Annotated in this window: 54 protein-coding genes and 1 tRNA gene (1 of these 55 running past the window's edge); 29 read left to right on the plus strand and 26 right to left on the minus strand. The window is 65.1% G+C overall.

All coding sequences use genetic code 11. From position 1 onward, the window contains the following. Positions 1-369: 369 nt before the first annotated feature. From PUN71_RS18830 to PUN71_RS18840, 3 genes are read right to left on the minus strand one after another with little or no spacing between them, the layout of a single operon-like run. Positions 370-4,047 carry a 1,4-alpha-glucan branching enzyme gene (locus tag PUN71_RS18830; protein ID WP_277799633.1) on the minus strand — a complete coding sequence of 1,226 codons (3,678 nt, stop codon included), beginning with the start codon at positions 4,045-4,047 and terminating at the stop codon, positions 370-372. Position 4,048: 1 nt separating this feature from the next. After that, positions 4,049-5,842 carry a maltose alpha-D-glucosyltransferase gene (treS, locus tag PUN71_RS18835; protein WP_043452117.1) on the minus strand — a complete coding sequence of 598 codons (1,794 nt, stop codon included), beginning with the start codon at positions 5,840-5,842 and terminating at the stop codon, positions 4,049-4,051. Continuing rightward, on the minus strand, positions 5,839-7,881 hold the full coding sequence (locus PUN71_RS18840) for an alpha-1,4-glucan--maltose-1-phosphate maltosyltransferase (protein ID WP_277799684.1): 2,043 nt from the start codon (positions 7,879-7,881) through the stop codon (positions 5,839-5,841). The genes treS and PUN71_RS18840 overlap by 4 nt, the downstream gene beginning before the upstream one ends. Before the next feature lie 191 nt (positions 7,882-8,072). On the opposite strand from PUN71_RS18840, the gene glgP reads away from it, so the two are divergent. Then, a complete protein-coding gene (gene glgP, locus PUN71_RS18845) occupies positions 8,073-10,691 on the plus strand; it encodes an alpha-glucan family phosphorylase (RefSeq protein ID WP_277799634.1) in 2,619 nt (872 codons plus the stop codon). 61 nt (positions 10,692-10,752) lie between these two features. Further along, positions 10,753-12,540, plus strand: a complete 1,788-nt coding sequence (locus tag PUN71_RS18850; RefSeq protein ID WP_277799635.1) for a thiamine pyrophosphate-requiring protein — start codon at positions 10,753-10,755, stop codon at positions 12,538-12,540. 17 nt (positions 12,541-12,557) lie between these two features. Here PUN71_RS18850 and PUN71_RS18855 read toward each other — a convergent pair whose 3' ends face one another. The 8 genes from PUN71_RS18855 to PUN71_RS18890 form a co-directional block, all read right to left on the minus strand. After that, complete coding sequence (locus PUN71_RS18855; RefSeq protein ID WP_043452108.1) at positions 12,558-12,914, minus strand: barstar family protein; 357 nt, start codon at positions 12,912-12,914, stop codon at positions 12,558-12,560. 7 nt (positions 12,915-12,921) lie between these two features. Then, entirely contained in the window at positions 12,922-13,410 is a 489-nt protein-coding gene (locus PUN71_RS18860; RefSeq protein WP_277799636.1) for a guanyl-specific ribonuclease, read from the minus strand. Between the two features lie 33 nt (positions 13,411-13,443). Beyond that, complete coding sequence (gene glgX, locus PUN71_RS18865; RefSeq protein ID WP_277799637.1) at positions 13,444-15,543, minus strand: glycogen debranching protein GlgX; 2,100 nt, start codon at positions 15,541-15,543, stop codon at positions 13,444-13,446. An 88-nt stretch (positions 15,544-15,631) separates the two neighbouring features. Next, the gene (gene rlmB / locus PUN71_RS18870; RefSeq protein ID WP_043452101.1) at positions 15,632-16,621 is read right to left on the minus strand and encodes a 23S rRNA (guanosine(2251)-2'-O)-methyltransferase RlmB; all 990 of its coding nucleotides are present in this window, start codon (positions 16,619-16,621) and stop codon (positions 15,632-15,634) included. Positions 16,622-16,728: 107 nt separating this feature from the next. After that, positions 16,729-18,195 carry a cysteine--tRNA ligase gene (gene cysS / locus PUN71_RS18875; RefSeq protein ID WP_277799638.1) on the minus strand — a complete coding sequence of 489 codons (1,467 nt, stop codon included), beginning with the start codon at positions 18,193-18,195 and terminating at the stop codon, positions 16,729-16,731. Positions 18,196-18,204: 9 nt separating this feature from the next. Continuing rightward, positions 18,205-18,705, minus strand: coding sequence for a 2-C-methyl-D-erythritol 2,4-cyclodiphosphate synthase (gene ispF, locus PUN71_RS18880; protein WP_277799639.1), 501 nt, complete (start codon positions 18,703-18,705; stop codon positions 18,205-18,207). 8 nt (positions 18,706-18,713) lie between these two features. Beyond that, a complete protein-coding gene (gene ispD / locus PUN71_RS18885) occupies positions 18,714-19,496 on the minus strand; it encodes a 2-C-methyl-D-erythritol 4-phosphate cytidylyltransferase (RefSeq protein WP_277799640.1) in 783 nt (260 codons plus the stop codon). 106 nt (positions 19,497-19,602) lie between these two features. Continuing rightward, the gene (locus PUN71_RS18890) at positions 19,603-20,085 is read right to left on the minus strand and encodes a CarD family transcriptional regulator (protein ID WP_011690592.1); all 483 of its coding nucleotides are present in this window, start codon (positions 20,083-20,085) and stop codon (positions 19,603-19,605) included. Between the two features lie 271 nt (positions 20,086-20,356). Between PUN71_RS18890 and PUN71_RS18895 the strand changes: the two genes are divergently transcribed. After that, positions 20,357-20,956 carry a hypothetical protein gene (locus PUN71_RS18895; RefSeq protein WP_277799685.1) on the plus strand — a complete coding sequence of 200 codons (600 nt, stop codon included), beginning with the start codon at positions 20,357-20,359 and terminating at the stop codon, positions 20,954-20,956. Positions 20,957-21,054: 98 nt separating this feature from the next. Here PUN71_RS18895 and PUN71_RS18900 read toward each other — a convergent pair whose 3' ends face one another. Further along, complete coding sequence (locus PUN71_RS18900; RefSeq protein WP_043452089.1) at positions 21,055-21,735, minus strand: response regulator; 681 nt, start codon at positions 21,733-21,735, stop codon at positions 21,055-21,057. Next, positions 21,732-22,985 (minus strand): sensor histidine kinase, encoded by a 1,254-nt coding sequence (locus PUN71_RS18905; protein ID WP_277799686.1) that lies wholly within the window; start codon positions 22,983-22,985, stop codon positions 21,732-21,734. The genes PUN71_RS18900 and PUN71_RS18905 overlap by 4 nt, the downstream gene beginning before the upstream one ends. Positions 22,986-23,189: 204 nt before the next feature. Between PUN71_RS18905 and phoU the strand changes: the two genes are divergently transcribed. Then, positions 23,190-23,852 (plus strand): phosphate signaling complex protein PhoU, encoded by a 663-nt coding sequence (phoU, locus tag PUN71_RS18910; RefSeq protein ID WP_043452084.1) that lies wholly within the window; start codon positions 23,190-23,192, stop codon positions 23,850-23,852. 146 nt (positions 23,853-23,998) lie between these two features. On the opposite strand, the gene PUN71_RS18915 is transcribed toward phoU, so the two are convergent. Continuing rightward, positions 23,999-24,745, minus strand: coding sequence for a phosphoglyceromutase (locus PUN71_RS18915; RefSeq protein ID WP_043452082.1), 747 nt, complete (start codon positions 24,743-24,745; stop codon positions 23,999-24,001). A gap of 91 nt (positions 24,746-24,836) precedes the next feature. Here PUN71_RS18915 and PUN71_RS18920 point away from each other — a divergent pair, with 91 nt between their 5' ends. Continuing rightward, positions 24,837-25,694 (plus strand): class I SAM-dependent methyltransferase, encoded by an 858-nt coding sequence (locus PUN71_RS18920; RefSeq protein ID WP_043452080.1) that lies wholly within the window; start codon positions 24,837-24,839, stop codon positions 25,692-25,694. Here PUN71_RS18920 and PUN71_RS18925 read toward each other — a convergent pair. Both PUN71_RS18925 and PUN71_RS18930 read right to left on the minus strand, forming a co-directional pair. Continuing rightward, complete coding sequence (locus tag PUN71_RS18925) at positions 25,679-26,047, minus strand: DUF2516 family protein (RefSeq protein ID WP_043452078.1); 369 nt, start codon at positions 26,045-26,047, stop codon at positions 25,679-25,681. The two genes, PUN71_RS18920 and PUN71_RS18925, sit on opposite strands and share 16 nt — an antisense overlap. 9 nt (positions 26,048-26,056) lie before the next feature. Then, positions 26,057-27,247: a trans-sulfuration enzyme family protein gene (locus PUN71_RS18930; protein WP_277799641.1), complete on the minus strand. Its 1,191-nt coding sequence runs from the start codon at positions 27,245-27,247 to the stop codon at positions 26,057-26,059. Positions 27,248-27,380: 133 nt separating this feature from the next. On the opposite strand from PUN71_RS18930, the gene tmk reads away from it, so the two are divergent. From tmk to PUN71_RS18955, 5 genes are all read left to right on the plus strand, one after another. After that, complete coding sequence (gene tmk / locus PUN71_RS18935) at positions 27,381-28,097, plus strand: dTMP kinase (RefSeq protein ID WP_277799642.1); 717 nt, start codon at positions 27,381-27,383, stop codon at positions 28,095-28,097. Next, positions 28,094-29,257 carry a DNA polymerase III subunit delta' gene (locus PUN71_RS18940; protein WP_277799643.1) on the plus strand — a complete coding sequence of 388 codons (1,164 nt, stop codon included), beginning with the start codon at positions 28,094-28,096 and terminating at the stop codon, positions 29,255-29,257. The genes tmk and PUN71_RS18940 overlap by 4 nt, the downstream gene beginning before the upstream one ends. Continuing rightward, entirely contained in the window at positions 29,254-30,822 is a 1,569-nt protein-coding gene (locus tag PUN71_RS18945) for an alpha/beta hydrolase (RefSeq protein WP_277799644.1), read from the plus strand. The genes PUN71_RS18940 and PUN71_RS18945 overlap by 4 nt, the downstream gene beginning before the upstream one ends. Positions 30,823-30,927: 105 nt before the next feature. After that, positions 30,928-31,000, plus strand: a tRNA-Thr gene (locus PUN71_RS18950). 711 nt (positions 31,001-31,711) lie between these two features. After that, positions 31,712-31,894, plus strand: coding sequence for a hypothetical protein (locus tag PUN71_RS18955; protein ID WP_277799645.1), 183 nt, complete (start codon positions 31,712-31,714; stop codon positions 31,892-31,894). Between the two features lie 91 nt (positions 31,895-31,985). Here PUN71_RS18955 and PUN71_RS18960 read toward each other — a convergent pair whose 3' ends face one another. Further along, on the minus strand, positions 31,986-33,362 hold the full coding sequence (locus PUN71_RS18960) for a type II toxin-antitoxin system HipA family toxin (RefSeq protein WP_277799646.1): 1,377 nt from the start codon (positions 33,360-33,362) through the stop codon (positions 31,986-31,988). Beyond that, positions 33,362-33,646 (minus strand): helix-turn-helix domain-containing protein, encoded by a 285-nt coding sequence (locus PUN71_RS18965; protein WP_142068698.1) that lies wholly within the window; start codon positions 33,644-33,646, stop codon positions 33,362-33,364. The genes PUN71_RS18960 and PUN71_RS18965 overlap by 1 nt, the downstream gene beginning before the upstream one ends. A gap of 174 nt (positions 33,647-33,820) precedes the next feature. Between PUN71_RS18965 and PUN71_RS18970 the strand changes: the two genes are divergently transcribed. From PUN71_RS18970 to nagB, 9 genes are all read left to right on the plus strand, one after another. Then, entirely contained in the window at positions 33,821-34,513 is a 693-nt protein-coding gene (locus PUN71_RS18970; RefSeq protein WP_277799647.1) for a helix-turn-helix domain-containing protein, read from the plus strand. Positions 34,514-34,767: 254 nt separating this feature from the next. Continuing rightward, positions 34,768-35,628 carry a DUF6804 family protein gene (locus PUN71_RS18975; RefSeq protein WP_277799648.1) on the plus strand — a complete coding sequence of 287 codons (861 nt, stop codon included), beginning with the start codon at positions 34,768-34,770 and terminating at the stop codon, positions 35,626-35,628. Positions 35,629-35,787: 159 nt separating this feature from the next. Next, positions 35,788-35,937 carry a hypothetical protein gene (locus tag PUN71_RS18980; protein WP_277799649.1) on the plus strand — a complete coding sequence of 50 codons (150 nt, stop codon included), beginning with the start codon at positions 35,788-35,790 and terminating at the stop codon, positions 35,935-35,937. A gap of 316 nt (positions 35,938-36,253) precedes the next feature. Next, positions 36,254-36,436: a hypothetical protein gene (locus tag PUN71_RS18985; RefSeq protein WP_277799650.1), complete on the plus strand. Its 183-nt coding sequence runs from the start codon at positions 36,254-36,256 to the stop codon at positions 36,434-36,436. A gap of 1,624 nt (positions 36,437-38,060) precedes the next feature. Continuing rightward, on the plus strand, positions 38,061-38,870 hold the full coding sequence (locus PUN71_RS18990) for a glycoside hydrolase family 25 domain-containing protein (protein ID WP_502861068.1): 810 nt from the start codon (positions 38,061-38,063) through the stop codon (positions 38,868-38,870). A gap of 359 nt (positions 38,871-39,229) precedes the next feature. After that, the gene (locus PUN71_RS18995; RefSeq protein ID WP_277799653.1) at positions 39,230-40,393 is read left to right on the plus strand and encodes an ROK family transcriptional regulator; all 1,164 of its coding nucleotides are present in this window, start codon (positions 39,230-39,232) and stop codon (positions 40,391-40,393) included. A gap of 128 nt (positions 40,394-40,521) precedes the next feature. Further along, on the plus strand, positions 40,522-41,970 hold the full coding sequence (locus PUN71_RS19000; protein WP_277799654.1) for an APC family permease: 1,449 nt from the start codon (positions 40,522-40,524) through the stop codon (positions 41,968-41,970). After that, complete coding sequence (locus tag PUN71_RS19005; protein WP_277799655.1) at positions 41,967-43,001, plus strand: ROK family protein; 1,035 nt, start codon at positions 41,967-41,969, stop codon at positions 42,999-43,001. Before PUN71_RS19000 ends, PUN71_RS19005 begins: the two co-directional genes overlap by 4 nt. Positions 43,002-43,006: 5 nt before the next feature. Further along, on the plus strand, positions 43,007-43,738 hold the full coding sequence (gene nagB / locus PUN71_RS19010) for a glucosamine-6-phosphate deaminase (RefSeq protein ID WP_277799656.1): 732 nt from the start codon (positions 43,007-43,009) through the stop codon (positions 43,736-43,738). Between the two features lie 158 nt (positions 43,739-43,896). On the opposite strand, the gene PUN71_RS19015 is transcribed toward nagB, so the two are convergent. Together PUN71_RS19015 and PUN71_RS19020 are read right to left on the minus strand one after the other, a co-directional pair. Further along, positions 43,897-44,223 carry a hypothetical protein gene (locus PUN71_RS19015; protein WP_277799657.1) on the minus strand — a complete coding sequence of 109 codons (327 nt, stop codon included), beginning with the start codon at positions 44,221-44,223 and terminating at the stop codon, positions 43,897-43,899. Continuing rightward, complete coding sequence (locus tag PUN71_RS19020) at positions 44,223-44,450, minus strand: DUF2188 domain-containing protein (protein ID WP_277799658.1); 228 nt, start codon at positions 44,448-44,450, stop codon at positions 44,223-44,225. The genes PUN71_RS19015 and PUN71_RS19020 overlap by 1 nt, the downstream gene beginning before the upstream one ends. A 189-nt stretch (positions 44,451-44,639) precedes the next feature. Between PUN71_RS19020 and PUN71_RS19025 the strand changes: the two genes are divergently transcribed. From PUN71_RS19025 to PUN71_RS19035, 3 genes are read left to right on the plus strand one after another with little or no spacing between them, the layout of a single operon-like run. Next, a complete protein-coding gene (locus PUN71_RS19025) occupies positions 44,640-44,819 on the plus strand; it encodes a hypothetical protein (RefSeq protein ID WP_277799688.1) in 180 nt (59 codons plus the stop codon). Between the two features lie 32 nt (positions 44,820-44,851). After that, complete coding sequence (locus PUN71_RS19030) at positions 44,852-45,214, plus strand: hypothetical protein (RefSeq protein WP_277799659.1); 363 nt, start codon at positions 44,852-44,854, stop codon at positions 45,212-45,214. Positions 45,215-45,233: 19 nt separating this feature from the next. Then, positions 45,234-46,007 (plus strand): hypothetical protein, encoded by a 774-nt coding sequence (locus PUN71_RS19035; RefSeq protein ID WP_277799660.1) that lies wholly within the window; start codon positions 45,234-45,236, stop codon positions 46,005-46,007. Positions 46,008-46,020: 13 nt separating this feature from the next. Here PUN71_RS19035 and PUN71_RS19040 read toward each other — a convergent pair whose 3' ends face one another. Then, positions 46,021-46,443 carry a hypothetical protein gene (locus tag PUN71_RS19040; RefSeq protein ID WP_277799661.1) on the minus strand — a complete coding sequence of 141 codons (423 nt, stop codon included), beginning with the start codon at positions 46,441-46,443 and terminating at the stop codon, positions 46,021-46,023. Beyond that, complete coding sequence (locus PUN71_RS19045; RefSeq protein ID WP_018771439.1) at positions 46,400-46,699, minus strand: DUF4193 domain-containing protein; 300 nt, start codon at positions 46,697-46,699, stop codon at positions 46,400-46,402. The genes PUN71_RS19040 and PUN71_RS19045 overlap by 44 nt, the downstream gene beginning before the upstream one ends. 95 nt (positions 46,700-46,794) lie before the next feature. Here PUN71_RS19045 and PUN71_RS19050 point away from each other — a divergent pair, with 95 nt between their 5' ends. From PUN71_RS19050 to PUN71_RS19075, 6 genes are all read left to right on the plus strand, one after another. Further along, positions 46,795-47,499, plus strand: a complete 705-nt coding sequence (locus PUN71_RS19050; protein ID WP_277799662.1) for an SOS response-associated peptidase — start codon at positions 46,795-46,797, stop codon at positions 47,497-47,499. A 32-nt stretch (positions 47,500-47,531) separates the two neighbouring features. Then, the gene (locus PUN71_RS19055) at positions 47,532-47,867 is read left to right on the plus strand and encodes a helix-turn-helix domain-containing protein (protein WP_277799663.1); all 336 of its coding nucleotides are present in this window, start codon (positions 47,532-47,534) and stop codon (positions 47,865-47,867) included. A gap of 115 nt (positions 47,868-47,982) precedes the next feature. Next, a complete protein-coding gene (locus PUN71_RS19060) occupies positions 47,983-49,287 on the plus strand; it encodes a competence protein CoiA family protein (RefSeq protein WP_277799664.1) in 1,305 nt (434 codons plus the stop codon). Between the two features lie 104 nt (positions 49,288-49,391). Further along, positions 49,392-51,428 carry a DNA methyltransferase gene (locus tag PUN71_RS19065; RefSeq protein ID WP_277799665.1) on the plus strand — a complete coding sequence of 679 codons (2,037 nt, stop codon included), beginning with the start codon at positions 49,392-49,394 and terminating at the stop codon, positions 51,426-51,428. Positions 51,429-51,440: 12 nt separating this feature from the next. Beyond that, positions 51,441-52,148, plus strand: a complete 708-nt coding sequence (locus tag PUN71_RS19070; RefSeq protein ID WP_349361821.1) for a type IIL restriction-modification enzyme MmeI — start codon at positions 51,441-51,443, stop codon at positions 52,146-52,148. Positions 52,149-52,215: 67 nt separating this feature from the next. Further along, positions 52,216-53,493 carry a hypothetical protein gene (locus tag PUN71_RS19075; protein ID WP_277799667.1) on the plus strand — a complete coding sequence of 426 codons (1,278 nt, stop codon included), beginning with the start codon at positions 52,216-52,218 and terminating at the stop codon, positions 53,491-53,493. Positions 53,494-53,595: 102 nt separating this feature from the next. Here PUN71_RS19075 and PUN71_RS19080 read toward each other — a convergent pair whose 3' ends face one another. Next, positions 53,596-54,333, minus strand: coding sequence for an ATP-dependent DNA ligase (locus tag PUN71_RS19080; RefSeq protein ID WP_349361822.1), 738 nt, complete (start codon positions 54,331-54,333; stop codon positions 53,596-53,598). Then, positions 54,330-54,602 (minus strand): ATP-dependent DNA ligase, encoded by a 273-nt coding sequence (locus PUN71_RS23120; protein ID WP_349361823.1) that lies wholly within the window; start codon positions 54,600-54,602, stop codon positions 54,330-54,332. Before PUN71_RS23120 ends, PUN71_RS19080 begins: the two co-directional genes overlap by 4 nt. 79 nt (positions 54,603-54,681) lie before the next feature. Here PUN71_RS23120 and PUN71_RS19085 point away from each other — a divergent pair, with 79 nt between their 5' ends. After that, complete coding sequence (locus tag PUN71_RS19085; protein ID WP_277799668.1) at positions 54,682-55,470, plus strand: GIY-YIG nuclease family protein; 789 nt, start codon at positions 54,682-54,684, stop codon at positions 55,468-55,470. Here the strand turns inward: PUN71_RS19085 and PUN71_RS19090 are convergent. Together PUN71_RS19090 and PUN71_RS19095 are read right to left on the minus strand one after the other, a co-directional pair. Continuing rightward, a complete protein-coding gene (locus tag PUN71_RS19090; protein ID WP_277799669.1) occupies positions 55,453-55,764 on the minus strand; it encodes a hypothetical protein in 312 nt (103 codons plus the stop codon). The genes PUN71_RS19085 and PUN71_RS19090 overlap by 18 nt on opposite strands. A 22-nt stretch (positions 55,765-55,786) precedes the next feature. Beyond that, positions 55,787-56,975, minus strand: the 3' portion of a protein-coding gene (locus tag PUN71_RS19095; protein ID WP_277799670.1) for a Y-family DNA polymerase. It continues 110 nt past the right edge of the window; 1,189 of the gene's 1,299 nt are visible here — the last part of the coding sequence; the start codon falls outside the window, past its right edge; it ends in the stop codon at positions 55,787-55,789.

Below are 56,975 nucleotides of genomic sequence, written 5' to 3' on the forward strand. Positions count from 1 at the left end.
CCAATCACATTACATAATCGGTATCAACAAACTTGGCACACTATTGAGTTCTCAAACAACAGACACACCCGGCACCACCCAAACCAACGTTCAGGATCGCTCCGGAGCAACTTTTCAAACTTACCCGCTGGCTTCCTGCGTGTCAAACCGGCGTCCGCGATCATCCTCAGCTTATGCTTGGGGGATCGGTTTTCCGTCTGACTCCGTGGAGCAGCGCGGAAATAAACTGTACCACCACTCATCCGGGATCGCCAGTCCGCTGCTGCGTGCTGTCCTGCCGGGCGCCGAAAGGCCCGGAATCACGGGGATTCCGGGCCTTTGTTCGTGCTGCGTGCGTTCCGCTCCTGCAGGTGATCCTGCAGGCGGGGATCACTTGGCTGCTGTTGCTCCGGGCTTGAAGTAGGACGCCCCGAGCGGAGGCAGCGTGACGGTAAGGGTGGCCGGCTGGCCATCCTGGCCTTCGTCCGTTGCCTTCAGCTCTCCGGTGTTGAGCACGCCGGATCCCCCGTAGGTGGAGTGGTCGGTGTTCAGGACTTCGGTCCATGCACCAGCCGTCGGAACTCCCAGGGTGTACCCAACGTGGGGTGCACCCGAGAAGTTGATGGCGCAGACAATCGGGTTGCCGTCCTTGTCCCACCTGATGAAGGACAAGACGTTGCGGTCCGAGTCTCCCCCGTTGATCCACTGGAACCCGGCCGGAACGTTGTCCTGGGAGTAGAGGGCCGGCGTGGCTGCATACAGCTCGTTGAGGTCCTTGGTCAGCAGCTGCAGTCCCCGGTGCGCGGGGATCTCGGCAAGCCACCAGTCCAGCCCGTGCTGTTCCGACCACTCGGCTTCCTGGCCGAACTCGGTGCCCATGAAGATGAGCTGCTTGCCGGGGTGGGCCCACTGGTAGGCGAGGAAGGCGCGCAGGTTGGCCAGCTGCTGCCAGCGGTCACCCGGCATCTTGCGGAGCATGGAGCCCTTGCCGTGGACAACCTCGTCGTGGCTGATCGGCAGCAGGAAGTTCTCGGTGAAGGCGTAGACCAGGGAGAACGTGACCGTGCCGTGGTGCCAGCGGCGGTTGTAGGGATCCTCGGACATGTACTTGAGGGAGTCATGCATCCAGCCCATGTTCCACTTCAGGCCGAAGCCCAGGCCGCCGTGGCTGGTCGGTGCGGTAACACCGGGGAAGGCTGTGGATTCTTCCGCGATCATGACCGCGCCGGGGTGGGTCTTATAGACGGTGGCGTTGACTTCCTGCAGGAAGGAGATGGCCTCGAGGTTCTCCCGGCCACCAAAGCGGTTGGGCCGCCACTGGCCTTCCTGCCGCGAGTAGTCGAGATAGAGCATGGAGGCCACGGCGTCCACGCGCAGCCCGTCGATGTGGAATTCCTCCAGCCAGTAGAGGGCGTTCGCCACCAGGAAGTTCCGGACCTCGGTGCGGCCGAAGTCGAAGATCAGGGTGCCCCAGTCAGGGTGTTCCCCGAGCGCCGGGTCGGAGTGCTCGTAGAGGGGTTCACCGTCGAACCGGGCCAGCGCCCAGGCGTCCTTGGGGAAGTGCGCCGGCACCCAGTCCAGCAGTACGCCGATGCCTGCCTGGTGGAGGGCGTCCACCAGGTAGCGGAACTCGTCGGGGTGGCCGAACCTGGACGTGGGGGCGTAGTAGGACGTGACTTGGTAGCCCCAGGAGCCGCCGAACGGGTGCTCGGCCACCGGCATGAATTCGACGTGCGTGAATCCGAGCCACTTGACGTACTCCACCAGTTCCTTGGCCAGTTCGCGGTAGCCAAGGCCCAGGCGCCAGGACCCGAGGTGCACCTCATAGACGCTCATGGCTGAGTTGTGGGGATCGCGCTTGGCCCGCGCTTCCATCCATTCGTCGTCCTTGAAGGCGTAGGAGGGCTCCACCACGCGGGATGCCGTTAGAGGGGGAACCTCGGTGCCGAACGCCAGCGGATCAGCTTTTTCAACCCAGTAGCCACCGCGGGTCAGGATTTCGTACTTGTAGCACGCACCTGCTTCCACCCCGGGGATAAAGACCTCCCAGACACCGGAGGACCCCAATGAGCGCATTGAGTTTTCGCGGCCGTCCCAGGCATTGAAGTCGCCCTTGATCCGGACGGCCTGCGCATTCGGGGCCCACACGGCAAAGGAAACGCCGTTCACGTCACCCAGTGACGACTTGTAGTGCCGGACGTGGGCGCCGAGCACCTGCCACAGTTTCTCGTGCCGGCCTTCGCCGATGAGGTGCAGGTCCACTTCGCCCACCGTGGGGAGGTAGCGGTACGGTTCGTCGACGGTGACCGCGTCCCGGCCCGGGTAGGTGACCGACAACCGGTAGTCGGGAACGTGGCCCTGCTCCACCGGTTCAAGGACGGCAACCCACACGCCATGGGCCTCGTGCTGCATGGGGACTTCGCCGGCCTGCGTGACCACGGAAATGGCCTCGGCGAGGTGCTTCACGGTGCGGATGGTGACATGCCCGTAGTCGTCCAGGTGCGCGCCCAGGACGGAGTGGGGGGCGTGGTGTTCACCGTTCGCGATCCTGCCCAGGGTGCCTTCATCCACGTGCAGGGGCATCCCCGGACGGTCAGTTCGTGCTGAGCCTGTCATTTCGTTACCTTCCGATGCTGCACCGGCATGATCGCCGGCGCCGTTACCGCTCAGGAGCCGCCTGGCGGCGTTTACTGGAATCGCCAGCCAGTCGGGCCTGTTACGCATTTCATAAACAACTTCATACAGCGCCTTGTCCAGCCACAATGCCACAAACAGGGGCGAGGTCCGGTCCACCGTGCCGGGAATGACTTCCGCGTAGCCCGCCAGGAAGGCATCTGCGCAGGCGTCCACCCAGCCTTCCGGGACCTGCGCGCCTTCCTGCTCACGCTGGGCTGCCCCGGCAGCGTAGTCGAAGGAGCGGAGCATTCCCACGACGTCCCTCAGGGGAACATCAGGGACGTTCCGTTCCGCGATGGGCCGGAGCGGCTCACCCTCGAAATCGAGGATCGCCCACCTGGATTCGCCGCCGGTCTGGCCGGTGACCTGCAGGATCTGACCGAGGTGGAGGTCGCCATGGATGCGCTGCAACGGCCCGACCGGAGCTTTGCCCATGGTGGCCAGGAGTGTCTCCAGGGCGTCGTCGTAAGGGCCGACGGCGGCACGGGCTTCTGCCCAGGCGGCGCGGACGCGCTGGGCAACAGCGGGTCCTGCCCCCTTGCCGGGTTCCGGCTCGGCTGACTGCCCCAGGGCCTCCGCCAGTCGTTTGTGTACCGTGGCCGTGGCGGTGCCAAGGGCCCGCGCCTCTGCCGTGAAGTCCCTGCCGGAACGGGCTGCGTCCACGGCAAGCCGCCAGGCGTCGCGTCCGCCGGCCAGGAATTCATGGGCCACCGCAAGTTCACCCTGGACGTAGCGGCTGCCCGTGCTGCCTTGGCTGAGCCACTCCCCCCGGACCCAGCCCAGGGTGGCCGGGACTTCAGAGGTTCCCGCCTTGGTGAGCGCAGCTCCTACCTCGATCTCCGGGTTGGTGCCTTCGGAGAGCACCCGGAAGAACTTCACCATGGCTGCCGATTCGCCGTCGTCCACGATGACCGAACTGTTGGACTGCTCGCCCGAGAGCACCTTCACCACGCCTTTGGCGGTGGGAAGCCGGAAGGGCCCATCCACGCGGTACCCGGTGGCGGCGCCGCTGGCGGCCTTCCCTCCCTGCCGGATGAGCTCCAGCCAGGCGCCGACGAAATCGGGGTCGTGCACGGCGTCGTATACCCAGGGCCGGGTCGGATCCATTCCCGCAGCCTCGCCCACCAGCGCACGCTCCATGCCTCCGGCCGGCGCGGGCCGGAAACTCAGCGGAACCTGGACCACGGCGCTGCGCGGACCGCCGTCGGCCCCCTCGGTGGTGACGTTGAGGAGGAACACGGCCAGGGCCGCGTGGCCGCTGGGATCGTCCAGGCCAAGGCTGCCGGCCTGGCTGATGGCGAAATCGGGGGTCTTGACGGGGAACCATCGCTGCTGCGGCAGCCATTCCTTGAGCAGCGCGGTCAGGGCGGGAGTGAGGATTGGCTGGTTCATCTCAGTTCTCTATCGACAGGATGGGCATGGCCTGGGTGTAGGGCGAGGACGGGTTGGAGGACGCCGACCGCATCCGGAGCCAGAAGAAGTCGTGGCTTCCGATGGTCAGTGTGAGGGTGCCGTCGTCGCCGATGCCGGGGAAGATCTGGCCGCCGAAGACGTCGCGCAGGCCGCGGCCCGAGTATTCGGGAACGCGCAAGGTCGCTGCCACCGGGTGCTGGGAAAGGTTGAAGGCGCACAGGATGGTCTCGGCGTCCGCGCCCGCGGGGTTGTTGTCCGGCAGGACACGCAGGTACGCCAGGACGGCATCGTGGTCGGCCTCGATGTGTTTGAATTCGCCCAGCCCGAACGCAGGGTGGTTCTTCCGGACGCTGAGGATCTGCCGGGTCCAGCGCAGCAGGGAACCCGAATGGGCCGCCTCCGCCTCGACGTTGGCCATGCTGTAGTTGTAGACCAGCGACTGGATGGGCGGCAGGTACAGCTTTCCGGGGTCGGCGTGGGAGAAGCCTGCGTTCCGGTCCGGGTTCCACTGCATCGGCGTGCGGACGGCGTCGCGGTCCTCGAGCCAGATGTTGTCCCCCATGCCGATCTCGTCCCCGTAGTACAGGAAGGGACTGCCCGGCAGTGAGAGCAGGAGGGCGTTGATCAGTTCGATCTCAGCGCGGGAGTTGTCCAGCAGCGGTGCCAGGCGGCGGCGGATGCCGATGTTGGCGCGCATCCGGGGGTCCGGTGCGTACCAGCCCAGCATCGCCGCGCGCTCATCCGCGGTGACCATCTCCAGGGTGAGCTCGTCGTGGTTGCGGAGGAACGTTCCCCATTGCGCACCCTCGGGGATGTCCGGGGTCTCGCGCATGGTCTCGATGATGGGCGCCGCCTTCTGGTCCCGCAGCGCGTAGTACAGCCGGGGCATGATGGGAAAGTGGAACGCCATGTGGCATTCGGGTTCCTCAACCGTGCCGAAGTACTCCACCACCTCGGTGGGCGGCTGGTTGGCTTCGGCGATGATGACCCGGCCCGGATAGCCTTCATCCACCATGGCCCGCAGCTGGCGGAGGAACTCATGGGTGGCGGGAAGGTTCTCGCAGTTGGTGCCTTCTTCCTCGTAGAGGTAGGGGATGGCGTCCGCGCGGAAACCGTCGATCCCCTGGTCCAGCCAGAACCGGACCACGTCGAAGACGGCGTCGATCACCTTCGGGTTTTCGAAGTTCAGGTCCGGCTGGTGGCTGAAGAACCGGTGCCAGAAGAACTGGCGGCGGATGGGATCGAACGTCCAGTTCGATTCCTCCGTGTCAACGAAGATGATGCGCGCATCCTGGTACTTCTCGTCCGTGTCGCTCCAGACGTAGAAGTCGCCGAAGGGCCCGTCCGGGTCCTTGCGGGATTCCTGGAACCAGGGGTGCTGGTCCGAGGTGTGGTTCAAGGGTAGGTCGATGATGACCCTGACACCGCGGGCGTGGGCCTCCGCCACCAGGCGCTTGAAGTCGCTGATGGTGCCGAACTCGTCCAGGACCGAGTTGTAGTCGGAGATGTCGTAGCCGCCGTCGCGCAGCGGTGACTGGAAGAACGGCGGCAGCCACAGGCAGTCCACGCCCAGCCACTGCAGATAGTCCAACCGGTCGATGAGTCCGGAGAAATCCCCGGACCCATCGCCGTTGGCATCCGCAAAGGCCCTGACAAGTACCTCGTAGAACACGGCCTTGCGGTACCACAACGGGTCATGCTGAAGGCCAGGCGCATTTAGCTCGAACGTGCTCTTGGGGGTGAAGTGCCCGGAACTTTGCGGATTGAAACTCACGAATGCATTCTCCTCACGCTCAGGATGTGGGCGGGCTCCACGTGCGGATCGAGGCGCACGTAGTTGTACTCGCCCCACTCCCAGCTCTGTCCGGTGAGCAGGTCATCCACGTAGAAGCCGCCGCCCGGGGTGAGGTCCTGGGGGTCCAGTTCAAGGGCTGCCAGGTCCAGGGCCACGCTGCACTCCTTGGTGACGTGCGGGTCCACGTTGACCACCACGATGATGGTGTCCTTCGACCCGTCGGGGAGCGTCTTGTGCTTGGAGTACACCACGGTGGAGTCGTCGGTGCTCTGGTGGACCGTGAGGTTCTGCAGGTCCAGCAGGGCAGGATGGTCGCGGCGGATGTGGTTGAGCCGGGTGATGTACGGCGCCAGCGAGCGGCCGGATTCAGCGGCGGCGTCCCAGTCGCGGTGCTTGTACTCGAACTTTTCGTTGTCGATGTACTCCTCGGCGCCTGGCCGGGCCACGTGCTCATACAGTTCGTAGCCGGCGTAGACACCCCAAAGCGGGCTGCCGGTGGAGGCCAGGACTGCCCGGATCCGGAACGCCGCGGGCCCGCCGTACTGCAGGTACTCGGTGAGGATGTCCGGGGTGTTGACGAAGAAGTTGGGGCGGAAGAACGCCGGGGAGTCGTGGCTGACTTCGTCGAAGTAGGCCTCGATCTCCTTCTTGGTGTTGCGCCACGTGAAGTAGGTGTAGGACTGCTGGAATCCGGCCCTGCCCAGGGCGTGCATCATGGCGGGCCGGGTGAACGCTTCGGCCAGGAACACCACGCCGGGCACCGCTTTATTCACTTCCGCGATAAGCCATTCCCAAAACCACACCGGTTTGGTGTGCGGGTTATCCACGCGGAAAATCTTTACGCCATGGCTGACCCACAACAGCACAATCCGCAGAATTTCCTGCGAAAGTCCCTCAGGGTCATTATCGAAATTCAGCGGGTATATGTCCTGGTACTTCTTTGGCGGGTTTTCCGCATAGGCGATGCTGCCGTCCACGCGGGTGGTGAACCATTCCGGGTGCGACTCGACCCAGGGGTGGTCCGGTGCCGCCTGCAGGGCAAGGTCAAGCGCCACTTCCAGGCCGAGTTCGTTGGCCCGCGCCACGAAGGCGTCGAAGTCCTCGAACGAGCCAAGGTCCGGGTGGATGGCGTCGTGGCCGCCCTCCTTGGCACCGATGGCCCAGGGCGAGCCGGGATCGTGCGGACCGGCCACCAGGGTGTTGTTCGGTCCCTTGCGGTGCTGCACCCCGATGGGATGGATCGGCGGCATGTACAGGACGTCGAAGCCCATGGCGGCCACGGCATCGAGCCGCTTTGCCGCGGTCCGGAAGTTGCCGGACGTCCACTGACCGGTGTTGTGGTCCTTGACGGCGCCTTCGGACCGGGGGAAGAACTCGTACCAGGCGCCGCGGCCGGCACGGTCGCGTTCCACCAGCAGGGGGTACTTCTGGGAAACGGTCACCAGTTCGCGGATGGGCTGGCGGGCGACGATGTCCGCGATTTCCTGGCTGAAGCCGGCTCCCAGCCGTTCCTCGGTGGTGCGGGACTGGTCGGCCAGAACGTCCGATGCATGGCGCAGCGCGGCCCGGTCCACGTCGTCCCGGAAGTCCTCGCCTGCCGCATCGCCGAGCAGCTTGGCTCCCTCGGCAAGCATGAGTTCAACGTCGATGCCGGCGTCGATCTTCACCTCCGCATTGTGGTGCCAGGTGCCGTAGCGGTCGTGCCAGGCTTCGATGACGAAGGACCAGTTTCCGGTTTCCGACGGCGTGAGGACACCTTCCCAGCGGTCCGTCCCCATGCCGCGTTCCCCACGCGGCGGTGCAAGCCGGACACGCTGGCGCTCCGCGCCCGAGGGATCGAGCAGCACGGCGCTGACGCCGAGCTGGTCGTGGCCTTCACGGAAGGCGGTAGCGCCCACCACGATGCCTTCCCCCGGCAGGGCCTTGGCCGGAAACTTGCCGCCTTCGACGACGGGCTGCACGGCGGTGATGGGAAAACGCCCGAACCGCAGTCCCTCGGTGATGCGGCGCTGGGGCATTTTGGTGGATGCGGCACTGGTTCCTGAGTTAGTCGTCACAGGCTCGACGTTAGCGAGAAATGCGCTGGATTGCTAAGGCTGCTCACTAAATTGGGCGTGCCGCGGCCCTTTTTCTTCATGCCCCTGTCATTTACCCAAAAGAAACCTGAAGCTGGTTCCGGCCGCGCATCTTGTCGGTTAGTGTGACGCAGGTGAAGGCAATCCGCAGGTTTACGGTCCGTACAGTCCTCCCCGAGCCCATCCGGCCGCTGGCCAGGCTGGCCAGCAACCTGCGGTGGTCCTGGCACCGCCCCACCCGGGAGCTTTTCGCCGGGCTGAACCCGCGCCTTTGGGAGGAAAGCGGGCAGGACCCGATCGGCTTCCTGGGGATGGTCAGCCGCGAAGAGTTCCAGCAGCTGGCCACGGACCAGTCCGTGGTGGAGAAGGTCCGCGCCGCGGAACAGGACCTTGACCGGTACCTCGAGGAGCCGCGCTGGTACCAGGGCCTGGGCCCGGACGCCCCCGCCAGCATCGCCTACTTCTCCCCCGAGTTCGGCATCACCGAAGTCCTCCCCCAGTATTCGGGCGGCCTGGGCATCCTGGCCGGTGACCACCTGAAGGCGGCCTCTGACCTTGGTGTTCCGTTGGTGGGTGTAGGCCTGCTGTACCAGGCGGGCTATTTCAAGCAGTCGCTGTCCCGCGACGCGTGGCAGCAGGAGACCTACCCGGTCCTGGACCCGGACGGCCTGCCGCTGACACTGCTCCGCGAGCCGTCCCCCGACGGCAACGGCAGGGCCGTGCAGATCGCCCTTCCGCTGCCCAACGGAAGGCGCCTGCTGGCACACATCTGGCGTGCCGACGTCGGACGCGTGCCCCTGCTCCTCCTGGACTCCAACGTCCCCGGCAATGACGACGCTGCCCGCAGCATCACGGACCGGCTGTACGGCGGCGGCGGGGACCACCGGCTGCAGCAGGAACTCCTGCTCGGCATGGGTGGCGTCAAAGCCCTGCGCGCCTTCCAGAAGCTGACGGGCTGCCCCGCGCCGGAGGTGTTCCACACCAACGAAGGGCACGCCGGATTCCTGGGGATCGAGCGCATCCAGGAACTCATGTCCGGAGAGCAGGCCCTGACATTCGACGAGGCACTGGCGGCTGGCCGTGCCTCGACGGTGTTCACCACGCACACCCCTGTGCCTGCCGGTATCGACCGGTTCGAGATCAACCAGATCAGCCACTTCTTCCAGGCGGGGCTGGCTCCGGCCGTGCCGCTGGACAGGATCCTTGAACTGGGGCGCGAGAACTACGCCGACGGCAACCCTTCGGTGTTCAACATGGCCGTCATGGGCCTGCGGCTGGCCCAGCGCGCCAACGGCGTGGCCAAGCTTCACGGCGAAGTGTCCCGCGGCATGTTCTCCGCGCTCTGGCCGGGCTTCGACCACAGCGAGGTGCCCATTACGTCGGTGACCAACGGAGTGCACGTGCCCACCTGGGTCGACAGCCGCATTTCCAAGCTTGCCCGCGACCAGTTCGGCAGCGAGGCCGAAGCGCTGGGCAAATGGGACCTGGCCTACAACGTCAGCGACGCCGACGTCTGGGCGCTCCGCAGGGAGATGCGGGCCGCCCTGGTGGAGGACGTGCGCCGCAGGCTGCGGGCCGCCTGGAAGAAGCGGGGGGCCGCCGACGCCGAACTGGGCTGGACGGACAACGTCCTGGACCCGGACGTGCTCACCATCGGGTTTGCCCGCCGCGTGCCCACCTACAAGCGGCTCACCCTGATGCTGCGCGAACCGGCCCGCCTCAAGGCGCTGCTCCTGCACAAGGAACATCCCATCCAGCTGGTGATCGCCGGCAAGTCCCACCCGGCCGACGACGCCGGCAAGAAGATGATCCAGGACCTGGTGCGCTTCACCGACGACCCCGAGGTCCGGCACCGGATCGCTTTCCTGCCGAATTACGACATCGCCATGGCCCGGACCCTGTTTCCCGGCTGCGATGTCTGGCTGAACAACCCGCTGCGCCCGCTGGAGGCCTGCGGTACCTCCGGCATGAAGGCAGCACTGAACGGATCGCTGAACCTTTCCGTCCTGGACGGCTGGTGGGATGAGATGTACGACGGCGAGAACGGCTGGGCGATTCCCACGGCCAACAACGACGCCTCCCCCGAGGAACGCGACGACATCGAGGCCGCGGCACTGTACGAGCTGCTTGAATCGCAGGTGGCGCCGCGCTTCTACGGGAGTACGGTGTCCGAGGGTGCCGGGGCCGCGGGCCCGTCGACCATCGGCAGCGAGAAGGTGCCCACCCATTGGGTGTCCATGATCAAGCACACGCTCTCCCACCTGGGTCCGGCCGTCTCCGCGGAACGCATGCTGCGCGACTACGTCAACATCCTTTACCGTCCCGCCGCCGAGGCCGGACGCAGCGCAAATGCCAACTCCTACGCCCAGGCCCGCGGGCTGGCCGCCTGGTCGGCGAAGGTCCGCGCTGCCTGGCCGCAGGTGCACGTGGAACACGTGGATTCGGTGGGCGTCTCCGAAGACCCGCAGATCGGCGACACGCTCCAGGTCAACGCCTACGTGGCCTTGAACGCCCTCACGCCGGAGGACGTGTGCGTTGAGGTGGCCTACGGCAAGGCGGAAGAGAACGACACCCTGGCAGACATCACCATGATGGAACTGCAGGTGAAGGAGGACCTGGGCAACGGGCGGCACTTGTTCAGCGGCTCCCTGGTGATCGACCGCTCCGGACCGTTTGGATACACCGTCCGCGTCCTGCCGCGGCACGAGGCCCTGGCCTCGAAGGCCGAGCTGGGGCTGATCGTCAACGCATAGCCCGCCCGCCTGGTGGGTAAGGCTCCCTGGACGAAGGCAGTAACCCGATCCAGGAGGGGCCATGACCGAACGCACGGTGGCCGATGCCATAGTGGAGCGCCTCGCCGCCTGGGATGTTGGCAGGGTGTTCGGGTACAGCGGGGACGGCTTCAACGGCTTTATGGGTGCCCTCCGCCGGTCCGAGGGACAGGTGGAGTTCATCCAGGCCCGGCACGAGGAGGCGGCGGCCTTCATGGCCGTGGGACACGCCAAGTACACCGGCGGCGTGGGGGTGGTGACCTCCACCCAGGGCCCGGGTGCGGTCCACCTGCTCAACGGGCTCTACGACGCCAAGCTGGACAGCGTGCCAGTGGTGGCCATCGTGGGCCAGCAGAGCCGGACGGTGCTGGGCTCGGCCTACATGCAGGAGATCGACCTTCCGTCGCTGTTCAAGGATGTGGCCTCGCAGTTCGTGCAGCTGGTCAGCGCGCCGGAACAGGTGCCCATGGTGCTGGACCGGGCCTTCCGGACAGCGAAGGCCACGTCCTCCCCCTGCGTCGTGGTCATCCCGCATGACGTCCAGTCCGCGCCGGCGCCCGAACTGGAACAGCAGCACGGCATCGTGGTCACGGCGCCGTCCTGGAGCGCTGCGGCCAAAACGCCGCGCGGGGAGGACCTCAACGCAGCCGCAGCCATCCTCAACTCAGCCGAGCGGGTGGCCCTGCTCGTGGGGCAGGGAGCCAGGCACGCCGGCGGGGAGGTGGTTGCCGTGGCGGAGAAGCTTGGCGCCGGGATCACCACCAGTCTTCTGGGCAAGCCATATGTGGATGAGGAGCTGCCGTTCGTGGCGGGCACCATGGGGCATCTGGGGACCACCGCAAGCGCGCACCTGATGGCGAACTGCGACGCCCTCCTGATTGTCGGCTCCAACGACCCCTGGACCGAGTTCTATCCGCCGCCCGGGAACGCCCGTGCGGTGCAGATCGACGTCGATGAGAAGAACATCGGCAACCGGTACCCCGTGGAGGTGGGCCTGGCCGGAGACGCAGCATCGGCGCTGGAGGCCCTGAACAGCAGGCTGGAGTACCGCCCCCGCACCCAGTGGCGCTCGGAGGTGGAGGCGGAAGTCAGCCGCTGGCGCATCCTCGCGGCGGACCGCGCCGCAGTCCCGGCAAGCCCCGTCAATCCCGAACGCGTGGTCAGGGAGCTGAACGGCCGGCTGCCCGGAAACGCCCAGCTGAGTATCGACGTCGGGAGCTGCGTCTACTGGTACGCCCGCCAGCTGGTGCTCCCCCATGGTGTCCCCGCGCACCTGTCGGGGACGCTTGCCAGCATGGGCTGCTCCATCCCCTACGGGATTGCCGCCAAGCTTGCCCACCCGGACCGCCCGCTGCTGGCCCTGGCCGGTGACGGGGCCATGCAGATGGCGGGGGTGGCGGAACTGGTGACGGTGGCGCACCGCTGGCGCCAGTGGAAGGACCCGCGGTTCGTGGTCTGTGTCTTCAACAACCGGGAGCTGACCGAAGTCACCTGGGAGCAGCGTGAGTCGGAGGCCGAGCCGAGGTTTGCCGCGAGCCAGGAGCTGCCCGATTTCCCCTTCGCCGGCTACGCGGACCTGCTGGGGCTCAGGGGCATCCGGGTGGAGGACCCGGAATTGATTGCGGAGGCCTGGGAGGAAGCCTTCGCAGCCGACTGCCCCGTGGTGATCGAGGTGCTCACCGATCCCGAGGTTCCGCTGCTGCCGCCGTTCCCTGCCGGCCGGCAGAAGGCGGAAAGCATGCGCAAGGGGTTGGCAGCGGAGGACGACGGCGGCCGGGCCTCAGCGCTCCTGGACACCTATGTGTCCCATGAGGAGGGCCCGGAGGGCTGATTGCCCGGGCTGCGGGCCTAGAGCATGACGGCGGTGACGGCGAGGTCCTTGCCGGCGTACCGTTCCGCGTCCTGCAGGATCTCGCAGATGATGCCGAACGACCTGTCGCTGCGGAACGGCGCGGCCACCTGCCACAGGACCGTCACGGGCGGGTTGCCGTTGTCGGTGATGCTGTCGGCGAAGTCATGCAGCGAGTCGTTCAGTGCATCGAGGTTCACGCCGTAGTGTTCGGGAAAGCCCAGGACCTCGCCGAAGGTTTCCAGGACCGTGCGTTTGCTGTCTGCGGGCGGAACCACCACGCTGCGGCGACCGGCGTCGGCCACCTGCTCCTGCAGCTCTTCCAGGGTCCAGGTGTCGCCGGAAAAGATTCTCATGGTTGCTCTAGCTGCCTTCCGCTATGAACGTGAACGTTGTGTAATGGTCCCCGGTGTAATACTTTTCCCCGCCGTTGCCTGCAACGATGCGCCGTGCCCCGCGGTCCGTTTCGCCGGGCGTGGGGACGGTGTACTCACGGTAGTAGCCGCGGTCACGGGCTGGCAGGACCCGCTCAAAGTTGCCGAACACCTGGTCATCCTGGCTGTACCGGTAGGGGCCGCCCGCCCGGATCAGCGCCAGCACCCGGCGGCCCTCCGGCGGAAGCGCGGACTCGCGTACCTCCGGCAGGCTGGACGGGTTCGCCGCCTTATACCGCGCGGACTGTCTTGCTGCCCCGGACGCCGCCGCCCCGCCCGGGGTGAGGGATGCGCTGGAAGCTGTTCCCGGCGTCGGGCTTTCCGTATACTGCCCGAGCAGGCCGGCGCCGCCGAACGCCACGATGGCCAGCACCACCAGGGCGGTGAGGAGCAGGGGAAGGATGGAGCGGTTGCGCATGCGGGTGTACCTGCCGGGCGGTTTCTGCTGGATTCAGGTGCGGTAGATATTGATGGAGTAGGCCTCGGCAAGGTCGGTGTCACCCGAAGCCACCACGAGCCCCTGCCGCTGCTTGTGGCGCGGCGACGTGGTGAGCCGGAGTTCGAACATGCTCGGGGTCCGCCGGCCGGCGTCGGGGAGGGTGACCTGCACGTCCGAGGCGCCCCCGTTCACCACCACCAGGCCCGCCAGGTCGCCGCCGTCGTCTCCGAGCAGGAGCTGCATGACCCGGTGGTGGGGATCGTTCCACCGCTCGGCGGACATGGGCTGTCCGTCCTGGTCGAACCAGTAGAGGTATGACTGCTCGTCCCGGACCGGGAAGTCGCGTGGCTGGGCGGCCAGGAATTCCTTGCGCAGCCGGATGTACCGCTTGGTGCTGCGCAGCATTTCGTGTGCCTCGGGCGTCAGCGTCCAGTCCAGCCACGTCATGGAGTTGTCCTGGCAATACGCGTTGTTGTTTCCGTGCTGGGTCCTGGCCAGCTCATCGCCCGCGGTGATCATCGGCACCCCGAGGGACACCATCATCGACGCCATCAGGTTGCGGCGTGCCTGCGCGCGCTGCGCCAGGATCACGCCGTTCTCGGTGGGGCCTTCCACGCCGTGGTTGTAGCTGCGGTTGTCGCCGTGCCCGTCCCTGTTCTCTTCGCCGTTGTCTTCGTTGTGCTTGCGGTCGTAGGAGACGAGGTCGTTCATGGTGAAGCCGTCGTGGGCGGTGACGAAGTTGACCGAGGCAAGCCGGGAGCGGCCGGATGCCGCGAAGAGCCCCGCCGAGCCGGAGAGGGCGTCGGCGAGTTTGGCCATGGTCCCGCCGTGGCCGCCGGAATCAACGGCCGCCCGGTCTGCAAGCCAGAAGGTTCGGACGGCATCCCGGAAATGGTCGTTCCAGTCCACCCAGCCAGGGGGGAACCGGCCCGTCTGCCAGCCGCCGTAGCCGACGTCCCAGGGTTCGGCGATGAGCTTGACCTCCGACAGAACGGGGTCGGCGGCCACGGCGGTGAGGAAGGGGTGCTTGGGGTCGAATTCGTTGTCGGCGTTCCGGCACAGCGTGACCGCCAGGTCGAACCGGAAACCGTCGATGTGGAACTCGTCCACCCAGTAGCGCAGGGAGTCCGTGACCATCTGGACCACCCGCTGGTCACCGAAGTTCAGGGTGTTGCCGCAGCCGGTGGTGTCGATGTACTTCCCGTTGCCGTCCACGCGGTAATAGGTGTCCTCACCCAGGCCGCGGAAGCTCAGGACCTGCCCGTCGGGTCCGCCCTCGGCCGTGTGGTTGTAGACGACGTCGAGGATGACTTCCAGCCCGGCGGCATGCAGGGCCTTGACCATGGCTTTGAACTCGTCCTGGACAGCCTGCGGGCCTGCCTCCTGGGCCGCCCGGGTGGCGTAACCGGGATGCGGGGCAAAAAACGCTGCGGTGTTGTACCCCCAGTAGTTGCTCAATCCCAGGTCCTGCAGGTGCGGCTCATCCAGGTGGAAATGGACGGGCAGGAGCTGGACGGACGTGACCCCCAGGCTGGTGAGGTGCTCAACGACGGCGGGGTGGGCCAGGCCGGCGTAGGTACCCCTCAACTCCAGGGGGACGTCCGGGTGGAGCATGCTCTGGCCCCGGACATGGGCTTCGTAAAGGATGGTGTTGCGCCAGGGAAGGCCCAGGCGTTCGTCGGTTTCCCAATCGAACTCCGTGGACGTCCGGACGCTGGTGAGGACGCCGCCGGCCGGGTCCACGCCCCGGCCATACGGATCCAGCAGCAGGGGCCGGCTGCCCGGACCGTTTCCGTCCGCTGCGGCGGATGCCGGTTCCCGGTCAGCCGACGACGGACGGAAGCCATAGCGCGACCCGTAGGGCAAGTCCTCGACGATGCCGTGGTGCACGCCGCGGGTCACGTTCGGCAGGGTATGGACACGCCACTGTCCCCCGGGAGGGCAGTAGACAATGTCCAGGCTGGATACGGCGGGGGCAAGGACGGCAACGTTGGCCCGGCCGCCGGCGTGGTGCCGGGTCCCGCCGGAATCAACGCGCGGGACACTGACACCGAGGGGAACAGCCGATGAGGCGTCCATGGTGGAAGCGGTGTCGAAGAGCGGCATGACCATCACCTAAATAGTAGCGGCCAGCGGCACGTGACCTGCCCGTTGACGCCCGGGCACGTCAAACCCCCCGCCGGTGGCGCGGGACAGCGATTCAGCGCGCCGCGCGCTGGCGGGAGACCTCGTACAGCGAGATGCCCACCGCCATTGAGGCGTTCAGGGACTCCATGGCGGAATCGATGGGAATGGAGACGATCTGGTCGCAGTTCTCCCGGACCAGGCGGCTCAGGCCCTTCCCTTCCGAGCCCACCACGATGCAGACCGGTTCCGTCGCCAGGGTGAGGTCGGGCAGCGAAACGTCGCCGTCGCCGTCGAGCCCCAGCACGAAGATGCCCATGTTCTTGAACTGCTTCAGGGCGTTGTTCAGGTTTGCGGCACGGGCCACGGGCACGCGGACCGCTGCACCGGCGCTGGTCTTCCATGCCGCGGCGGTGACGCCGACGGAGCGGCGCTCGGGCACGATGACGCCGTGGCCGCTGAAGGCGGAGACGGAGCGGATGATGGCGCCCAGGTTCCGGGGGTCCGTGATGCCATCCAGCGCCACGAAGAGCGGCGCGTTGCTGATGTGGCCTTTCTTCCACTTCTCCACGGTTTCCTCGGCCAGTTCGTAGGCGTCCGAGTACTCGTAGGGCGGGATCTGGAGCACCAGGCCCTGGTGGACGGCGTCGTCCGTCATCCGGTCCAGTTCCGGCTTGCCCGTTTCCATGAGCGGGATGCCGCGTTCGGCGGCGAGCTTCAGGGATTCCTTGACGCGGTCATCCATTTCGATGCGGATGGCGACATGCAGTGCCTTGGCGGGGATGCCGGCGCGAAGGGCCTCGACCACCGAGTTGCGGCCGGTGACGACTTCCTCGGTGGCACGGCCCTTAGGGCCGGTCTTGGCGGCGCCGGCGCTGCGGGCGCCCGTCCCGCGCTTGGCAGCGGAACGTTCCGCGAGCTGCCTGGCCTTGTGGGCCTTGTGGTACACGCGGTCCTCGGCCTTGGGCGTGGGGCCCTTGCCTTCGAGGGCCTTGCGGCCATGGCCACCGGTTCCGACGGTTGGGCCCTTCTTCGCTTTCACCGATCGGCGACCATTGTTGGCCATGATGTTCCACCCTTGATTGTGCTGACTGAGTCTGCCTACCAGTCTACTGACCCGAAAAAAATCGGGAGCTCAAGGAGGTCCGGTCCCGTCTGCTGGCGCGCAGCGGCTTAGTCCCGCTTCAGGCTCCAGGTGGCGCCGTCCGGGCCGTCTTCCACTACGACGCCGGCCTGGTTGAGGGTGTCGCGGATGGCATCGGAGGCGGCCCAGTCCTTCTCCGCGCGGGCAGCTGCGCGGGCCGCCAGCTGGGCTTCCACCAGGACGCCGAGGGCTTCGGCTTCCCTGGAGCTGGCGGTTTCGGACCCTGCCACGGCATCCAGGCCCAGGACTCCGGTCATCAGGACGACGGCGTGCATCGCGTTCCGGGCAGCGGCGTCGTCACCCTCGGCAAGCGCCGTGTTGCCTGCGCGGACTGTTTCGTGCAGGGCAGCCAGCGCGCGCGGGACATTGAGGTCATCGTCCATGGCGTCGCAGAATGCGTCCACCCCTTCGAAGGACGCGTCCCGCGGTTGCTCCGCGATGCCGGCGTTGCCGCCGAAACGCGCGGCCGCCTTTGCCAGGAAGCCGTCGATGCGTTCGACGGCGGCAGCGGCCTCCTGCAGGGACGTGGGCCGGTAGTCGAGTATGGAGCGGTAGTGCGCCTGGCCCAGGTAATAGCGGACCACCCGGGGCGGGGCGAGTTCCAGCATCTCCGCCGGGCTGATGGTGTTCCCGACCGATTTGGACATCTTCTCGCCCTGGTAGGTCACCATGCCGTTGTGCATCCAGAAGTTGGCGAACGGGTGGCCTGCCGCCTGGGACTGGGCCATTTCGTTTTCGTGGTGCGGGAAGCGCAGGTCCAGGCCGCCGCCGTGGATGTCGAATGCGGTACCGAGGTACTTGGTGACCATGGCGGAGCACTCCAGGTGCCAGCCAGGGCGGCCGGCACCCCACGGCGACGTCCAGCTCGCGGTGGCAGGTTCACCTTCCTTGGAACCTTTCCACAGCGCGAAGTCGCGGGGGTCCTTCTTACCGCGGGGATCGGCGTCGGGCGCTGCCTGCATGTCGTCGATGTTCTGCCGGGTGAGGGCACCGTACTTGTCCCAGGACCTGACGTCGAAGTAGACGTCGCCGGAACCGTCCAGTGCCGGGTAGGCATGGCCGCGGTCGATGAGCTGCTGGATCAGGGCGTGCATCTCGGGAATGTGGCCGGTGGCACGGGGTTCGTAGGTGGGGCGGGAAACACCAAGGGTGTCGTAGGCCTTCAGGAACTCCCGCTCATAGCGGTAGGCAAGGGCCCACCACTCCTCGCGGCGCACCTCCCCCGCTTCCGGGCTGAAGTCGGGTGCGAAGGAAGCCTCTGACTTCGCAAGGATCTTGTCGTCGATGTCAGTTACGTTGCGGACGACGGTCACCCGCAGGCCGCGGAACTCCAGCCAGCGGGTGAGCTGGTCGAAGGCGATGGCGGAACGGATGTGGCCCACGTGCGGCATGCCCTGGACGGTGGCGCCGCAGTAATAGAGGCTGACCTTGCCGTCGACGAGGGGGACGAAGTTCCGGACTTCGGCGGAGGCGGTGTCATAGAAGCGCAGGGTCACCGCTCCAGACTAGCCGATCGCCTCGGGCCGGCGGGGGTAGACCAGGGCGGTGGCAACTGCGGAAATGCCCTCGCCCCGCCCGGTGAAACCCAGGCCGTCGCTGGTAGTCGCTGTAACGCTGACATGGGCGCCGGCGGCCTCGCTGAGCACCGTTTGCGATTCCCCACGGCGCGGTCCGAACTTGGGCCGGTTGGCGACGAACTGCACCGCAACGTTGCCGATCTCGAAGCCTGCGGCCCGGACGATCCGCGCCGCTTCGGCGAGGAGGGTTGCGCCGGACGCGCCTGCGAATTCCGGGCGGTCGGTCCCGAAGTGGGTGCCAAGGTCGCCGATGCCTGCCGCGGAGAACAACGCGTCGGCGGCGGCATGCGCCACGGCATCGCCGTCCGAGTGTCCCGCGAGGCCGCGTTCACCCGGCCACAGGAGCCCGCCGAGCCAGAGCGGCCGGGGTGAGTCCTCGGGCGCGTAGGCATGGACGTCGATTCCCACTCCCGTGCGGGGAAGGACCATGCCGGCGCTCATCCTTCCACCCAACGGGCGCCGAGGGGCCCCTCCAGGAGCCCTTCGGCAAAGATCAGGTCCAGGGGCGTGGTGATCTTGAGGGACTGGGTTGATCCGCGGACGGCGTGCACCGCGGTTCCGAGCATCTCCACGAGCATGGCGTCGTCCGTGACGGTTGCCGCCTGCTGCTGGTCCAGACCCTGTGCGGCATCGTGCGCGCGCACCAGGGTGCCGATCGTGAAGCCCTGCGGGGTCTGCACAGCCCGGAGTTCCTCCCGGTGCGCTGTGCCGGTGACCACTTCGGGCGCAAAGGCGGCGTCCTGGCCTGACGTTGCCGCCACGGTTTTGACCGTGTCCACCACCGGAAGCACGGGGATGACGGCGGCGGCGCCGGCGGCGAGGGCATCGGATACGCGGTGGAAGACGGATTCGGGCGTCAGGGCCCTGGCGGCGTCGTGGACCAGGACGGCTTCGATGCCTTCCATCAGGCCGGCGATGCCGGCGCGGACTGACTCTGCCCGGGTGGCTCCGCCGTCCACAAGCGTCAGGAGGGGTCCGCCGTCGGCCAGTTCCTCCCGGAAGTCGTCGCACATCCGGCGCAGGCCATGGTCACCGGCGGGGAGGGCGACGCAGACCTGGCTGGCCACCCCCGACGCGACGATTCCCCGCAGGGCATGCATCAGGATTGGCTCGCCGCCCAGGGGCACGGCCGCCTTGGGCATGCCGTAGCCGAGGCGCTGCCCTGAACCGGCGGCCACGACGATGACTGCCGTGACCAGGCGCGGAGATGATTCACTCATGCGGACTAGCCTACGACGCCGGCGCCCGGGTTCGGTGCGCCCGGCCCGGCAGGATTTGGGCCTAAAAAAGCCCCGGCAGCACTTGCGTGCCGCCGGGGCTAAATTCTTAGGAAGCCAGGACCTCGTCGAGAACGCTTGCAGCCTTCTCCTCGTCGGTCTTCTCAGCCAGCGCCAGTTCTGAAATCAGAATCTGTCGGGCCTTGGCCAGCATTCGCTTTTCGCCTGCGGAAAGGCCCCGGTCGTGATCCCGGCGCCACAGGTCGCGAACAACCTCGGCCACCTTGATGACGTCACCGGAAGCAAGCTTCTCCAGATTTGCCTTGTACCTGCGTGACCAGTTGGTGGGTTCCTCGGTGAACTCGGCGCGGAGCACATCAAAAACATGCTCCAGGCCTTCCTTGCCCACTACGTCCCGGACCCCAACAAGGTCAACGTTTTCTGCTGGAACTTCAATGGTCAGATCACCCTGGGCCACCTTGAGCTTGAGATACATCTTCTCTTCGCCCTTGATGGTGCGCATCTTGATTTCTTCAATCTTCGCAGCACCGTGGTGAGGGTAAACTACTGTCTCGCCGACCTCAAATACCATGTGGACATTTCCCCTTTCCCGCAGACCAGTTTATCACGATTCAGGCATATGACCGGCCGGAGAAAGGGCTCCCAACCGCGAAAATACGCGGAAAAACGGCCCAATCAACTCCCCGGACCCCCTTGACGGATGGGCGGATTAGTGCATCAGGTGAGCGTTCCCACAGCGCATGTGACACCGCCGAATCCTCGTTTGACGCTGTTTGCGGATAGGCTATGGCTGCAAAAGACTTCAAATTTCTCGAGGAGTACGTGACGTGCGTTCCACTGCGATGAACCGGGCCCAGCGCGGCAAACTGGCACTGACGGCTGCTGCCCTTGGCGCCAGCCTGCTGACCGCGGGCTGCGGTTACATCACGCCCCAGCAGACCAGCCACCAGTACTCCGCCTCGGACGGCATCCGCGCTGACCTCGGGCCCCTGCAGCTGCGCAACATCCTCATCGTCTCCACCGGCGAAGACGAGCCCGGCCGCCTGATCGGCGCCGTCTACAACTCATCCTCGAAGGACGTGAAGCTCACTGTCAACGGCGCCAAGGGCTCCCAGACCCAGGTTTCGGTCAAGGCCAACTCCTCCACGTTCCTCAACGAAGACTCGGACGCAGCCATCCTGAGCACCAGCGGCGGCAAGCCCGGCTCCCTGGTGGACCTGAAGGTCAGCGAAAACGGCACCAACGTCAGCAGCACCGTCAAGGTCCCGGTCCTTGACGCCACCTTGCAGGAGTACAAGGGCTACGTCCCCACCCCGAGTGCCTCGGAGTCTGCCACGCCGTCGGCTTCCTCCTCGGCAAGCCCCTCTGCGGGCGCGACCTCGGGCGCCACGTCGAGCGCCACCCCGTCGGCTACCGCCACCGCCACCGCCACCAGCCGCTAGGCAGGTACCGGACCGGAGACAGACAACACCGGACATAACGAAAGGGAGGAGCCACCGGCTCCTCCCTTTCGTTATGCCTTTGTCCTTGCCGCGTGAGCTTAGGGTTCGAACTTGTAGCCGAGGCCGCGCACGGTCACCAGGTAGCGGGGGGCGGAAGGATCCGGTTCGATCTTGCCGCGGAGTCGCTTCACGTGCACGTCCAGGGTCTTGGTGTCACCCACGTAGTCGGACCCCCATACCCGGTCGATCAACTGGCCGCGCGTCAGCACCCTGCCCGAGTTCCGCAGGAGCATCTCCAGGAGCTCGAACTCCTTCAAGGGAAGCAGGACCTGCTCGCCGTCAACGCTCACCACGTGGCGTTCGATGTCCATCCGGACCGGGCCGGCCTGCACCGTGGCGGACACCAGTTCCTCCGGCTCGCCCTGGCGGCGCAGTACGGCCCGGACCCTGGCCACCAGTTCGCGGGACGAGTAGGGCTTGGTGACGTAGTCGTCGGCGCCGAGCTCAAGGCCCACCACTTTGTCGATTTCGGAGTCCTTCGCGGTCAGCATGATGACCGGAACGCTGGAGCGCTGGCGCAGCTGGCGGCAGACCTCGGTGCCCGAAAGCCCGGGGAGCTGCAGGTCCAGCAGCACAAGGTCGGCGCCGTTGCGGTCGAACTCGGTGATGGCGTCCAGGCCGTTGTCCACCACCTCGACCTCGAAACCCTCTTTGCCCAGCAAATAGGACAACGGATCGCTGAACGACTCCTCATCCTCCACTATCAAGATCCTGCTCAAGCGCTAGCTCCTCGTTCTGTTGCGCCGGCGGCGCGGGGTACTTGGGTGAGGGTGGGCTGTTCCGGCGCCTTCCGTGCCGGCAACCCCGCCGGCACGTTTGCCTCGGAAACGCCCGGTCCGCCGTCGGCATCCTGCCCCTCCATTTCGGGCAGCCGGAGGGTGAAGGTGGATCCCTGCCCCGGCTGGGACCACAGCGTCACTTCGCCGCCGTGGTTCTGTGCCACGTGCTTGACGATGCTCAGGCCCAGGCCGGTGCCGCCCGTCTGGCGGGAACGTGCCGCATCCACCCGGTAGAAGCGTTCGAACACGCGCTCCTGGTCTTCGGGCGTGAGGCCGTCCCCCTGGTCGGTCACGGAGATGGAGACCAGGCCCTCCCGGGAACGGACACCGATCCCCACCCTGGTATTGGCGGGCGAATAGCGGATGGCGTTGTCGATAAGGTTGCGCAGCGCTGTCACCAGGAGGTCCTGGTCGCCGAAGACCTTGCCGTCGGTCCGGCCGCCCACCACGATGCTGATGTTCTTGCTTTCCGCTGGGAGCTGCGAGCGGTCGACGGCCTCGGCGATCACGGCGTTGATGTCCACCGGGCCGCCCTGCTGGGTGACGCTGGCGCCCTGCAGCCGGGACAGTTCGATGATGTCCTGGACCAGGGCGGCCAGGCGGGCGGATTCCTTGTGCATGCGCTTGGCGAAGCGGCGGACGGCTTCCTCGTCATCCGCAGACGATTCCAGCGCTTCAGCGAGCAGCGAGATGGCGCCCACCGGGGTCTTCAGTTCATGCGAGACGTTGGCGACGAAGTCGTTACGGATTTCCTCGGTGCGGGTGATTTCGGTGCGGTCGTCGGCGAGGAGGAGGATGTATTCCTCACCCAGCATGGCTGCCCGGACCTGGACGATGATGGTCCCCTGCCCCAGCGGCCCCCGGGGAAGCTCCAGCTGCTTTTCCAGGATGACGCCGTCTCGCCGGACCCCTGCCGTCATGTCCAGGAGTTCCTTGTGCACCACGGTGTGCCCGCGGACCAGGCCGTACGCATAGGCTGCAGGGCTGGCGCGGACCACGCCGTCCACGTCGTCCAGCACCACAAAGGCGCGTCCGACGACGGCAAGCACCTCCGCTGCCCCGGCCGGGAGCGACAGTTCGCCGGCATCGACGTCCAGCAGTTCGCGCTGCTTCTCGCTGACCCGGTAGGCAAGCACGCCGAACGTGCCAAGCGCCAGGCCGATAAGGCCGGCGACCAGACCAATGAGCATAGGATCCACAGCTCCACTTTATGCTCTTGCCTGGCGCGGTCCGCCGCCTTGGGGCCCTTCCGCCAACGGTTCAACTAACGTTCATCTGTGTGCGCATAATCGTTTACCGGGCGATGCCAGAGTTGGTGGTTAGAGCGCCCATTGGCGACACAATTCCTGCTGCCCGGAACCGGCCGGCGGGAGTTCCAAGGAAAGGACGCCTACGTGCGTAAGGTTTTTCAGGAAGAGCTCACCCAGGTCGGTGACCAGCTGGTGGAGATTTCCCGGCTGGTCAGCGAAGCGATGCACAAGGCCACCACCTCATTCCAGGTGGCGGACGTGGACCTCGCCCAGGATGTCATCGCGGCGGATGCACGCATCGACTTCCTGCAGAACAGCCTGGATGAGCGGGCGATCGACATCCTGGCGCTGCAGGGCCCGGTCGCCAGCGACCTGCGGATGATCGTGGGTTCCCTCCGGATGAGCGCCTCCCTTGAGCGGATGGGCGACCTTGCCCGCCACATCGCCCAGCTGGCCCGCCTCCGCTACCCGTCCAATGTGATCCCGGAGTCCATGACGGAGACGTTCAACCGGATGGCCGAACTCGACCAGGAGATTGCCGACAAGCTGACGGTCCTGCTGGAGAGCCGCGACCTCGAAGTGGCCAGGGACATCCTCAAGGCGAACACCGCCATCAACGACCTGCACCTGAGCGTCTTCAAGGCCATCGCAGCCCCCGAATGGACCGAATCCCCCGCCACCACGGTGGATGTGGCCCTGGCCAGCCGCTATTTCGAGCGGTTCGCTGACCACGGCGTTTCCGTTGCCCAGAAGGTGACGTACCTGGTGACCGGCGCCTGGCAGCCGAACGCCACCGAACACAGCTAAACCGGCAGCCAGAACTTACGACGGCGGGCTGGTCACCCCTGGTGACCAGCCCGCCGTCGTCGTTTCACTTTTGACGCAGCGCGTTCTTCGGCCGGAGTGCGTCTAAGGGAGGAACGACCGAGCACCCGGCGAAGAACCGCGAAGTCTTATTTCTTGCCCTGGTTGGCGACCGCAAGGATTGCCTCTTCGGCGGCCTCCGGATCGAGGTAGGTGCCGCCGGGCTTGACCGGCTGGAAGTTTTCGTCCAGTTCGTACACCAGCGGGATGCCGGTGGGGATATTCAGGCCGGCGATGGCGTCGTCGCTGATGCCGTCCAGGTGCTTGACGAGGGCGCGGAGCGAATTGCCGTGCGCGGTGACCAGGACGGTCTTGCCGGCCTTGAGGTCCTCCTTGATGTCCGACTCCCAGTAGGGCAGGAGCCGCACCAGGACGTCCTTGAGGCACTCGGTGCGCGGCAGGGCGTCGCCCAGGTCCGCATAGCGGGGGTCGTGGGCCTGCGAGAACTCGGAGTCGTCGGACAGGGGCGGCGGCGGGGTGTCGTAGGAGCGGCGCCACTGCATGAACTGCTCTTCGCCGTACTCGGCGAGGGTCTGGGCCTTGTCCTTGCCCTGCAGGGCTCCGTAGTGGCGTTCGTTCAGGCGCCAGTCACGCTTGACCGGGATCCAGCCGCGGTTGGCCTTGTCCAGGGCGATGTTGGCCGTGTTGATGGCCCGCTTCAGCAGCGAGGTGTAGAGGATGTCCGGCAGGATGTTGTTCTCCACCAGCAGCTCACCGCCGCGCGCTGCTTCCGCGCGCCCCTGGTCGTTCAGGTCAACGTCCACCCAGCCGGTGAACAGGTTCTTTGCGTTCCATTCGCTGTGGCCGTGGCGCAGCAGAATCAGCTTGTAAGTCATGATTTTCATCCTAGCCGAGCAGTGTTGCCGCCCGCCGAGCGTTACAAGGCCTGGTGCCCCGCCTCCCCTCCGCCGGGGATAGGGTGGGTCGGTGGTTCAAAAGGCTGAACGGGTCAACGCCCCGCAACTTTCCGGCAGGATTGCCGCCGCCAGGCAGGGCCGGCCGGTAGGCAACGTCACCCGGGGCACCACCAACCCGAACCGGATGCGGCGGCTGGACCGGTGGCTCGCCGGGCCCCAGGCCTGGCGCCTCCGCTCCGCGGCGGACCCGCTTGTGGTGGACCTGGGCTACGGCGCCAGCCCCGCGACCGCCGTCGAACTCCATGACCGGCTGGCCGCTGTCCGGCCGGACGTGCGGGTCTGCGGCATCGAGATTGAGCCGGAGCGGGTCCGGGCGGCACTGCCGCTGCAGCGGCCCGGGCTCACCTTCCACGTTGGCGGCTTCGAGTTGCCTGTGCCGGGACGCCCTGTCGTGGTCCGCGCCTTCAATGTGCTGCGGCAATACGAGGAAGCCGACGTTCCCGGCATCTGGCGGCTGGTGCAGGAGCGGTTGTCTCCGGAGGGCCTGTTCGTCGACGGCACCTGCGACGAAATCGGGCGGCGTGTCACTTGGGTGGCGCTCGACCGGGACCGTCCGCTGTCCCTGAGCATCTCGGTCCGGTTCGGCAGCTTCGACCTGCCGTCGGACGTGGCCGAGCGGCTGCCGAAGGCACTTATCCACCGCAACGTCCCCGGCGAACCGGTGCACGCCTTTATGCAGGCAATGGACAGGGCGTGGCTTGAAAGCGCCCCGCTCGCCTCGTTTGGCAACCGGCAGCGTTGGGTGGGCATGTGCCGGAGCATGCGCGGCGCCGGCTGGCCGGTCCAGGACGGACCTGCCAGATGGCGGCTGGGCGAACTGACCGTGGACTGGGAGTCAGTGGCACCCCTGGATCACCAGGGGCCGTAGGGTCCCATGTTGCGGCTGCCTCCGCGGCCTGCGTCCTTGACGGCGGGCCGGACGTCGGCCAGGTAGACCGAGGCGGCCACCACAGCGGCGAGTCCGAACAGGCCGAGCGTGCTGAAGAAACCGCCGCTGCCACCGACGCTCAGGGTCGAATAGAGCGAGATGCCGCCGATAAAGACAGCGCCGCCGGTGAGGGCAAGCCAGAACATTTTGGTGCGCTTGCCGGTGGCTTCGAAGGCGTTGGCCCGGTGCCTGACGCAATCAACAACCGCCCACAGCTCAAGGCCGAATGCCACAAAGGCAAGGATCAAAAACACTGCCCGCTCTACAGGCTGGATAAGTAGTTCGCCGTCCACAAGCCCAGCCTAGCCGCCAAGCGCGTCCAGCGCCTGCTTCAGGTCGGCCCAGAGGTCCTCAACATTTTCCACGCCGACGCTGAGGCGGACCAGGTTCTCCGGCACGCTGGCAGGTTCGGCCGAGTGCCGGCGCCGGCGCTCGATCAGGGACTCCACTCCGCCCAGGGATGTGGCAGGCAGCCAGAGGTCCAGGGCCTGCACCAGTTTGTCCGCAGAGCCGGCTCCGCTGAGTCCGGCCGAAGGTGCCACCTGGATGCAGATGATGGAGCCAAAGCCCTTCATCTGTTCCTTGGCGCGGGTGTGCCCGGGATCGGTGCCCAGCCCCGGGAAACGGATGGATTCGACGGCAGGGTGCGCGGCGAGGCGTTCCGCCAGGACCATGGCCGAGTCCTGGGACCGTTCCACCCGGAGGGCGAGGGTCCGCAGGCCCCGGAGCGCCAGCCATGCCTCGAACGGACCGGCGATGGCGCCGTGGATGATGCGGTGGTGGAGCAGTGCCGAGCGGAGGTCCGGGTCCGGCGTGACCAGCGCCCCAAGGACGACGTCGGAGTGCCCGGCAAGGTACTTGGTCACCGAATGCAGGACGACATCGGATCCCAGCAGCAGGGGTTGCTGGACCAAGGGGGTGGAGAAGGTGTTGTCCGTGACGACGATTGCGCCGTGATGGTGCGCGGCCGCCGCGACGGCGGACATGTCCGCGATTCCCAGCATGGGGTTGGTGGGGCTTTCCAGCCACAACATCGACGCGGCCTTCCCGGCCGGACCCTGGGGCGCCAGGGCGGCCTTCACGGCATCAGTGTCCGCGATGTCCACGGTGCGGAGCTCAAGAAACCCCTTTCGGGCGAGCTCCGAGGCCATGACCAGCGACCCCGAGTAGCTGTGGTTCGGCATCACCAACACGCCACCGGCCGGGATCAGCGACAAGGCTGAACTGACAGCGGCCAGACCGGACGCGTACAGGAGCCCGGGCAGCGCGGATCCTTCCAGCTGGCCAAGCGCTTCCTCGAACGGATCCCAGGTGGGGTTCGAGTACCGGCCGTAGCCCCTGTCACCGTCGCCCAGGGGGCCTGTACCGAAATAGGTGGAGGACAGTGTGATGGGCGGGTTCACCGGCTGGTCCCTTTCCCGCGGCGGACGTCCCGCCGCCACCACGACAGTCTCGGGCGAAAGTGATGCAGCCTGGTGCTCGGAAAGACTCATGGTCAAAAGGGTACTGTTCCTGACGAAACCGCCGGAAAGCGGTGACGCTTTGTGGACGCCGGTTCATCCACCCTTCCTGCACAGGGTGTCCGCGGAGGCCGACAATGTCCCCACCCCTCGGTAGGCTTGAGAAGTGAACAAACAGAGCGCCGGCATATTCATCGCATTCGAAGGTGGCGACGGCGCCGGCAAGTCCACCCAGGCGTCCCGGCTTGCGTCGGTACTCGAATCCCGTGGCTACACGGTGCTCCGTACCCGTGAACCGGGCGGCACTCCGGTGGGCGAGAAACTGCGCTCCCTGGTGTTGGACCATGGCAACGGCGAGATTGACGCCCATACGGAAGCCCTCATCTTTGCGGCATCCCGCGCCGCCCATGCCAGCCAGATCATCCGGCCTGCCCTGGACCGCGGCGAAATCGTGCTGACGGACCGCTACATCGACTCCTCCGTCGCCTATCAGGGGGCCGGCCGCGGCCTCGGCCAGGACGCCGTGCGCTCCGTCAATGAGTGGGCCACCTCCGGCCTGCAGCCCCACCTCACCGTCCTGCTGGACGTCGACCCGGAACTGGGGCGCCGCCGCCGGACCGCGGGCCAGGCAGCCGAGGACCGCCTTGAGTCGGAGGCCGACGAGTTCCACACCCGGATCCGGAACGCCTTCCTTGACCTGGCGGCGGGACGCCCCGACTCCTACCTGGTCCTCCCTGCCCACTTGCCGGTCGATGAACTGGCCCGCCGGATCCTCGCCCGGGTTGACCGCCTGCTCCCTGGACCCGCCGCCCCCGCCCCGGCGGGGAGCGCTGCCCCGGAGCCGGCAGCGCACGGGTCCGCCGCGGACGGGGGCGCCCCGTGACTGTCTGGGACGACCTCCAAGGCCAGCCAGCCGTCGTCGGGCAGCTGCGCCAGGCCGCCAGCGGCGAGGCGTTGACGCACGCCTGGCTGTTCACCGGTCCGCCGGGGTCGGGCCGTTCCAATGCCGCCAAGGCGTTCGCGGCCGCGTTGAACTGCGACCAGGATGACGTCCGCCTGCGCGGCTGCGGCCAGTGCCAGGCGTGCCACACGATCCTGGGGGAAACCCACTCCGACGTGACTTTCGTACGCACCGAGAAGGTCACCATCACCATCGACGAAGCCCGGGAACTGGTGGCCACCGCCGGCAACCGGCCGTCGTCGGGGCGGTGGCGGATCATCGTGGTGGAGGATGCCGACCGCATGGCCGAGCGCACCACCAACGTGCTGCTCAAGGCCATTGAGGAACCTACGCCGCGGACGGTATGGATGCTCTGTGCACCGTCCCCTGCCGACGTCCTGGTTACCATCCGGTCCCGCTGCCGCAGCGTTGCCTTGCGGCTCCCGCCAGCGTCCGACGTCGCCGCCCTGTTGGTCCGGCGCGATGGCGTAGACCCCGCACTCGCAGAGCAGGCGGCCCGGGCAGCGCAAAGCCATGTGGGCATCGCCCGGCGGCTCGCGAGGGATCCCGAGGCCAGGGAACGCCGCCTGGAGACCGTGAGGTTTCCGCTGGGGCTGCGCGGCGTGACCGCGGCCGTGATGATGGCGGACAAGCTGGTCAAGATCGCCACCGCCGAGGCCAACAGCTCCAACGAGGAGCGGGACGCCGCGGAGAAGGCAGCCCTCCTGGCAACGCTGGGAGCTCCAGAATCCGGAACCCTGCCCCCGGCGATGCGCAGCCAACTGAAACAGCTGGAAGACGACCAGAAACGGCGGGCCAAGAGATCCATCACTGACTCCCTGGACCGGACGCTCACTGATCTGCTGTCCTTCTACCGGGACGTACTGATCATCCAGCTCGGGAACGCAGTGGAACTGGTTAATGTTGAGCTGACGAGTGAACTGGAGGAGTTCGCCGCCCGCACCTCCGCCGAAACCACCCTGGCCCGCATGGACGCCATCAACAAAGCCCGCGAACGCATTACCACCACCAACGTTGCCCCGCTGCTGGCTATCGAGTCCATGGCGGCCAGCCTGATCCAGCCCTCCAAGGAGACCCGATGACTGCCCGCCCCCTGCCCGCACGCCACAGGTCCCTGAATGCGGCAGCCCGCGCAGCCGGCGCCATGGCACTGGCCGTGCTGTTGGCCTCGTGCAGCCTGTTGAACGGTGGGGACCGGAACCCGCCGGAAGCGGCCACCGCGAAAGCCGACCCTTCGATTGTTGCGTCCGCGCCCGCCGGGCTGGAGAAGTTCTACTCCCAGGAAGTGGTGTGGCAGCCCTGCGAAGGGGAATTCCAGTGCGCCAAGGTAACGGTGCCGCTTGATTATGCAAACCCCGGCGGCGGGACCATCCAGCTTGCGGCGCTGCGCGCTGCCAGCACAGGAAAGAAGACCGGCAGCCTCCTGGTCAACCCCGGCGGCCCGGGCGCCTCCGGTTACGACTTTGTCAAAGACGCTGCAGCGACGCATTTCTCGGCGGCAGTCCGCAACGCCTATGACCTGGTGGGCTTCGACCCCCGGGGCGTGAAGCGTTCCGCTCCAGTCACGTGCATGTCGGATGCGGAACGGGATGCCTCCCGGGCCAAAATCTATGCGCTGGAAACCGACGCCGGACTGTCCGCGGCAAGGGCTGACAACAAGGCGATTGCGGACCAGTGCGCAGCCCAGACGGGCCCTGTGCTGGGCCATATTGACACTGTCAGCGCCGCCAAGGACCTGGACGTTCTGCGCGCCGTCGTGAACGACACAAAGCTAAATTACCTGGGGTACTCGTACGGCACATTCCTGGGTTCCACCTACGCCTCCCTCTTCCCGGACAACGTGGGCCGAATGGTCCTGGACGGCGCACTGGATCCGTCCATCAGCAACGAGGAACTGACCAGCGGCCAGGCCCGCGCCTTCGAAAAGGCGCTCCGCAGCTACGTCGCCAGCTGTCAGCGGCAGGGCAAGTGCCCACTGGGCGGCGATGTGGACTCCGGCGTACAGCAGATCCGGGACCTGATCGCCGCCATCGAGCAGACACCCCAAACGGCCAAGGACGGCCGGAGGGTCAACGCGACCATGTTCGTGAGCGGACTGATCACCCCGCTTTACAACGACCAAAGCTGGCCGGCCCTCACCCAGGCGCTTGAGGCCGCGGTGTCGGGTGACGTGAGCCTGATGCTGCGGCTGTCCGACCTTGCCGCCGACAGGGCGTCCGACGGTTCCTACACGTCGAATTCCACGTTCGCGTTCAATGCAATCAACTGCCTTGACTACCCAATGGTTTCGGACACGGCCGGGATGCGTGCCGAACAGAAGCGCCTCGAACAGGACTCCCCCACTCTCGGCTACTACTTTGCCTACGGCGGCGTAACCTGCGCCGGCTGGCCCTACAAGAATCTCCGGGCCCCGGCGCCGGTGGAATACAGCGGGAAGTCCCCCATCGTCGTCATTGGCACGACGGGGGATCCAGCCACTCCCGTTGACTGGGCAGCATCGCTGCGCAAGCAGCTGGGAAATGCATCTCTGCTGACGTGGAAGGGTGAAGGGCATACCGCCTATGGCCGGGCCAACAGCTGCCTGGAAGACTCGGTGGACAACTACCTGGTCAGCGGCAAGCTTCCGGCGGACAATACGGTCTGCTGACCGCTCCACCCGGTTCCATCCATCCCATTTTGACCGGGGCCGCGGGACTCTATTACAGTTGACTCTTGCATGAGGCGCCCGGTTCCGCCGGGGATTTCATGCGGTGCTTCCTTAGCTCAGTCGGTAGAGCGTTTCACTCGTAATGAAAAGGTCATCAGTTCGATTCTGATAGGAAGCTCGGGATAAACCCCGGACAGCCCCTTCTTTTAGGGGTTTCCGGGGTTTTTCGCTGGTTAAGCGGCGGGTCTCAAAAGAGGGCAGGGCACACTTATGGCACACTTTCATCAACTCTCGCTCGTCGTTTCCACTATGAAGTGAGTGTAGTTCCCTCCAGTGAACGCACTGCCCGACAGGGCTGGTCCGCTCTAGGTTTCCCAGGAGAACTTTGGGGGTGGAGTGCGAGTGAGCGCCCGTCCCAACTCGGCGCACCAAGCTAGGTCCGCCCCACTCCCGCCCGCGGTGTCGGAGCAGACAAGTACAGACCAAACATGGTCCACGAGGTCACTAACGAGGATTGCGGACGATTCGCAGTCAGAACGTCGACCGGGAGTCGACACCTGCTCTCCCTTGGGTGCCCGCACCGTTACTCGTTTTGTGACAGCCGAAGTGGCAGCAGATGCCTTCGCATCGGTCTTCTCTTTCTCCGTCCCTACTCCGGGGCGACGGAGAAGAAATACCACTACTCAGGCTTGAGGTCAGCAGATAGGATCGCCGGCACGCCTTGGATCCAATTGCGTCCCGACCACTCGACTCCACGAACTACTTCTTCAGTGATTTGCATAAAGCGACTCGAAGCGCCCTAACCAGTGGTGGCTCCGGGTGTTGTTGACGCACTTCCGCCCCAGGCTGACCGCACTTCACGGAAGACCGGTGCCGGCGGAACCCAGGTGTGACGTCTCCCCCAGGCAAGTACCCGGAAGGCGTGCAGGTCTGGACGATTTCAGGCATTCCCGACAGAGGCCGGCCCGACCGCAACCGGGCGCACTTGTCCCTGCCGGGCCGGACGGATGAGCACCGTTTCGATTTCCAGGGCCGAGGCGACATCTGGCTCGGCCAGCCCACCGTCTCGTGAACTTCGAGGTCCCCCGCCAGAAGCTCTGAGCCAGCCCCACCACCCGTTGGCACTGCTTCTCATGTTCGTGGAGCAGTGCCAACGGGCGGGATCAGCGCCGCCGGCGGAAGTGGCCCCGAACGCGCTTTCCGCCTCGCATGTGCTCCTCAACCCACACGTCGCCGTGGGAATGGCCGGGCATCGAGGCGGAGGTTCCGCCCAGGTCGATCACTGCCGGGGCCGGAGTGAGTGATGCAACCCGCTGAACGTTCTCACCTTCGAAGGCCTTGGCCATGTAGCCAAGGGAGTCAGGTTCCGCGCCGAGGCCGAGGGCTTCCTCCCGCCAGTGCGATACTGCAGCGGCGACCTGCTGTAGCCGGTCTATGGCCGCGTCCCTGGTCAGACGGAAAGCATACGTAAAATCCAGAAGCTCCCGAACGTCCCTGTCGAAGAGTCCCCCGTTTGGGGTCAGCGGTGCCTCTGACGTTCCGCCCGGCACCGGGTTCACGTCGAACGACGGTGACAGGCGCCAGCCCTTGCCGGTCCGCAGGAGCCCGTGGTTCCGCATATGGTCATCGGTGTTGTTGACCATGGCAATAAGGGCGGCCCGGCTGAACAGCTCGTTGGCGTCGCGAACCGGATCTGCAGAGATACGGGCGACTTCCGCGGCGATCTTCACGTAATCCGGATGTGCGTATGTGTCCAGCTGAAGGGCTGTCCGCACGCTCATGTACGGAACGCGGCGGTCCCCCTCCCGGTCGAACCGGCGGGTGAGGAAGATGTGGGAGAACTCGGTCAAGGGCATCAGCCGGGACTCGGCAACCCTGATGCCGGCCCGCTGTTGAAGCCGGATAGCTACCATCTCCCACAGCTGCACGTTGCCGACGTCTGAGGTTTTCGGAAATTTTGCGAGCAGCATCGACCCGTCATCGTCCCGCACCCAGGCCTTTGGCTGGGCACCGCCCGGGGAGGATCCGGCGCCCATGAGCAGGGAGTTCTCTTCCTTGACCTCACCGGTCTCAGCGAAAAGCCTGGCTTCCTCCGCCAAGGCGGCGAGGTCGCGGATCCCGGCGCCGCGGCCCCAGGAGGACAGGAACTGCCCCTTCTCCCTGAAGCGGAGCGCACCCTGCCTGGTCTCGTCGTTGACCATGAGGAGGTAGCTGGCTTCTCCTGTGGGCGGGATGCGGCCGGCGCCTTGGGCGCGGGCCTGCTGGCGCAGCTCTTCGAACAGCAGCTTCCTGCCCCAGTCATCCGGGGCGGCATCCTGGAAGGATCCGAAGAGCTCCCGTCCCTGGGTTGGGTTCTGCGGACCGCGCCGCAGCGGAAGCTCAGGAGAGATGTCGAAGGCGTCCGCCGCAGACATCCAACTGTCGGCGTAGGTGAATGACACGTGCTCGCGCGGGGAGAGTCCGTCTGTTTCGATCTCCATCACGCCTGCGAGGGCGTCGTTGACGAGGACTTCCACCCGGCGGATGTTCCGGGCTGCCATTAGCCCTGCCTCGGGGCGCGCTGGCGGTTGAGCAGGTGCGCGCGGGCCCTGCCAAGGTCCGTGTTCAGCGGGTCAAGGGAGCTGACGAGGTCATCGGCGATACCAAGCACTGACGCCACGGTCATCAGGTGCTCGACCTTTCCACCCTCGCCGGCTTCCAGGCGCATGAGTGTCGAACGCGACACGTCCGCGCGTTCAGCAACAAGGTCCTGGGACAGGCCGAGAATGATCCGGCGGCTTTTCAGGTTGGCGCCGAGCCGCTGCATCGCCTCACTACTGTTCATGTAGCTAGTCTAAGGCATTAACTCTACTAACGCGTCTAAATAGCTATACTATTCCTAGACCGATCCCTCAGCCGCTAGCCGCCTGCCAAGCATAAGTGCGAGCAACTCTCGCGAGAGTTTAATGAACAGGGACTGCCAATTGATACAAATACTGCGATGAGAAAGCATTAGTGAATGAATCACATCGACTTCATGGCGACGGCGCAGGTCGCCGAACGTCTTGGAATCACCCAGGTTTCGGTGCGCCAACTGATCGCATCCGGACAATTGGCTGTTGTCAGTAGGGTTGGCCGGTCCATCCTCATTGACCGCTCTTCTGTCGAACGGCTGGCCGCCATTGGCACCCGCCGCGGCCGTGCCTGGACTGCCCGGATCGCCTGGGCTGCGCTGGCGCTGCTCTCAGGCCAGAATCCCACTTGGATCTCGGCATCCGAGGAGTGGCGCCTGAAGAAGCGGCTCAGCACCCTGGATGCCAAGGCTGTTTCCGTCCTGGCACGGAACAAGGACCACACCTTCCGCTACCGGGCAACGCCCGACGCGCTGCTCGCCCTCAGTGACTACCTGATCGCCAGCGGTGCGACCGCCATGCGCGACGAGGCGACCGCCGAGACATTCGGCATGACCGGCGGCAGCGGCATCGCCGAAGGCTATGTCATGGCCGGCGACGCCCATGCCCTTGCCAACTCCTTCGGACTGGTCCAAGACCCCGAGGGCAACGCCATCATCCACGAGGTCGAACTGGAGGAACCCTTCACCGGAGGCACAGCGCCCGTGGCCGCCGTGGCGGTGGACCTGATGGGCTCACTGGCCACCCGTGAGCGCAGCGCTGGCCAGCGCGTGATCGAGGAGCTGCTCCGCGCCCGGTGAGCCACGGGGCGGGGCCGGACACCTCAACGCACAGCCGCGCCGCCCAATCGCGCGGCGGACCGAAGGGCGTCCCAGGGCACACCCCCAAGTGGCCTGAAGGGGCCACCTGCGCCGGCCACAGCCGGGGCCTCGATTCACGTCGGGTGCCCCGGCTTTTGTGTGCCCGGGTAATCTTCCCGCCGGCGACACCTTGTCGGTTAGCATGGGGCGACCGGGCGCCGCATCACGAAGCCCGCTGGTTTTCTGGGAGATTCATGGACGAAGACGCGATCATCGATGCAGCCTGGCAGGCCGCCCTTCGCCAAGTCCCCGCGACGGTGACGACCTACACCACCACGATGAATATCCGCAGCCGGGTAAAGCGTGTCCTGATCCTGGCGGTCAATGACTCAGTCGGCTGGGTCTGGGTTCACGAGGGCCGAGCATTCTGGGGGGCGGGCAGCGTCATCAGCGGCAAGACGAACGTCATGAACTGTTTCGCCGGCAGTGTGGACACCAACTTCGCCGTGCTCAGTTCCCTGGTCGCTGAGTGGTACCTCTGGGTGCGCCCTCCGCAAGGCACTCCGATGGCCGCGCCGCGGGATGTCGCTCGGGAGTTCGTCCGCGCCCTGGAGAACGGCATGACCCCGCCCACCGTGAACCGGCTGGTACGCCCGGCAGCGCCCAGCCCTGCCGGCACGGCGCCTGCCGGCCAGCCCCGGGGCGCCGCTCCTGCAGGCTCCCACCCCAGCTTCCACGCCAATCCCCACCCGCCGAGGGCGGGGCGCGCGGAAACAGACCTCAACGATGTCCGGATGGTCACCGCCCACCCGGCAACGATCCCCGCCGTGGTCGGGGGCTTCTTCCTGCTGGTGGCCATCCTCGGTGCCCCGTACTCCTTCTACGAGGTGGTCCGCTGGGCCGTCACCGGCATGGCCGTCTGGTCCGCCATTGTCGCCGGCGGCCAGCAGCGCACCGGCTGGATGGTCGCGTTCATCGCCACCGTGCTCCTGTTCAACCCGCTCATCCCGGTGTACCTGACCAGGGAGTCATGGGTGCCCCTGGACGTCGCCGCGATGGTGCTGTTCATCAGCGGCGCTGTGAAGCTGGAGGAGTCACACCCGGCCCCGCGGTAAGAGGCGTGGGGAACGATTCACGCGCATGCCGCACACATGAGGTCCAAGAGCAGGCGTCAACGTCATCGTTCCGGTTTTCGAACAGGGCCGGGCTGCGAAGCGGAGGTCGTGCCGGGAGTTTTTACACCTTTCCTCCTGCCATGGTGTTTCCTGCGTCCCATGCTCCGAAGAGCGGGCGGTATATCCGGCCCGCTCTTTGTCATTCCCGGCGTCATCTCCTGGGCCAGCCGGCCCGACCTGGCCCACAAGGCCGCCAACACGTATGCCCGGCCCACCCGCCGCACCACGGTCTCCCCCGTCGACCCGTAACCCAGCCCGTCCCCAGCAGTGGCCCCTGACCGTCCGCGGCAGGGGCCACTGCCGTCTCCGGCAACTGTCTCCGGGCGCGTCATCCGCCCAGGCGCGGCGAGCATCATCAGCAGCGCTTTTTGGCCGGCGCCGGATGACCTAGGATCGGCAGGTTGTCTCACCGAAAGCACCCTCTCTTCATGGATCCCCTCCGCTATGCCCTCGGGCTCTCCGTCATGTTCCTGTCTCTTCTGGTCATGACTCTCATCGCCCATTTCGCCCTCCCGACCGCACGCCGCAGGGGCACTTCCGAGCCGGAATCGGAGGAACAAAGGGCGTGCCGTACATCGACATCAACCTGCACAAGGGCCGGCCGAAGTGGGTCGGATACGCGATTCTTGCCGTTCTGGCTGCCCTGACGATCCTCGTGGTGGTGCTCGCACTGACCCGCGGATCGGCCGAGAGCGTGGCCTTCACCCGCTGCGCGACGCAGCGCGGAATGAGCGGCGTCAGCGTTTGAAGCCGTCAAAATGCGTTTTTGGGCCGATTTCGCGGTTTTGGGCCGGTTCTGACCGACCATGGCGACCGGATGGCGACCAGGTGGTCGCCCATAAAATTCCGCGCCAGTACTGGGAAGGAGGCCCCTTTATATATATATGGCGACTTAACCAACCATTTAACTACTACACATAAGGGAACCCTCGTTGTTTCCCGTTACTCACCTTCTCTCCTATAGGCATACCTCCCCGCGGTCGGTCAGGTCGCCCATTCCCGTTTTTCCGCGCCAGCACTGGGAAGCAGGGGTGGTCATCGGGTCGGTCACGGGTCGGTCAGGGTGGTCATCGCCGTTCCGGGCCACGAAGTATGCCTTCGGCGGGGCCGCCGCACACAACCAGAGCATGAGCAGCCACGCCTTCGACCGCGCCCAGCACACGAGGTCCACCGGCGGGACCTTCACCGCGGCAGCCCACTCCGACGACCGAGGAGCTGACACTCGCTAGGTATGACGTAACGCCCCGTCGCCCGTGGAGGGGTGGCTGTCTGGCTCACTGGGAATAGCCGCTTGCATAGCCAAGCGAGCCAATGACCCCCGAATCTGTTCGGGCGCTAGCCCCCAGGTGTGACCTGATTGCAGTGTGCGGGCGCCCCGCACTCGATCCCCTGCTAGCCCGGAGAGGAGAATGTTGGCGATTTCTCGATCTCTCAAGTAACGTGCGAATCACACAACTCAACCGAGCGGAAGACTGGAACCGACCAGCACGCACGGGACGCCACAGGCCCCATGGCCCACACACCACACAACTCAGCCGAGCGGAAGGGCGCTTCCATGGGGTTCATGCTGATGGCTTTCAGCATTGACAGCTACTAGTACGCCATGCTGCCTTGTCCGATCGGATGGATGGCTAGTGTCTCCGGCGGGTCTTATGCTGGCCTCATGCCTCAGTTCGATACCGACGCGCAGCCCGGCGAGCCAGAGTGGTGGCAGATCCTGGCAGCGCGGGGGCCTTGGATCCTACTCCTCGGATTCTTCCTCGTCTGCTTCATCTGGTGGCTTGCCGCCCGCCAGGATGCCAAGTCTGCCGAGCGCCAGAAGTTGTGGCGCCGTGCTGAGTGGGCGCTCGATGCTTCGTTGGACGAGGATCCGAAGCGGCAGCGTACCGGGCATGCCGTTCTTGACCTACTGGGCAGCAGAATCCCGGCAGGATCGGACGAAGCCCGAATCTTCGCCGAGGTAGTCCGAGAACGTCCTGCACGCCCCGACTGCGTAGCAGACACGGACCGCCGGCCTCGTTAGCAGCGGCAAACGGCCGAAGGGCGGGAGTTACGTGGGGCCCACGAGCCGCTTGACGCAGGGTTTCGGTTCGCCATGTGGGCATGGTCGGCGCCGCCGCGCAAATGGCTCGCGCGCCTCCGCGGTGTCTGGAAGGCAGTGGAAATGACCGACCGACAGAACGTCCCCGTCGCCGAGCGCGCCGCCCGGGTGGCCGCCGCCGTGGACGACTACCGGGGAAGCAGCAGCTTACGTCGGGCCCCACCTGCCCAGCGGTTGATGCCGAGAGGTGTGCGTGCCGGAAACCCTTGACCTCTACGGCGCGCGACGGTCATGCTGGACCCTACATCTGCTCGTCCAGAGGAGCGTCAACGTGGACATCTTCCGTAGCAAGTGGTCATTCAGGTCCCGTCTTCCCCTGACAGCGGTCCTTGCCGGGTTCTTGATGCTGTGCACTGTCCCGGCGGAAGCTGTAGCCGCCACGGGCGGAACAGGCAACGACGTTTCGTGGCCGCAGTGCAACAAATCGCTGCCCAAGGGCCAAACCTTCGGGATCGTGGGCGTCAACAAAGGGCTCGCGAACACCACCAACCCCTGCCTGGATTGGGAGCTGTCCTGGGCTGCTTCGTCCACCGGCGGGACGGGACAGCCCAAGGTGGCTCTGTACGTGAACACTGCCAATCCAGGATCCGCAGGCTCCTGGTGGCCAACCAGCAACACCTATGGCGGCAAGACGGTGACGAACCCATACGGCCAGTGCAGCAGCGGAGACTTCGGGCCGGCGTGCTCCTACATGTACGGCTACGCCAAAGCGTACGACGATGCCAACATCCGGGGCGTCAGCAATCCCGGCACCTACGCCTGGTGGCTTGACGTCGAAACCGGGAACAGCTGGTCGGCAGACCAGACTGCCAACCGCGCCGATCTGGAAGGGATGATGGCGTACTTCACGTCCATCGGCGCGACAACTGGGTTGTACTCCACGGCGAGCCAATGGTCCCAGATCGCAGGCACCGTCCCTGCCTCGAGCCCGCTCTACACAGTGAAAAGCTGGTTGGCCGGAGGCAGGTCCCTGACTGCCGCGAAGAGGATGTGCTCAGAAGCGGCGCTGACTGGGGGAGGGAAAGTTACCCTCACGCAGTATGTCTCGGGCACCTTCGACTACGACAACTCCTGCATCTGACTCACTGGGCCGTCCCGGTACTGGATCAGCCGGGGTTCCCCGCTGTGCCCCACACATGGGGGCCATGGAACCGTCCGCACTATCACCACCATCGACGAGCTGGCCGGACAAGAACCGGTTCGACTTCTACGGCGCGGTCTTGCTTCCTGCTGGCACGGCCTTGAAAGCACTCCCATGGCGGGCCGGGGAGTAGTGCCATCTTGGGCGCGTTTCCATGTGCGATCGCAGGGTTCACCTTGTTGGCTGTTAAGGTCAACCAAAGGTAGCCGGCGACTGAGCTCACCAGGCTTCGACATGACTCCAAGCCCCGCCGTGCCCGGCGGCCAGGCATTGGTATCGGCAAAATCTAGGATGTTTCAGTGAATTCTTTGGCACAGGGCGTGCGGGCGACCGACTTGAAGCGCACGAATGGTCGTGTCGTACTCGATGACGTTCGGGCTAACGGACCCACTACCGCGCCGGAGATCGGCAAGAGGACCGGGCTGTCCAAGCCGACCGTTGGTTCGGCCCTTCGAACCCTCCAGGGAGCCGGCTTTGTGCGGGAGCGGGGCCTCAAAGCGGGTCAATCCGGACAAGCTCCCCTGCTCTGGGCCATTGACGAGCGCGCAGGCCTGGTCCTGTCCCTCGACGTAGGAACGCAGTGGGTGCGGCTTGGTCTGCGCAGACTGGACGGGCAGCCCCGCGGGACGTTCCGTGCACGGTCAGAGTCCGGATCCGCAGAGGACATGTTGCACGCGCTGACGGAAGCACTGAGTGGCCTGCTCGCCCAGGAAGGTGTGGCGAGGGAGGCGATCGTGTACGCCGTCATGGGCAGCCCCGGTGTCGTTGACCCTGCCTCGGGTCGCCTACAGCACGCTTCCAACCTTCCCGGCTGGGACGACGTGTCGACCATGACCGCCCTGCACGAGCTGTTCGGGCCGAACTTCCTCATCATGAAGGATGTCTATTTGGCGGCGCTCGGGGAGGCCGAGGCCAGGAACACGGACGGGGCCAAGGACTTCGTCCTGCTGTCAGTCGGCAGGGGCGTGGGCGCTGCAGTTGTCCGCGATGGCCAGCCGCTGTCCGGTGCGAACGGTCTGGCAGGGGAAATCGCGTTTCTGCCACTGGGCGTGGACCCGCTCAACCCGAGCACACCCTCTCTGCGCGGTTCCCTGGAGGAAGCCGCATCGGCCGACGCGATGCTGTCCTCGAGCGGATTTTCCGACGTCGCCGAACTTGTCCGGGCCGCCCGCGAAGGGCACCAAGGGGCAGCTGAGGCGCTGGCCAGGGAAGCGCGGCTCGTGGCTTACGCACTCAGCCCACTCCTGCTCGTCGTCGATCCCCCGCTGATCGTGCTCACCGGCAGTGTCGGACTCCATGGCGGTCCGGATTTTGCCGAAGCGGTGCGGCACGACCTCGGGGAGCTGCTCCCGGTCCGCATCCCTTCGGTGGAGACCAGTGCGGCCGGAGAGCTCGCGATCCTGCGCGGGGCGGAGACCAAGGGCACAGAGCTCGCATGGGACATGCTGATGACGGGCCTCTGACCCCGATCCCGCGCCGTGCTTGCAGGGGCCTTGACCTTGATCGGAAAACTGTTTTACGATTGAGCTACACGGCTCCCGCCCATGTTTCGCATGTGCTTCGGGATCAGCCCTCTCCCAAAGGATTCACAATGGCGTCCATTCCTGCCCGCGCACCCCAGCTGCGCCGTCGCATCGGCTCGTTTCAGGCCACAGCGCTCAACATGTCCCAGATGGTCGGCATCGGCCCATTCATCACCATTCCCGCCATGATCGTTGCCTTCGGCGGACCACAGGCCGTGGTCGGCTGGATCGCCGGCGCGGTGCTCGCCCTCGCCGATGGCCTCATCTGGGCCGAACTCGGCGCCGCAATGCCGGGCTCGGGAGGCACCTACGTTTACCTTCGCGAAGCCTTCAAATACCGGACGGGACGCCTCATGCCGTTCCTGTTCGTCTGGTCCGCCGTGCTCTTCATCCCCCTGGTCATGTCAACGGGCGTCATCGGATTCGTCCAGTACCTGGGCTACCTGGTCCCGGGGATGGAAGACCTGACAGGTACCTTCGTCGGCCTTGGCCTGATCCTGGTCATCACCGCCGTCCTGTGGCGCCGCATCGAATCGCTCGGCAAGCTGACCGTCGTACTGTGGGCCATCATGGTCCTCACCGTCCTGACGGTAATCGTCGCGTGCTTCACCCACTTCAACCCCGCGCAGGTTGTCGACTACCCCGCCGGCGCCTTCGACATCACCTCGGGCGGCTTCTGGATCGCCTTCGTCGCCGGCCTGACGATTGGCATCTACGACTACCTTGGCTACAACACCTCCTCGTACATGGGCGCCGAAGTCAAGAACGCCGGAAAGACCATCCCCCGCTCCGTCGTGTTCTCCGTCGTGGGCATCATGGTGATCTACCTGTTCATGCAGATTGGCGTCCTGGGCGTGGTCAAGTGGCAGGAAATGCTCGACACGGACTCGCTGGCGTACCAGTCGCTCGCCTCCCTAGTCCTCCAGCGCACCTGGGGTCCGGACGTCGCCAACATCGTTACCGTCCTCATCCTGATCACGGCGTTCGCCTCCCTGATGGTGGGCCTCCTGGCCGGCTCGCGGGTCCCCTACGACGCCGCCCGCGACGGAGTGTTCTTCAAGTCCTTCGCGAAGCTGCACCCGACAAAAGAGTTCCCAGTCGCAGGACTCATCGCCATGGGCGTCATGACCGCCGCCGGATTCCTCATCGGCCGGGCAACCAACATCAGCGCACTCATCCAGCTCCTGACGGCCGTCATGGTCCTCGTGCAGGCCCTCGGACAGGTAGCCGCGGTGGTCGTTCTCCGCCGCCGCAAAGACATGGTCCGGCCGTACAAGATGTGGCTGTACCCCGCGCCGCTGATCATCGCAGGACTCGGCTGGCTGGTCATCTACTTCTACTCCGACGTCAACGCGCCGGACCTGCACCCCGTCGAGCTCTCCCTGGCGTGGGTAGCTGCCGGTGCCATCAGCTTCTTCATCTGGGCCAAGCGCGAAAAGACCTGGCCGTTCGGCCCGCTCCCGGTCGACAAGAACGAAGTCGATGAGGAAATCAGCGTTCACGAGGTCAACGCATGAACGGTTCAACACCAGCCCAACTGGCTGTCGGCATCGACGTCGGCGGAACCAAGCTCAAAGTCTGCGCAGCAACCCTTGACGGCCGCATCCTGGCCATCTCCGAAGCCCGCGGACCCGCCGGCCGCCACACCACCCGGGTACTCAAGGACGTCCAGGCATGCTTCACGAATGTGCTGGACAGGGCGGCCGCGCTCCTTGGCCGTGACGTGATCGCTGGCGCGGTCGGGCTCGTCACGCCCGGCGTCATCGGGGAGAACGGCATCGCCCTCACCCCGAACAACCCCGGGATGGAAACGTCCTTGCCAGCCGAGACCATTGCCGCCATGCTCGGTGTCGGAAGCGTTGCCTGGGCCAACGACGTCAAAGCCGCGGCCATGGCGGATCACCAGTGGGGCGAACTCCAAGGCGCCCGCTGCGGCTTGTACATCAATCTCGGCACCGGCCTCTCCGCCGGAGCCGTCATCGACGGCAAACCACTGATGGGTGCCAACGGCGCGGCCCTCGAGATCGGCTACCTGCTCCCTGTGTCGGCTTCCCACACTCGCGGACACCGCAGTGGCAGCGCGCCACTGGAGGACGCCGTTTCAGGACGGGCCCTGGGTGACAGGGCGCTTGCGTCCACGGGAGAGTCGGCGACCGCCTCGGAGATCCTCGGCGCCTGGGCCAAGAACCCAGGCTCCGGGACGGTGTTGTCTGAGTTGGGCGCGGAATTCGTCGATGAACTCATCCACATGGCATCCAACCTGGCCATCACCCTGGACCCGGACATCATCTCGATCGGAGGCGGCGTCACCGCTGCCGCCGAGGTTTTCATGCCGCGGCTCCGGGATGCACTGGACGAATTCGTGCCGTATCCCCCGGTGGTAGCGGTTTCCCCGATGGCAGGCGACCTGTCCATGCTCGGGGCGCTCTTCATCGCCTACCAGAGCCTTGAGGCACCCGTGCCGTCCCTGTGCCTGCCGCTGCCAGCAACAGCACACAACCTGGACGAAACCCTCCGCATGCCCGAACCATCCCGCGCAGGAGCATAAAAACCGTGGACATCATTGTCACCGAGACGCTGGACGAACTTGGGACCGCCGCCGCTGACCTGGTTCTCGCGCAAGTTCGGGCTAAACCGTCGACGGTCCTGGGCGTCGCCACAGGGTCCTCGCCGCTGCCGGTCTACGAGCACCTGGCCCGCGCCGAAGCCGACTTCCGCGGGGTCACGTGCTTTGCCCTGGACGAGTATGTGGGCCTTCCCGCAGAGCACGAACAGAGCTACGCCCATTTCGTCCGTCACAAAATCTCTGCGCCTCTGGGGATCCGGCCCGAAAACACCCACGTCCCGAGGTCGGAGGACGGATACGGCGCGTCCGCCTGCGACCACTACGAGGACCTGATTCGGCGTGCAGGAGGAATCGACCTCCAGATCCTGGGCATCGGACGCAACGGGCATCTCGCCTTCAACGAGCCGGGTTCGCGGTTCGACTCCCGCACCCGCATCATCCAGCTCACGCAGGACAGCAGGAAGGCAAACGCACGGTTCTTCCCGTCGATTGAGGATGTTCCCACCCATGCCATAACCCAAGGCCTCGGAACCATCCAGGAAGCGCGCCATCTCCTGGTGGTCGTGAGCGGCGAAGCAAAAGCCGCTGCGGTGCGCAGGGCGGTTGACGGACCCGTCACCAAAGACATGCCCGCATCCATCCTCCAACGACACCCCAACGTGTCAATGGTCCTGGACGAAGCAGCGGCAAGCCTGCTCAGCAGGAGCCACGCCCTATGAGCGACAGGGCCGCCTAGAGCCGTAGGTTGGCCATCGGCTTCGGCTCGTCATTAGGGCTTCCCGCCGGCGACGGCGCCTGCCTCGGAAGTTATTGGTCCTTGGCCCACTCCCGGAGCTTCTGTACTGTCGTCGTGACGGCATCGTCCCACAGTGACGCGTTAGGAAGGAGGCGTGGCCTCCGCGTGAGTCGTCAGATCGATCAGCGTGCCGTCCGTGTCGGTGATGACCGCAATACCCAGCTTCAGGGCAGCTTTAGAGCATTTCTTGCAGCCGCTCAGCAGGAACCATGCCCTCGCCACCCGGGCCACCTGGTGTCCGCAAAGCGTGCCGGAGCTCTGCGAAGACTTCAAGGCAAGGTGCGTGGACGTTCCGCCAGGCGTGCTGACGACCAAGACGTCCTGGGTTCGACGCCAGTCCGCCCCGTAGGCCTCGTTCGCGAGGATGTTGGGCACGCTGTTTCGGATGATGACCTCGTCGTCTGGCATCAGCCCGGAACGTTCCGCGGATCGTTGCCATAGCTGTTCTTCTCCGAGATGGTGCCGTCCTGGTTCTTGATGACGTGCTCGACCTTGCCAGCCTGTGCAGCCTGGCGGCCAGCGTCGACCGCATCGTCCTTCTTGCTGTAGCCGGCGCCGAACGCGCGGTCGTTGCCTTCACGGCGGTTCTTCCACGAACCGTCTTCCCAGTACGTCTCGATGTCACCCTGTGCCACTGCGTTCTCCTTCGGATTGCGGGTAGCGAAAAGCCCCGCAAAACGATTCGCAAAGCGGGGCGTTTCTGGACAGCATTTCCGCCCCATGGGGGGATGGGCGAAAAAACTACCCCACAGTAACCGCAGCCCCGTCTATGCTCCCAAGCGCCACGCCGGGTTGGACCCGATAGGCGGAACTAGACTTTTTGGGTGATGATCACTGGCACTCTCGTGAATTCCGACGGCAGCCACGGAAGCATCGATGCCGAAGGCGCGACATACGAGGAAGCACGCACCAAGCTCGACGAGCTCCTGCAGGAAGGGCAGCAGCTGATCGTCATCCGCACCGACCGTACTAGCCGGCTGTCCGAGCGGCAGCGTGCCCGATAGCAAGATTCACGGGCGGGTCCTAGGCTAACCCCATGACTCAGTATCCGATCTACGCGCAATCTGGGCCGCCCGAGTGGTGGCAGATCCTTGCTGCCTTGGGTCCGTGGATCCTGCTCTTGGCGGCCAGCATCGTGGGCTTCATCTGGTGGCTGGCTCTCCGCCAGGAGACCAAGGCTGTAGGTCGCAACGATCAGTGGTCCCGGGTGGTGTGGGCACTTGAAGCCAGCCTGGACGCGGACCAGCAGAAGCGGCGCGCAGGCCGTGCCGCTCTTGACGTGCTGGACAGGGAAGCCGTGCCAGGCTCCGACGAGGCCAAGATCATTGCCCAAGCACGCCAAGGTAGAAGTTTCGCCCCCAAAGGTGGAGCCGCTGAGACGGACGATGAGCCGAACTAGTCGTGGGCAGAGCAGGGTCGTGAATGAACGGGAGATATTTATAGCGCTGAGCGCGGAGGACAACCTGCCGCGGGGCAACATCTGGAGGGTCACTGCCAAGAAGACCGACTTCTATCTCGACTTCGAAGGTGATCATGCGGGCGGTTTTCATCTGTCCATGCACGGTCCGTCACGGAATTTCAGCGGTCACCGCTTCCACATTGAGAGCAACGAGCAAGCGGTCAGCACCGCTCGGGCCAAAGGCGCATTCATAGAGCATGACCTCGGTCGTGCGCACGCTTTTGATGGAGTCCGACTAACCGACCGTGCATACCGCGTCGCCCGATTGCGCTTCAGGTGGGACCTTCAGCGTCCTCGCTACCGCGAAGCGGCGCTCTCACGCACCCCCATGCCGAAACTGGGGACAGGGAGAGATGGAAGATCTCTCAACACTTCGCTGCCTCCCAACTACGCGTGGGACATTGATTTCGTAGTTGCCTACGGGGAACCCTACTGGCCCGCCCCTGACGAATCCGATGGTCCTAGCGCCCGAATCGGGCCGCTGGCCAATGACGCGGGCATGTGGTTGACGGCAACGTCTTATCATCGCCCTCAAGACGTGTATCCGAGCCCGGAAGAACTGCAGCTGCCGACACCAGGGGCCGGCGAAACACCGCACACCATCATGAGCGGCGGTCCTGGGCATCTCGGGGTCCAGGACATGTACTGGTTCGTCGAAGGGGTTACTACCAGAGAGTTGCTGGCCAAGACTGCTGCCAGCAAGGGGAGAAGCTTGGACGCCCCCTCGGCCTGATGCTCCCGTTGCTTCACGGACGGTTGCGCGCAAAGTCCTCCAGATACTCCATCAGCCGCCCCGGATGCCCAAGCGCTTTTACAGGCCGCGGGTAGTTCTGTACCGGCAAAGGTGTGAGCATCCAGTGGGTAAAGGAGTTGTGCGGCACCTTCAGCTCCAGGGCACGACTGAACAGAGTCTGGACCACTGGGTGCGGCAGGCCGTCCTCCCCGAACTGGTAGCTCGGGGCGAAGGTCTTATCGTCGATAAAGACCGGCACTAACTGCTGCAGGTACGGCTCCGGATCACCGGTCAGCGCCTCGAAGTGCTGCACGCACTCTTCCAGAGTCATCAACCTGAAATCGCCGAGGTTCTCCCACCATTCAGGCTCTATGGCTGGCCAGTAGCGGGGTTCAGCCTTCGCACTCAACGCAATAGCCGTGGCCGTCTTTTTCACGGACCTTCTGGGACCGGTGTCGGACCAAGAAGCAGGAGTAACAGGTGAACTCATCGTCGGCCTGGGGGATGACCTGAACGACCAGCTCTTCGGCGATGAACTCGCCGCCGGGGGTGAGCCCGTCCAGCGTGTCTGCTTCGTCGAGCTCCAGCACAACGGACTTCGCATCGGGGGCCTTGGCGGACTTCAGTGCCTCCAGGGAGCTGTCCTGGGATTCCTTGACGTCAGTCCGCAGTTCGTCGTAATCGGTTGCCACTTTTAGGTGCATCTCATTTCTCGTGAGGGGATTGTCGGCGACTGCAACATACCGGACAACGGAAGAATTCCCTAGCCGTGGGGCAGAATGGGCGCATGTGCGGCAGATACGTGATGTCCAAGGCCACCGGCGACCTCCTGTCCTCCTTTGAGGCCAAGGAGATGGAAGGCACTCCGCCGTCACCGAGCTGGAACGTGGCGCTCACCCAGAACGTCCCCATCGTGGCCGAGCGGCTGGATGAGGGCAGCCTGGAACGGCACCTGCTGATTGCCCGCTGGGGGCTGGTCCCGTCCTGGGCCAAGGACATCAAGATTGGGTCCCGGATGATCAACGCCCGGAGTGAATCAATCCTCGAGAAGCCCTCGTTCCGGAAGGCCGCCGGGAAGCGCCGCGCCATCGTGCCGGCCGAGGGCTACTACGAGTGGCAGAAGACCGAGGACGGCAAGAAGATTCCCAACTACCTGTACTCCGAGAAGGAGCCGCTGCTGGGCTTCGCCAGCCTGTACGAGTGGTGGGCGGACCCGGCCCTGGCGGAGGATGACCCGGGCAAATGGCTGCTGTCCTTCACGGTGCTGACCACGACGGCGCAGGACGCTCTGGGGCACGTCCACGACCGGTCCCCGGTCATCATTCCGCGCGACCGGTTCGCCGAGTGGCTGGACCCGGATCTGTCCGATAAGGGCGACGTCCAGCACCTGTTCGACTCCCTGCCCGAACCCACCCTGGTTCCCAGGATCGTCAGCACCCGGGTGAACAGCGTGCGGAACAACGGTCCCGAGCTGATCGAGCCAGCCGAGTGAATAGCCAGTTGCCGGACGATCCAGCGCCTGACATGGAAATGACATCAAAGGAGGCTGCGGCCTACCTCAGCGGCCCGGTCGGCTACACCGTGAGCGCTAAATTTCTGCGTGGCCTCCGCTATGCCAGCAGAGGGCCAGTCGTGGAGAAGCGCGGATCCAGGCTCGTGTACCGCAAGTCCACCCTGGACGCGTTCCTTCTGGAGAACGGAACCGATCCGACAGCGTGGTACGCAGGAATGTGGCGAGAGGTCGCAGGACAGTTGCGAGCCATCGCCGAGGCAACGGGCGATGACGGGTTCAACCCGCTAATCGAGACCTTGGAGAGGCGCGACCCGCCTGAAGACTGGGATCCAGACCTGGCGAAATGAGCGTCGCAACTAGCTGAGTAGGTGGTTTTCTCAGAGCGGCCTTTTGCTAGTCACCGGGGAGCTTGTGATGAAATCGCCTCTAGGTCCGAGCAAGGGCAAAAGAGGGATGGGGACTATGCTGCTCGTCGCGATGCTTGACGGCCAACGTGTCGATGCAACAACCTACTCGCCCGAGGCCTGGAAGGAACTGCAGAACTCGGAGGACCGCAAGCGCATGGTCCTGCCGCTGTGCGGCGTGCGGGCCGTCGCTATGACTAGAGGGCGCAATACCAGGTATTTCGCCCATCATGGCAAGCGGGATTGCGAGGCGGCGCATGGCGGGGAAACGCCACAGCACATCGCAATGAAGGAAGCCCTAAGGTCTTGCATCGAACGGGTGCCGGGCTGGCAGGCCAGCGTTGAACACCAAGATCCACTGGGTGATTGGACTGTGGACGTCTTGGCCAAAAGGGATGATGCCAAATATATGGTTGCTTTTGAGGTTCAATTGTCTCCGCAAAGCCCCTCTGAGTACTTCAAAAGATCTCAGCGGTACTTCGACAGCGGCCTCTTTCCCGTGTGGCTGGTCCCCCACAAGCTTGAATACGACCGGATCAAAGTACCGGTGGTCGTAACCGGCTATGGCAAAACGTCGCCTGTCCCGACTGACGCTTTCGAACTCCTGTTGCTACCTGCCCACCAGGACTTCGTGAAGGCTGGCCGTGAGCTCGGCGCTTTCGTCGAAGCCCTGCTCCGCATCGGTCACTCCTGGAAACTGGGTTCTCCAAGGGACCAAGCCGAGCGGGAAAGGGCGAAGGCGGCAAGGGAGGCGGTGCAGGCAGAAGCTGAGCGCCGACAGGCTGCGGCCCTGGAGGCCCGCATCGCAGTCATGAACGAAAATTCCGCCTCAACGGAATCTGCCTTCGGCCAGCACGTCGTGCGAACCGAAACCGATACGTACATCTGGGGAAGCCTCACCACGTGCCAGGACTGCGCGGAACCAATGCTGGTTTGGGACGCCCGCAGCCCGGGCTTCCGAAAGAGATGGGTGAAGGTACCCGGGCCCAGGATAAAGCCGGACGTCGGCCCGACTCGAATTGAGAATCTTCCCGAGATCCACCACGCCGTCGATGCATGGGCGAAGGCCGTCAAGGCGGACGTGCGCAAGGCGCTCATCAAGCCGCGGCGGACCGGGGCCAGTGGGCGGCTCTACAGTGCCTTCGTGTGCCCCTCGTGCGACACCACGATGGGCCAGTACTTCATCTCGCGGATCCCGCCGAACAAATGGTCCATCATTAGCGGTCCGACCGTAGACCCCGTCGCGGTGCCACCTTCACGCCGTCCTGCCCCCGCAGCCCGCGTCGCCGGCGGGGCCAAACGTTGCAGAATCCACTCGGTGCCTAGCCAGGCCTGTAAGTTCTGTCGGAATGCCGGGGCCTAACAATGAATGGTTTGGTCGGTGACAAGGGCGGCATGCGCTGAGGCAATCGCTTGGTGGGATAGATTTGGCTCGACTTTCTGATGCGGTTCCAAATGGGGTGTGGTGTGGCAACAAAGCTTTCTCTTGCAGAAATTAGGGCCAACGCGGGCAGGTTTGCCCGCCGGTGGAGTGACGCCAGCCGAGAGAATGCGGACACCCAGCTGTTCTGGGCAGAGTTCTTCGCAGCCTTCGGAATCGATGCCCGCCGATTCGTCGTCTTCGAGCATCACGCCAACCGGTTCAGTACAGGACGGTCAGGGCGCATCGACGTGTTCTGGCCCGGGGAACTCCTGATTGAACAAAAGTCTCGCGGCGCCGATCTGCGCAAGGCGGCCGACCAGGCCTACGACTACCTGGACTCCCTCGACGACAAAGACTTGCCCAAGCTCATCGTCCTCTGCGACTTCAACAAATTCGTCGTTCACGATGTCTCGGTCACCCCCAAGGTCACCCACGAATTCGACCTCAAATCGCTACCCAACCGCATCGGGCTCTTCACCTGGATGGCGGGGTACACCAGGGAACCGGCTGTTGCCGTTTCCGAGCAGGCAGCTAATGCGGAAGCCGTCGCCAAGATGGCGCAACTCTACGACGCCCTGGCTGTCGACAAGCTCTCGGACCACCACGTCTCCGTGTTCCTCACCCGCATCCTTTTCCTCCTGTTCGGAGAAGACACCGGCCTCCTCGAGCGAGGGCTTTTCCGGTCGATCATTGACGACAAGACAGCCGCAGATGGCTCAGACCTGGGCGCCTGGATCCAGGACATATTCCAGACGCTCGACACGGCGCCGGCGAACCGTTCATCGCGTACGGACGAAATGCTGCTCAGGCTGCCCTACGTCAATGGCTCGATTTTCACGGAGGTCATCCCTACCGCTCACTTCGACAAGACTATGCGCCAAGCACTGCTGTCTGCCTGCAAGTTTGAATGGGCCCGCATATCACCCGCCATTTTCGGATCCATGTTCCAGGCTGTGAAATCAAAGGAGGCACGTCGAGGCCTCGGGGAGCACTACACGACCGAACGAGACATCTTGCGGGCCATCGGGCCACTCTTCCTGGACCAGCTTCACTCCGAATTTCGGGCGGGCCAGTTCAGCGTGAAGAATCTGAACGCTCTCTGGGACAAAATCTCGTCCTACAAGTTCCTCGACCCGGCATGTGGTTGCGGCAATTTCCTTGTGGTCACCTACCGGGAACTCAGGGCACTGGAACTGCGGATCATCGAGCAACTGCAGCAGCTCCAAGCGGGCGGCGGCCAGACCGTGCTGCTCGGTGAGGACATGGGGTTGAAAGTCAGCCTTGCGCAGATGCACGGCATAGAGATCGAAGAGTGGCCGGCGCGAATCGCTGAGGTCGCCCTGTTTATCGCTGATCACCAAGCGAATCGCCACATGATGGAGACCGTCGGTTCGGCCCCTGACCGTTTGCCGCTGACCATCTCGGCAAAGATCGTCAGGGACAACGCGCTTGGCCTGGACTGGAACCTGGTGCTGCCTGCTGGGGACGACGTCGTTGTGGTCGGCAACCCGCCCTTCATCGGCATCAGCCTCCGAACCGACCAGCAGACCGCCGAGCTGAAGGCTGTCTGGGGAAAGAAGCACTACCACGGAAGCCTGGACTACGTGAGCGGCTGGTACATCAAAGCCGCCAACTACATGGGGACGCATCGTGGACGGGTCGCCTTCGTCTCCACGTCGTCCATCTGCCAGGGCGAACAAGTGGCTCCACTGTGGGGTCCAATCCTGGGCCGTGGGTTCCAGATCGACTTCGCGCACCGGACCTTCGCCTGGACCTCTGAAGCCAGTGGTAAGGCATCCGTCCATGTTGTAATCGTGGCGTTCTCCCATGGGGGTGTGGTGGGGCGGAAGATCTTGTACGACTACCCAAACATCAAGGGCGAGCCCACGATGAAAGAGGTATCGAACATCTCCCCTTATCTGGTCGAGGGCCCGTCCGTGGTCGTTTACCCGCAGTCAAAGCCTCTGAGTCCGGCGCTTGGCGAGGTCCGCTACGGTAGCAAGCCCACCGATGGCGGAGGATTCTTCATCGGGCCCGAGGAATACAGCCAGTTCATGAGCGATCCCGCGGCCGCCAAGTAAGTTCGCCCCTTTGTGGGCACTAAGGAGCTGCTGCACGATATACCCCGGTGGTGCCTCTGGATGGTTGACCTTGATGCTTCCGACCTCAGGAACTCGGCCCTCCTGCGGGAAAGGCTGGAGCGGGTGAAGTCATTCCGCTTGGCCAGCGATGCGGCATCTACACGTGAATACGCAACGATGGCGCGCTTGTTCCGACAGATAGCCCAGCCGGAAACGAACTACCTCTGCATCCCCCGCCACGTCTTGGAAAGGCGGCTGTTCTTCACCGCCAAACGCCTTGGCCCGGAAACAATATCCGGTGACGCCAACTTCGTGGCTGATGATCCCGACGGCTTCATGTTCGCTGTCATCTCTTCGACGGCATACGTGGTCTGGCAGAAGACAGTTGGCGGCCGCATTAAGAGTGACCTGAGGTTCTCCAAGCTAGGCGTCTGGAACACCTTGCCGCTGCCGTCGGTTTCGTCCGAACTGCGCAAGGAGATCGTGGCGGCCGGCGAAGCAGTTCAGGCAGCTAGGGCGAACCACCCGAGCCTCTCACTGGCCCAAATGTACGATCCGGACGCCATGCCGCTGGACCTGATCAGGGCCCACACGAACCTGGACAAGGCAGTGGACCGGGCGTTCTTCGGCCGCAAGTCGGTGCAGGACGATGAGCGACGCCTCACGCTTCTCTTCGAGCTCTACAAGGACATGGCAACCGCCCAAAGCGCGGCGGCCTGAGCCTGTCGATTCGTGATCGGAGAAGGGTAGAACGTTGGTATACGGCTTTCGTCAGTCAAGATCACCTGTGTCACCGGTCGAGGTTCTCAGGGGTTTTTTCGGGCGTCTTCCCGGGGAAAGGGAGCTTAGCTCTCTCTCCATTACAAAGATGGAAGGTCTCGGGGAAGCACTTGTGCAATCGGCCGAGGCTTCAATCGCCGAGCCAGTGCCCCCGGGAACCTACTATCCAGGCGGCTGGCTTGCCGGAGGCTGGCTTGGGCCTCACTTCCAACCCGAGATTCATCTTGCTTTGCTCTACTACCCACGGCTGTTGGTCCATGACCCGCTAAGCAGCTATTTCTTTGATCGATTCGATGATCTGCCAAAGATGAAAGAGATTCGGATGGTCAATAGGACAAGCCGGTCGCACATTGCGGCGATGTACGCCGGGCCCGATGTGTTTGCCAAGCACGCCGTGTACGCAACGCAAAAAGTGAATCCGGAGCAGGCTCTCGAATGGTTCAAGGGCCTCATCCGAAGCGTTGTTTCGTTCGCCCCGCTCATCGATGATGGCATCCTCATACTCCGTCCGCAGTGGCCAACCATCCTGGCTCGCAAAGAGGCGCTAATGGCTTCAGTCCGCCATGATGTTCGGACACCCGAGATGATTTCCGCTGCGGAATACGATCCTGCTGAGCTGACGCGGTGGGACAACATACGCGGAGGCAAGCTAACCGTGGGGGGTGGCATCCCGCATCCCGCGGATATTGCCTGGACAAATCAGGAAGAGTTTTTCTACCTGGCAAAGACGCTCGCCGTAGCCGATCAAGCCGGCGCTACGTATGTTCCGTCTACCGATGCCGACTACGAGCTACTCCGAGCGAAGGCCATCAGCGGTGCGTCGAAAATCCGAGGGATCCAGCAACATCCCGAGAAACTGCTCGAGGAGGTTTCACGGCTCGTTGTCCCAAGCCTGAAAATCGATCCAAAAACAACGGTCCGCGTCCGACAGGATGAGGAGAGTTTTGATTCCTGGAGGCGGGAACTTTCGACGCTGGCCAGGGACAGCAAAGATGACGACGCAGAGGAGCTGGCCGCGCGTGTCGAGGACATGCTGATTCCACGCATTCGGGAACTTAATCGTTCTCTCCAGCGAAGTCGGCCTCTCAGGGACAACTTGATAGCTGACGGAGCCTCTATCGTCGTGGCGGCCGGTGTAGGGGCTGCGGCCGGGGGCCCAACGGGCGCTGCACTTGCTGCGGGAATGGGGGCACTGCCGGGTGTGATTGGTTGGCTCTTCAAGGCCTACCAGCGCCCCAATCTCAGTGGGTCGGACACAGTCCTCGCGCGACTAATACAGAAGTAACCACTGTCAGCGGGCCATGGTGACGGCACCGTGACCAATGCCGGGATGACGGGATTGCTGTGCCTGACCGGTCCTCCCCGACGTTCATTGAAAACGGACAGGTCACCGGCCCGGCAGCTGTACGTCCGCCGTCGCCAGCTCGGGTCTCGGCCGCAGGTATCTCACGGCGTGCCTGAGGGAATTTCCCGTCCAGGCAGTATCAGCTGATATTTCGACGACAAGCGGCTCAACCAGCGTCAGCGCCACCGGCCCCTTGTCCTTACTGAACCGATTGAGCATGGTGTCGGTGATCACCGCCGGCCACGGGTGCACTCCGTCCGGTGGCCTTATATACAGTGCCAATTCACGCGAGGCCTTGGCGCTCAAGGGCACTGACCGTCCAACGATCCGCAGCCGGCCGTCGACCGGCAGGCCGGCCACCACGTATTGGGGGTGGTCGATAGGGCCGATGACCGCACCGCAGATAACGTCGACGACTTCGCGCCGCTTGACCTTAATCCACTGCCGAACGGACCCTTGGTAAGGCTGTGCGGCGCCCTTGACGACGAGGCCCTCCAGCCCGGCATGATGCAGCTCCTCGAAGCACTTCAGGGCTTCGTCGCGGTCCCTGGTAACGGGTGAGAGGTTCAGCGGAGGCTCCCAGTCGGCGACCAGTTGCTCCAGCAGTTCCCGGCGCTCCGTCAGGGGCATGCTTCTGATGTCGTGCCCCGCTACAGCCAGCAGATCGAAGGCAGCGAAGGAGGCCGGATGTTCTTGGGCGGCGGCAGGCAGGGCTTTCTTGGACGTGACCAGGCGGAGCTGCAGCGCGTCGAAGTCGAGCCGGTCCCCCGTCCAGATCACCGCCTCGCCGTCCAGGACGCAGCCTGGACGGCGATCTGCGCGGCCGCGGCCTCCAGCAGCTCCGGGAAGTAGCGTGAGAGATCTCGCCCCTGGCGGCTCCACAGCGAGACGCCGTCGCCGCTGGCGACAATTGCTAACCGGAAGCCGTCCCACTTGGGCTCATACATGCAGCCGCCGGGCAATGCTCCCGCCGGCGGGACTGATTCGGCACTATTAGCCAGCGCCAGGGATACCGGCGGACGCAGCGACGAGGGAATGTCTTCTCTCATGCCGCAACGGTACGTCGCGGATGGACTCCAGCAGTCATTGCTCCGTGAGCCGGAGTCGACTTGGCCTTAGGATTGCGGCATGTACGACGATGACGGCATGGCGGCGCTGCGGCAGCGGCGTACCCCGGTCAAGCATTTTGGGGAGACGCTGCGGGCCAGCAAGTACAGCTATCGGCTCAAGCGGGCCGAGTATGCACTCATCAGCCGGAAGCCAACGGCGAAGCGGCCCCGGTATGAGTACAGCGCCGAGGAGTGGGACGCAGAGGCCTGGGCGTTTGAAGACGAGGCGCACATGCGGTTCTCTGATGAGTTCTGTGAGGACCGTCGGCAGGCGGCGCTGGAGAACTTTGACCTCAACATGGCGTTCTTCAAACAGCTCTCCGGAAAGGGCTTTCTGGACGCACTGAGCGGCATGCTGGCCAAGCATGAGAGCCTCCAGCCCGTCAAAGACCTGCGTGACTGGGCAGGCGTAGAGGGCGTCTACGTCATGGTCCTCGACCGATACAAGCAGGCCTACACCGGGCAGGCTGAAGACATCCGGGGGCGGATCAAGAGGCACTGGAGCGGCACCAAGCAGTTCGACCGTCTGATTTTCGAAGACAAGGAAACCTCAGTCCTGTCCATCGACTCGTTCAGGGCCTTGGATACCAGCCGCATCTTCGCGGCTAAAACTAAGCGGCGGTGGGAGCTGGAGCGGCGCATCGTCAACGATTACCAGCCGGACTTCCTTCTCAACCGGGTTCCCGGTGGCGAAAGACCTACGGGAGACCGATTCCTGTTATGGGAGGTCAAGCGGCGGCAGTTGCTGGCCAACACCCGGGAAAGCAAGGAGGAGTCCGGAGCCGTTGATTTAGTCGTTGCTGATTGACTCCAGCAGCCACTGCTCCGAGAGGGGCTCACGGCGCAGCTCAAACGTCGTCAACGGGGACATAGAATCAGCGCGCACCTGCACTTGCCAGTGCTCGATGTCCACGACGTTGCCGATGCCGACCGGGACGCTTCTCCTGGTCTCCCACCAGGAATCCCGCGTGAAGCAGTGGACAGGCTCTGCTGCCACGGCCCACAGCTTCCCGTCATACCGGACCGCCAGCGGAGTGCCGGCTTTGGTGAAGCGGACCGCCACGGGGATGTTCAGGGCGGGTGCTTCGGGGGTGGCTGTCATTTCGGGTCACTCTTTCGGTGAGTTAGGCGGCTTTGACGAGAGGTAGCTCGTCCCAGTGCGTGGTGTAGCGGGGTGAGAGCATGTCGCGTTTCATGGTCCAGTCGGGCCCTCCCCTGATGCCACCGTGGCCCAGACCGATCGAGCCGCGGCCGTACCGGCGGGCGACGTCCTCCAGGAGCGAGCCGATGTGGCGCTCCTCGTGCGGGTTCTCGAAGAGGGACAGCGGCGCCTGGTTGCCGGTCGGGCGCAGGTCGGTGACCATAATGCCGGCCTTGGCATAGCGGATGCCCTCGACGATCCGCGGCAGCAGCGCGTGGGCAGCCTTGGTCAGGAGGACAGGGTCGGCAGTGCGCATCGGCAGCGGGACGCACACCGAGGGGTAGGACGTGTCTTTCGGGTTGAAGTGCGAGGTGCCGGCGAAGGCGGTAAGGACCTTGGCCTGCAGCCTATGCTTCGCCAGCCGCGCCGAGGCCTGCTGCCCGTATGCGCTCATCACCTGTCGGATGCCGGCAGCGGTGGTGATGGGCTTGGCGAAGGAGCGGGAGAAGATCAGCTGATCGCGCCCGATCCGTTCCTCCTCCATCGGGATGCACGGGGTGCCCTGGAGTTCCAGGACGGTGCGCATCATGACGATGGAGAACCGGTCGCGGATCATGACCGGGTCGGCGCGGACCAAATCGAGGATCGTGAAGATGCCCATGCCGTTAAGTCGCCTTGTCAGCCGGCCCGCGATGCCCCAGACCTCCTCCACGGAGAGCCGCTCCAGCAGCGCTTCCCGCACCGCCGCGGGAACGGACTCCCAGTGGCACACTCCCCCGAATGCCGGGTTGTTCTTGGCCCACTTGTTGCACAGTTTCGCCAGGGTCTTCGTGGGCGCGATCCCGACGCAGACGGGAACGCCCACGTGCCGCCGTACCGCGGCTTTCATAGTCCGGCCGAGGTCGAGCAGCTGCTCGGGTACACCCTTGACGCCCAGGAAGGCTTCGTCGATGCTGTACACCTCGAGCCACGCGGAGTACCGGCCCAGCAGTTCCATCACCCTGGCGCTGATGTCGCCGTAGAGCTCGTAGTTGCTGGACAGGGCCACGAGCCCCCACTCTTTGGCCCGGGGGGCGAGTTTGAACCACGGATCGCCCATCGCGATGCCAAGCTTCTTGGCCTCTGGGGACCGGGTCACGGCGCAGCCGTCATTGTTGGACAGTACGATCACC

The organism is Arthrobacter sp. NQ7 (assembly GCF_029581595.2).
GTDB lineage: Bacteria > Actinomycetota > Actinomycetes > Actinomycetales > Micrococcaceae > Arthrobacter > Arthrobacter phenanthrenivorans_B.

Coding starts and splice junctions, on each gene's coding strand:
- PUN71_RS18855 (WP_043452108.1), bottom strand. CDS start 12,914: ATGAGAATCTTTTCCGGCGACACCTGGACCCTGGAAGAGCTGCAGGAG.
- PUN71_RS19000 (WP_277799654.1), top strand. CDS start 40,522: ATGGCGTCCATTCCTGCCCGCGCACCCCAGCTGCGCCGTCGCATCGGC.
- PUN71_RS18850 (WP_277799635.1), top strand. CDS start 10,753: ATGACCGAACGCACGGTGGCCGATGCCATAGTGGAGCGCCTCGCCGCC.
- PUN71_RS18840 (WP_277799684.1), bottom strand. CDS start 7,881: ATGCCCCAGCGCCGCATCACCGAGGGACTGCGGTTCGGGCGTTTTCCC.
- PUN71_RS19060 (WP_277799664.1), top strand. CDS start 47,983: ATGCTGCTCGTCGCGATGCTTGACGGCCAACGTGTCGATGCAACAACC.
- ispD (WP_277799640.1), bottom strand. CDS start 19,496: ATGAGTGAATCATCTCCGCGCCTGGTCACGGCAGTCATCGTCGTGGCC.
- glgX (WP_277799637.1), bottom strand. CDS start 15,543: ATGGTCATGCCGCTCTTCGACACCGCTTCCACCATGGACGCCTCATCG.
- PUN71_RS18895 (WP_277799685.1), top strand. CDS start 20,357: ATGAACCGGGCCCAGCGCGGCAAACTGGCACTGACGGCTGCTGCCCTT.
- PUN71_RS18965 (WP_142068698.1), bottom strand. CDS start 33,646: ATGAACAGTAGTGAGGCGATGCAGCGGCTCGGCGCCAACCTGAAAAGC.
- PUN71_RS19090 (WP_277799669.1), bottom strand. CDS start 55,764: ATGACAGCCACCCCCGAAGCACCCGCCCTGAACATCCCCGTGGCGGTC.
- PUN71_RS19005 (WP_277799655.1), top strand. CDS start 41,967: ATGAACGGTTCAACACCAGCCCAACTGGCTGTCGGCATCGACGTCGGC.
- PUN71_RS18915 (WP_043452082.1), bottom strand. CDS start 24,745: ATGACTTACAAGCTGATTCTGCTGCGCCACGGCCACAGCGAATGGAAC.
- rlmB (WP_043452101.1), bottom strand. CDS start 16,621: ATGGCCAACAATGGTCGCCGATCGGTGAAAGCGAAGAAGGGCCCAACC.
- PUN71_RS18945 (WP_277799644.1), top strand. CDS start 29,254: ATGACTGCCCGCCCCCTGCCCGCACGCCACAGGTCCCTGAATGCGGCA.
- PUN71_RS19030 (WP_277799659.1), top strand. CDS start 44,852: ATGACTCAGTATCCGATCTACGCGCAATCTGGGCCGCCCGAGTGGTGG.
- PUN71_RS18890 (WP_011690592.1), bottom strand. CDS start 20,085: ATGGTATTTGAGGTCGGCGAGACAGTAGTTTACCCTCACCACGGTGCT.
- PUN71_RS19050 (WP_277799662.1), top strand. CDS start 46,795: ATGTGCGGCAGATACGTGATGTCCAAGGCCACCGGCGACCTCCTGTCC.
- PUN71_RS18970 (WP_277799647.1), top strand. CDS start 33,821: ATGAATCACATCGACTTCATGGCGACGGCGCAGGTCGCCGAACGTCTT.
- PUN71_RS18830 (WP_277799633.1), bottom strand. CDS start 4,047: ATGAACCAGCCAATCCTCACTCCCGCCCTGACCGCGCTGCTCAAGGAA.
- PUN71_RS18860 (WP_277799636.1), bottom strand. CDS start 13,410: ATGCGCAACCGCTCCATCCTTCCCCTGCTCCTCACCGCCCTGGTGGTG.
- PUN71_RS19085 (WP_277799668.1), top strand. CDS start 54,682: ATGTACGACGATGACGGCATGGCGGCGCTGCGGCAGCGGCGTACCCCG.
- ispF (WP_277799639.1), bottom strand. CDS start 18,705: ATGGTCCTTCCCCGCACGGGAGTGGGAATCGACGTCCATGCCTACGCG.
- PUN71_RS18960 (WP_277799646.1), bottom strand. CDS start 33,362: ATGGCAGCCCGGAACATCCGCCGGGTGGAAGTCCTCGTCAACGACGCC.
- PUN71_RS18930 (WP_277799641.1), bottom strand. CDS start 27,247: ATGAGTCTTTCCGAGCACCAGGCTGCATCACTTTCGCCCGAGACTGTC.
- PUN71_RS18980 (WP_277799649.1), top strand. CDS start 35,788: ATGCTCCGAAGAGCGGGCGGTATATCCGGCCCGCTCTTTGTCATTCCC.
- PUN71_RS19015 (WP_277799657.1), bottom strand. CDS start 44,223: ATGCCAGACGACGAGGTCATCATCCGAAACAGCGTGCCCAACATCCTC.
- PUN71_RS18975 (WP_277799648.1), top strand. CDS start 34,768: ATGGACGAAGACGCGATCATCGATGCAGCCTGGCAGGCCGCCCTTCGC.
- PUN71_RS19055 (WP_277799663.1), top strand. CDS start 47,532: ATGGAAATGACATCAAAGGAGGCTGCGGCCTACCTCAGCGGCCCGGTC.
- PUN71_RS23120 (WP_349361823.1), bottom strand. CDS start 54,602: ATGAGAGAAGACATTCCCTCGTCGCTGCGTCCGCCGGTATCCCTGGCG.
- PUN71_RS18905 (WP_277799686.1), bottom strand. CDS start 22,985: ATGCTCATTGGTCTGGTCGCCGGCCTTATCGGCCTGGCGCTTGGCACG.